The following is a 57,671-nucleotide window of genomic DNA, read 5'->3' on the forward strand; positions in this document are numbered from 1 at the left end:
CAAGTTACGAGCGATCGCTCGTCGGCTCTGGTACACAGCACGCCTCTGTGATAATTTAAGAGAGTAATAAAGATACGTGCGCGTAGCGTGCCTTCGGCATCACCTTATCTAAAAATCATACTTTAATTCAGCAACGCCAGATTTTCGTCTAGTAATATGATCATTAGGCACAACGTTGTTGATCTATCATCAACCTAGCTACATTTTCTAAAACCTTCATTGTTTGAGTTTTGAGGTAAGGAAAATCATTGATAAATTCTGTTAACCCTCCTTCTTCCTCCAGATAGTCAAATAATGTTTGTAAAGGTACACGACTACCCACAAAAACAGGTTCACCGCTCATAATTTGAGGATCGAATGAATAATTTTTTGATTTTCTAATAACTGGTTTAAAGTCATTGCTTTTTGATAAAAAAATTCTTATGTATCAATGTTATCAGAAAAAGAGATATGATGATCAACCAGTGCAACTTCGTGATCGCCCAATACACTCCCTTTTAGTAATTGTTCAATAATAGGTTGAATATCTGCCTTAATATTACGATATTTTTTAGATAACTTGTATAAATTATTCTCAAATTCATCGATTTTATAGCATTTTTAGCAAAAAAAATGATTAACTTTAACAAGGAAAAACAAACATAAATTAAAGACTTTTTATCATGGTTAGCCCGTGAAATTGGCACTGATATTGATAACTTAACTAATAAAACTCTCCTCAAAAATTATCTAGGAGATTATCAAAAACAACAGGATAATTTAACCTTTGAAGAATTATTAAATATCTTGAAAAAAAATCATAAAAAGTTAAAAATTGATCCTTCAGAGAGAAAATTTCAAAATCTATTAGTTAAAGAATATGAGCAAAGTTGAAAGACTTTATTACCGATCAAAAAACAACTAGAATATACAGATAAATTAATAGACAAAATTGTTTATCAATTATATAATTTAACGGAAGAAGAAATCACCATTATTGAAACGAAATAATAAGTTAATTTCCCCCAACATTGGGGGTTAGGGGGCGAAAATTCTCACAAATAACAAATTAATTATCGAAAATTAGTGCAATTTATTCGCAATAGTGATAAAATAAATTCTCAGTTATAGAAAAATAATTATAGTTAACAAAGAAAATGAATAAAGTTACTAGAAGAGTCTTTTTAGGCACAAGTACAACCATAGCGGCGGTAACGTTAGCGGAATTAACGGGGGTAAAAGAGACTTCTGCCCAAAGTAAACAGATTAATTTATACTCAGGTCGTCATTATAATACTGATAAAAAACTTTATACTGACTTTGAAAAACAAACGGGAATTAAGGTTAATTTAGTAGAAGGCGACGGTAAACAATTATTAGAAAGACTTAAAAGTGAAGGACAAAATTCTAAAGCGGATGTGTTTTTAACTGCTGATGCTGGGAATTTATGGCAAGCGCAACAAACGGGTATTTTTACCCCAGTAAATTCCTCAATTTTAAAACAAAAAATACCTGCTTATTTTCGAGATCCCCAAAATAATTGGTTTGGATTTAGTAAAAGAGTCCGAGTGATTATGTATAACAAAAGTAAAGTCAATCCTAGTCAATTATCAACCTATGAAGATTTAGCAAATCCAAAATGGAAAGGTAAAATTGTCATTCGTTCTTCTGGTAATATTTATAATCAATCAATGGTGGCTTGGTTAATTGCTATAAATGGTCAACAAAAGACTGAACAATGGTGTCGAGGTATTGTCGCAAATATGGCTCGTCCTCCTCAAGGTGGCGATCGCGATCAAATCGAGGCAGTAGCGGCGGGAATAGCGGATTTAGCCGTAGCAAATACTTATTATTTGGCAGGTTATGGTAGTTCAAAAGATCCAGCGAAAAAAGCGATTTTTGACAAAATAGGGGTATTTTTTCCTAATCAAAAAGGTAAAGGCGCTCATGTCAATATTAGTGGCGGTGGAGTGATTAAAACAGCACCGAATAAAGCTGGGGCAATAAAATTTTTAGAGTATTTAGTAAGCCCCAGTGCGCAGAGATTTTTTGCTCAAGGAAACAATGAATATCCTGTAGTATCAGGAATAGAATTAGATCCGATTTTAAAAGGTTTTGGTAGTTTTAAATCCGATGTAACAAATGTGGCAAATTTTGGTCCAAATTTAGCAAATGCCCTTAAAATGATGGATCGTGTAGGTTGGAAATAAAAGAATCAGGGAATTTCAATTATTCCCTATTTAATTAAGCAATATTACAAGAAATTAAGCGAGAAAAGAAGAATGTAACCATTTTTAAACCATAAGGAGACTTCCACCAATGAGCAGGAAAACAACCGTCAGGTGCAGATAAAGTAAAATCCCAATTATCGTAATCTTCAAATTTAGCGACTTTGTTTTCATCAAGCCATCCCACTTCATCGGCGAATTTTTTTAAAATTGTAATATCTTGAGCTCTAATGGTATCAAGATTACCTCCAGCTTGATAATAAGTTTTTAATTGAATACTAAAACCGAATTTTTGGTTACTATATTTTCGCCAAATTTCATCAATTACCTGTAAAGAATTACAAGGATATTTACTAACATCATCAGGAGTTAAAGTGTCTCTTTCTTCTCCTGCTACTTCTAACATAATTCTAGTGGTTTCTTCATCAGCTTTACGAAAATCACTCTCCTGTAAAAATTTTTTCAAATTACCATATCTAGTGACATCAGGTAAGAGAATAAATTGCTCTTGAATATCAGAAATAAATGTAGTTAATTCCGATATTTTTGCTTCTAATTGTGCTATTTTAATTTCTTTATTTTTTAATTCTATTACGGTAGTTTCTAATTCTGTTAATCTAGTTTCTGTATCTTTCATAAAATTAGTAGTTTTTATTTTATTAGTTTACATATAAAAAGTATTAAAATTTATTTGGTCAATTATTAAACATTTAAAAGTTGACTAATGGACTTAATCATATAATCATCCCAATTTTTTATAGATTCAATTTTTTTACCCAAAAATGATTGAAATAATTGTCGATGATTATTAAGAGAAAATTCATCATTTCTAACATAATAATCTTTAATCCATAGCTCTAACATATTGAAATTAGCTTCTTGCTCTTCTAAAGTATCATATTTATGAGATTCCCATGGTCTTTTTTTTGAGTTATTTACACAAGTTTCTATGGTAGGATTAAGAAAAATTAAAAGGTTTGTATAAGGGAGAATTTCTTTTAATAAATCACCATAACAACCTTCAATTATCCATTTTTGATGACTATTAATAAAGTTTATTATTTCTGCCATAGTTATTGATAAAGATTCACGAATAGGTATTTTTTGAGCTTTCCATGCTATGGTATCAAGATCAAGATGAGCAAATTGATATTTTTCTACGAATTTTAAAGCTAAACTAGATTTTCCTGAGCTAGAATTGCCCATTATGACTATTTTACTCATATAAATTATTTATTTTGAGAAACTTTTGAAACTTCGAGAAGTTTGCTTAAATTAGGTGCATAGGATTCTAAATTAAAAGTGTTAGGATTAACAAATTTACCATAGGTAAAATGACGATAATTAAAACAAAAATAATCCCATTCTGCCATCTGTATATTAAATAGTTTGATGAAAATATTTGCTAACCAAATTGCTAAAGGAATTTGAAAATAAATCTTTTTATGAAGATAATTACAAATTTGTTTTATAGCTTCATTTACCGTTAAAGGTTGATTAGCTAAGACTAATTTTTGCTCAAACTTTTTGTCTAAATTATTACCATTTTCCACTAAATAAGTTATTACCGTTGCAATATCATAACCGTGAATAAAATGGAAACTACCATCGGCTTGAAACCAACGAATTAAATTCATCAATTTTGGTAAATCTTTTAAACCAGAAGACAGGTGAGAATAAGGATTATTGTCATTTCCTCCAAATACTAAAGTTGGATAAACTGTAATGATTTTATCATATAATTCTAAGGTTGATAATTGGGTAAAACATTGATATTTAGTGCGAATATAATCTGTGCCAATTTCTCCTGCTTGGGGTAAAAGTTGGTTTTTTTGATCTAAAATACTAGCTGTAGAAAAATAAATAATTTGTTCACAAATAGCAGGATTTAAAGTCTTAATTAAATTAAGATTACTTTCTACATTTATTTGATAAGATTCTATTTCACCTCCCCAACAAGTAGCCGCTAAAATCGCTATATTTATGGTTTTTAATAAATCAGTATAATCGAGAATTTGAGCTAAATCACCTTGAATAATATTAACACCTTCACGATAATTATAATCAAATTTTAATTTACTAGGATTTCGTACTAAAAAAAACAATTCATGATTAGTATTTTTAATTAAAGAATCAGCAATATAATGGCCGATACAACCACTTCCACCAGTGATAAAAATGCGCATATTTTATATATATTTTGTTTAGTTTTAAGATTTATTGTTACATTCTTTCTAATACAGAAATACCTAATAAAGATAATCCTTGTTTGATAACTTTTGCCGTTAAATCTGCTAATATTAAACGAGATAATTTAACCTTTTCTTCTGCTGATAAAATAGGACATTGATCATAAAATTGATTAAATTTTTGACTAAGTTCAAATAAGTATAAACAAAGGCGATTTGGTAATAAATCTTTTTCTACTTCTTTAATAATAAAATCTAATTGTAAAAGATGTTTTGCTAATACTAATTCACTGTCTTGAGTTAGAATAATTTGAGTATCAGAATTGAGTTGATTTAAGTCGATATTACCTTTACGACTAATACCTTGTACTCGCACATAAGCATATAAAAGATACGGTGCAGTATTTCCTTGTAAAGCCAACATTTTTTCGTAACTAAATTTATAATCAGTGGTTCGATTCTGGCTTAAATCTGCGTATTTTACCGCACTTAAACCGACAATTTTACTTACTTGATTAATAAATTCTTCTGTTTCATTTCTTATCTCAGTTTCTAGGCGATTTTCTAAGTCTTTTTTCGCTCTATTTATCGCTTCATCTAACAAGTCTTTTAATCTGATAGTTTCACCAGATCTTGTCTTGATTTTTTTACCATCTTCTGCTAAAACTAAACCAAAAGGTACATGGACTAATTCTACATTATCAGGGATATAATTCGCTTTTTTTGCTACTTGAAAAACTTGGATAAAATGGTTAGCTTGTCCTGCATCTGTGACATAAATTATTCTACTCGCTTTATCTTCATTGATGCGATATTTTAAAGCCGCTAAGTCAGTGGTAGCGTAGTTATAACCGCCGTCAGTTTTTTGAACAATTAACGGTAAAGGCTTATTTTCTTTATTAATAAAACCTTCTAAAAAGACACATTTTGCTCCTTGATCTTCTGTCAAAATATTAGCTTTTTTTAAGTCTATAATTACATCAGATAAAAATGGATTATAAAAAGATTCTCCTCTTTCGGTTAATGTTATGTCTAATAATTTATAAATAACTTCAAATTCTCGGCGAGATTGTTCACATAATAACTGCCATGCTTTGATACTTTCAGGATCTTTACTTTGTAATTTTACTACTTCCTGACGAGCTTTTTCTTGAAATTCTAAATCTTGGTCAAATTTAATTTTTGCTTGTTTATAAAGAGTAACTAAATCCCCAATTTCTACAGCATTAGCAGTGGTTAAAACTTCAGGTTTTTCTAGGCGTAAATAACTGATTAACATTCCGAATTGAGTACCCCAATCCCCGACATGATTTAATCTTAAAACATCATAACCTCTAAACTCTAAAATTCGGGCAATACTATCACCAATAATAGTAGATCTTAAATGACCAACGTGCATTTCTTTAGCAATATTTGGGCTAGAAAAATCAACTATCACTTTAGAAGATTCTTCTATTTTTGTTACTCCTAAATTATCACTTTTATAAGCTAATTTTATTTGTTGTGCAATATAATCTGATTTGATTTTAATATTAATAAATCCAGGTCCTGCAATTTCTAAAGTTTCACAAAAATCATCTATTTTTAGATTGTCTATAATTGTTTGTGCAATTACTCTAGGAGATTGTTGTAAAGTTTTAGCTAAAGATAAAGCAATATTGCATTGATAATCACCAAATTTAGGATTACTAGCAGGTACAACTAAAGAATCAATATGACTAAAATTCTCTCCGAATAGTTGAGTTAAAGTTTCGGTAAATAAATGTCTAAGTTTTTCAATCATGTAAAAAAAAATGAGGAAATAAAGATAAGTTAATTGTCAATTGTTCACTGTTAATTGTCAAATATTATGGCGAATATTCATCCCATAAAGTGCAATTTTGACGAATACTGCGAAAATTACCATTACCGATGATTAAATGATCTAAAATGGGAATGCCAATTAGTTTGGCACATTTTAATAATTGTTCTGTTAATGTCAAATCCTCTACAGAAGGCTCAAGATTTCCTGAAGGGTGGTTATGGGCGATAATAATATTTGTGGCAGAGTGACGTATAGCTTCTCGGAATAATTCACGAGGATGAATAAGGGTTTCTGTAGCGATGCCGATGGTGATAACTTGAGTACTAATTAAACTATTTTTAGTGTCTAATAATAACACAGCAAAACGCTCTTGACATTGCCACATTAATTCATGACTAAAAGCCGAAGCAGCAGCGTTGGGGCTATCTATTATGGCTTTAGCGGATGGGCGAAATTGAAAAGTACGTTTACCTAATTCTACCCCAGCAAGGATACTTGTCGCTTTAGCAGGTCCAATACCATCCATTGCCATCAATTCTAAGGGTGAAATTTCACGCAATACATCAAGAGGATCTCGTTTATTCTGACTAAGTTGATTGAGAATATATTGAGCTAAACCTACGGCGGATAATTTGCCTTTTCCTTGCCCTGTACCTAATAATATGGCAATTAGCTCCGCAGAGCTTAGATTTTTAGCTCCTAGCTCTAATAATCTCTCTCTAGGGCGTTCGCTTAATGGTAAGTCAGCAATTCTGAGATTATAAACCATTGTGTTATTACAAAAAACAATATTTTAATTATTGTAATTCTTTTTAAGTGAAACCTTACATCAATACAAAAAATTTAATCACAGTTATCAATTGTCAATTAATTATCATGAGCTTGATTTTGGCTACGAACTAACGTACTTGTTGAAGAGTATCAACTTTTTTGGTGAATAATTCCGTAAAGATACTCAAAACCGTGCGATTTTCTTTGACTTTGATATTTACACTTACAGACATCCCCGATTGTAATTCAACAGGTTTTCCTCTGATTACTATATTTTGATCATCTAATTCCACTTTTACGGGAAAACGATAGAAATTATAAATTTGATCTGGTGGTAGTGCATCTGATCCCACAAAATAAACTTTACCTTTAATATCCCCAAATTCGCTATAGGGAAAAGAGTCAATTCTGATGTCACTATCTTGACCGACTTGCACAAAACCTATATCTTGGTTAGTAACATATACTTCTGCAATTAAAGGATTCTCTGTCCCCGCATCGGGTACAATTTTTAATAATGCTTCGGATTGTCCTGATTTTGGCACAAAACCTACTCCAGCTTGTAAGTCAAATACAGTACCAGATACAGGAGCTTTTAATTCTTGATATTTAATAGTTTGTTTTGCTGTGCCAATTTGACTATTTACCTCCGCAATGCGCTTTTCATTATCCACAATAATTTTATTAATTTGACTGTCTAACTCCGCAATTTTTTGACTATTAATAGCCATGCGATCGCGCACATCTTTTTCAGTAATAGCGAGGGTATTTTTAAATTGCTCTTGTGCTTTGCTAATATTAAGACGGAGGCGAACTTCTTCTTGTTGAAACTGTTGAATATCAGCTAAAGTAGTATCAATTTTTTGCTTTTGATTTTCTAACTCAATTTTACCATTAGCAGTACGATCAATTAAATCTCGTTGTTTGTCTCTTACTTGTTGTTTTTGTCGCTCAATTTGAATTTTAGCTAAAGCACCTTCTTCCGATAAAGGTGTAATACTATCAAGAATATCTTGATCAATTTGTAAACTTTGTTGCGCTTGGGCAATAGATTGCTCATTACGCTGAGTAATTTCTTGCAATACTTGACGATGATTGAGTAATTGCTTTTGACTATCTTCTAACTTAACCTGATTTTGAGTAAGTTGTTTTTCTAATTGCTGAGTCTCAAATTTTGCCGCACCAGAGCGAGAATTTAACTCTGCAAAAGCAGCTTGTAATCGAGCAATTTGATCAGGTTTCAAACTAGCAATATTACCAGTACCTTGAGATAATTGTATTTCATAAAGTCTATTTTCTGCCACCAATTCCGCTCGATTTAATGCTAAGGCTTCTATTTCAGGAGGGAGTTTTAAGCCTAAAATGACATTTTGCACTTCACTAGGAGTTAATAAAGAATTAATTAAAGCACGATAAAATTTATTTTCTTGGACTAAAGATGCTCTAATTTTTTCATAAGACTGTAATTCTCCTTGAGTAGCTTCCGAGTCAAACACCACCATAGAATCACCCTTGTTGACGTGTTGCCCATCTTCTACTTTTACCTCTTTAACGACACCATTTAAAGGTGCTTGAATCTCTTTTACGGTGGTTTTAGGCTTTAATTGCCCTTTAGCGGTGATAACTTGCTCTATTTTTGCTGTTGCCGCCCAACCAATAGCAAACACTGTTACCCCCATAATAGTCCATGCCATAGTTCTTGACCATACAGGAGAGGGTTTAAGAATAACATCTTTTTCAAAATCAGAAGTATCTAGGTTAATAGTAGATTCTTCAGGAGGTTTTTTGCCGTTAGTTTCTGGGGCGTTTATCTGTAATAAAGTATCTTTTTTACCGTTGCTGTTATGGTTAATCATTTGTTTATTATTTTTAATAATTGTGCCTGTTTTATGTATCTCCATTCTTCATGCTGAAAATGGTAAAGTGAGATTTGTTTAAAATTATGTAATAACACCATTGCTAATAGCACTTAATTTTAAATCAGGATGATCACCTTGTAACTGATTAACATTCCAATCATTACGAAATAATAACACAGGGCGATCAAGAGCATCTTTTACGATCATAGTATTAAATATACGTCCAACTTTTTCTAAGGCTTCCCAACCATCCACAACCCAACGAGCTACACTAAAAGGAATAGGCTCTAATCTTGTTTCTACGTTATATTCACTTAACATCCGAAATTGTACCACTTCAAATTGTAATTGCCCCACTGCCGCTAAAATGGGATCTCGGATAAACTCATCAGTAGAATACATTATCTGTACTGCGCCTTCTTCTTGCAGTTGTTGAATACCTTTTTGAAACTGCTTAAATTGGGAAGGATTAGGATTTTTGAGATAAGAAAATAACTCAGGAGAAAAGCTAGGGATGCCTTCATATTGAAGTTTTTTGCCCAAATAAATAGTATCCCCAATGGCAAACACCCCCGGATTATTTAAGCCAATAACATCACCCGGATAGGCTTCCTCAATAGATTCTCTACCTTGAGCGAACAATTTTTGAGGGTGAGATAATCTTACTACTTTTCCTGTACGAGCATGATTTACTGCCATGTCTTTCTCAAATTTACCAGTACAAACCCTTACAAAGGCTACTCTATCTCGATGTTTAGGGTCCATATTTGCTTGTAATTTGAACACAAATCCTGTAAAGTCAGGGTAGGTTGGATCTAATGTGCCTAAAGTTGACTTTCTCGGTATTGGCGGTAAAGCAAAATCAAGAAAGGATTGTAAAAATAAATTTACCCCGAAGTTAGTCATAGCACTACCAAAAAACACAGGAGTCATTTTTCCTTCATGAATAGCTTGTAAGTCAAATTCTGCACCAACTTCCTGCACCATTTCTAATTCTTCTAAGGTTTCCTCATATAGTTGTGCGTCTAAATACTTTTTAAGACCTTCATCACCACTAGGGATGATAATTTCTGGTACTTCTTTACTACCATGAGCAATTTTTTCAAATAAATGATAATCTTGTTGACGGCGATCAAAAACTCCTTTAAAATAGTCACCAATACCTACAGGATAGTTAACAGGATAAGTTTTTAAACCCAATTCTTTTTCAATTTCATCTAATAAATCAAAAGCATCTCTCCCCGGGCGATCCATTTTATTGATAAAAGTAAAGATGGGAAGCCCTCGCAATTTACATACTTCAAAAAGTTTACGAGTTTGTGGCTCTAAACCCTTCGCCGCATCAATCAACATCACGGCATTATCCGCCGCCGCTAATGTGCGATAGGTATCTTCACTAAAATCTTGGTGTCCGGGAGTATCCAAAAGATTGATATGATAACCGTTATATTCAAACTGCAAAACCGTGGAAGTGATGGAGATACCTCGTTGTTTTTCTAATTCCATCCAGTCAGATGTAACTCGTCGTTGTTCACCTCTAGCTTTTACCGCCCCTGCTTGATGTATTGCACCTCCGTACAACAATAGTTTTTCTGTAAGGGTTGTTTTTCCTGCGTCAGGATGGGAAATAATGGCAAAATTGCGACGTTTACTAACAGCTTCTAATAATTCTTCTTCGATAGTTAAGGACATTTTTGATAATTGGTAATGAATAATTAATATTAAATATATTACTTTAATAATGAGGATAAATATTTTTAAAATGCAAATTTATTAACGAAAAGATTTAATTTGCTTAACAATAATTTAGATGTTTTCGATAGTTTAAGGTGGGGAGGATGATTTGTAGATATTATTTTTCATATCATCTTGAGTATATAATTTGTTTTAACTGTTATTTTTCAAGATTTATATTATAGCATTAAAGGGGAATATTTTTCTTTTTATGTAATTTTTCCTATTATTATTTAACCATAAATTAGATTATGAGTAACCAAAAAAGTCAAGAAGAAATAGCAATTGAAAAACAAAAACTCCATGAAATTTTAATTTTATTAGAGCAATTATTACAACGAGAAGAAGTAACTGGAAAAGCAATTATTGGTTGTTTATACGATATTGCCATGATTAATTTAATCAATAAATATTGCCCTTTATGGGGTATTAATTCTACTTTAAAATATTTAGTCCGTTTTCCTCGTCCCATAGCTCAATCTTTAGGGGTAAAATTATATTTACAGCCAAAATGTCCTAAATTAATTACTGATTGGCTTTATACTTTAGTAGAATTTCCAGAGAAAAAAGTACTAACTTTAGATGTCGAAGTGATTAATAATCAATTATTACCTACTCTTAAACAAAGTAAATTAGAGATTAAATCTTTGCAAAATAAAGTAAAAATTTTAACAGGTAGTTTAGTTTGTACTGTTGCCATTTTTACTGGTAGTTTTGCTTTAATTGCCTATAATTTAGACATAAATTTCTTAGAATTATTAGGTACATCTCAGGCTAGTTTAAAAGACTAATATATAGAAATATTTTACCTTAACAAATGATTTTTTTAACTCGCCTTAACTTACTATATTTTTGTTAGCTCAGTTTTCCATAAATTAGCGTGTTGTTCATGACGATTATCATGGAAAATATCATAGTTAGGATTAAAATTATTATAGCCTAATTTTGAAACAATTTGACGATGTAAACTTTCTATTTTTTCTCCTAATTTACGAGTATTCCATAAAGTTTTACTAGGGGAAAAAGTCGTTAAATCTTCTATCCAATCTAGTTGGCGATAAGCTAAAAATAACTCATCAATAGTTGGTTTTAATAGTAAAAAGGAGGAAGAAGGTTTCATTTCTGCTAACAATTGACTTAAGTTATAAGCATATTCTAAATCACTGCTAATATGCTGACAATAAGACTTACGATAAGCTAAAGTTTTAATCAAAAATTGTTCAATTTCTTCGGGATTTTTTTCACTAAAAGCATACTTAATTCCTCCTAAAGTTCGATGTAAATACCATGCTCTAATATCTTCTATTTCAGCCATAGGACTTTGAGTGGTACGTGCATCGGGATAATTCCAAAATAACCCTAAAACTCGGTTAATCATTTTGGTTTTAATATGAGGTAAAACTCGGTTTTTAAACTCTGTATCTCCTGCACCACGATAACTTGAGTCATAATAACCAAACCTGTCATGGATATTTTTACGATATAAACCACCCACTAAGGAAAGATAACAAGTATCAAGATAAACGAAATTTTGGTCATAATTGCTACGATCATAAAGCATAATATCATTAACATGATTACCTTGTAAATCCACATCGGTGACTAAACTATGACTTATCACCCAATCAATGTCAGAATTTTCCTCTAATTCATGGGCTAAAACTTCCAAACATTCGGGTAAAATTGTTTCATCTACCCCTAAAAAGGTGATATAAGGCGATCTACATAGTAAAATAGCTCTATTCCACGCATTTTGGATGGTTTCTCGATTTTTAGAGCGTAAATAGACTATTGGTAAATTTAATTCTGATTGTAACTGTTTAAATACTGAATATTCTTCATCAGGTGAACCACTATCTACTAAAATTATTTCAACTAATCCTTTTTTGACTAAAGTTTGTTGTGCTAAAACTCTTAAAAATAAGGGTAATTTTGCTGCTGCATTATATAAGGAAACTATCACCGATACTTGATAATTTTCTTTGTCTCGTCTTTCGTCGATAAATTCATATTCTTGAGGTTGATATTCTAGGTTATTTTGATAAGTTTTATTGAGAATATTAAAAGTTTTTTCTGTTTGTTGATTAACATTTTTAAACATCGCTTCAGCAACTTTTGCTTCAGGTTTAAAGCCTTTTTCTTCTAAAGTTTTAATGACATAAGGCAACTCATTAAATTTATCATAACCTAAAGTTTTTATGCTTCTTAAATAATAGGTTGTAGCGACTAAATCATTATTTCTCATCCTTTCTAAACGGGCAATTTCTCGCCAAACTCTTACTCTATCAACACGAAAAGCACTTTGTATTTTACCTTTAATACCTTTTGCTTCTGGTTCAAAAGTTTCTGCTAAATTCCAAACTTGTTGCAGTTTTTTTTCTATTTCTAAGGATGTTTGTTCACTGAGAGTAAATACTTTATGATATTGTGAGGCAATAAAAGGGGATTTTATTAGTTGAGATGAGCGTGTATCTTCCGCATATCTAACCAACTTACTTTTTACTTTTTTTATAGATGGTTTTATCCCTTTATTGATAATTTTACTAGGAATAATTTTGAGATAGTTTTGGTTTTTAGTTCTCGAATTCCAATAATTAATTAACTGTGAATACCATTCTTTTAATTCTTCTGAAACTTCTAAATTATGATTATTTTCTGTATGGTAAATACTGCTTAAATTAGGATCTTTAGTGTTAGTATTAATCATTAATAAAGCATCCTTTAATTGTTGTCGATAATTGTCATAGTTTTCTAAAATATCGATTAATTTAGGAATACAATCATAGGTATTATTTACATCAATTTTAATCCAAGGTAATTGAGGAAAATTATCTTCTAAAAATTGACAAACTCCTGCACCACTTCCGATGGCAGTAGGGCAACCTGAAAATAAAGATTCTAGGGCTAATAAATTAAGGGTATCATAACGAGAGGGTAAAAATATAATGGCTGGTTGAGAAAATATTTTGTCTAATTCTTGACGAGATTTTGGAGGTTTAATATCAATATTAATTAATCGTTTATCTATCATAGATTGCAGTAAAACTTGAGAAGAATCGCCAAATTCACTATAACTATGAGGTCCAATTATATTAGCTTGATAATAATTATTAGGAGATAACCACCAAACTAAATCAATAAAAATATCTGCTCCTTTTCTTTTTTCAGTTCTTCCAATAAAATATAAATTAGGTTTATTATTATAAATATCTAAAGTTTGACATTGTGGTAAATCAATAAAATGTAAAGGGTTAAAATATTGAGTTTCTAAATTTACTAAATCTTGCCATTCTTTAAGATAACTTTTACTAATTCCGTAGCGAATATCAGCAGTTTTAAACTGCATTTTTTCCTCTAAATCTAAAGGAATATTAACTTCTGTTGAACCAAACCAATCTAATTGTAAAGTTGTAGAGATTTTACCGTGCATTGATAAAGCAATTTTATCACATTTTACTCCATGATATTCTAAAGCTGGACGCAGAAAGAGAGTATATTGTTCATAATCTGGTGCATCAACAATGTCAAAGCTATATCCAGTAACGGAATTAGCGATATTACTAGCAAGGGTAAAAGAACGATAAGCCCAACGAGGAGGATTTATATTAATATAATTATTAAGATCATGGATTTGATAAATGGGTTTATAAGCAATACCATGAGCGTTATTAGGGCGAAGATTATTAGTATTTTCTTTTTCTAAGAGATAATAAAAGTTGATGTCTGGATTTTTTTCGATAATTTGACGATAAAAAGTTTGCCCTCCTCCTATTTTTAGGAATAAGTCAAAATCGGCGATTAATACTTTCATGATTTTTATAATAAAATTAACTATAAATATATAATAAAAAATGTGTAATTAATAATATCATAAAATCAAGCAAAGTTTACTTAACAGAGTAATTGATTCCTTTACAAATCAGCAATAATTGTTAATTGTTAATTGTTAATTGTTAATTATTAATTAATTTTTGGTGCATTTAAAGCCACAAATTGAGAATTATTTTCCGTGGCTGTTTTTACTTGTAAACTGGGTACGGAATTACGCAATAATGCGGTTAATTGGTGAGTGGTAGAATCATAAATTTGAGTAACAATTTTCGGATATAAACCAATACCAATAATAGGAATTAAAAGACAAGCAATAATAAATACTTCCCTAGGTTCAGCATCGACTAAATTAGTATGAGAGACTAACTCTTTATTTTCTGCACCATATAACATTTCTCGTAACATGGATAACAGATAAATTGGTGTTAGAATCACCCCAACGGCAGCAAGGGATACCATAATAATTTTGAAGGTTAAATTGTAAGCGTCACTGGTGGCAAAACCAATAAATATCATCAATTCCGCCACGAATCCACTCATCCCGGGTAAGGCAAGGGAAGCCATAGAGCAAGTTGTCCACATAGCAAATACTTTTTTCATTCTTTGCCCGATTCCCCCCATCTCGTCTAGCATGAGAGTATGAGTGCGATCATAAGTAGCACCAACCATAAAGAATAAACTTGCACCGATTAAGCCGTGGGAAATCATCTGTAACATTGCTCCACTCATACCAATATCAGTAAAAGAAGCAATACCAATCAACACAAATCCCATGTGAGAAATAGAAGAATAGGCAATTTTCCTCTTTAAATTTCGTTGTGCAAAGGAGGTAAAGGCGGCATAAATAATATTAACTACTCCCAAAATAATTAAAATTGGGGCAAAAGTGGCATGGGCATCAGGTAACATTCCAGCATTCATGCGAATTAAGGCATATCCTCCCATTTTCAACAAAATTCCCGCTAGTAACATATGGGCTGGGGCTGTAGCTTCTCCGTGGGCATCAGGTAGCCATGTATGGAGAGGAAAAATCGGGAGTTTGACACCGTAGGCAATTAGTAACCCTGCGTATAATAATAATTGCAGGTTAAAACCAAAATCTTTATGGGCGATCGCCACCATATCAAAGGTAACGGTATCACCATAAAAAGCCATAGTTAAAGCAGCTACAAGGATGAATAATGAGCCTCCAGCGGTATAAAGGATAAATTTGGTAGCCGCATATAATCGCCGTTTACCGCCCCAAATAGAGAGGATGAGATACACTGGCACTAATTCTAATTCCCACACAAGGAAGAAAAGTAACATATCCTGTACAGCAAATACCGCAATTTGTCCGCCGTACATTGCTAACATGAGGAAATAGAAAAATTTAGGCTTTAAAGTAACAGGCCATGCTGCCATAATGGCTAAAGTAGTTATGAAGCCTGTTAATAAAACTAGAGGCATAGATAAACCATCCACCCCTACTGACCATTTTAAGTCAATATCGGACACCCAAGTATAACTTTCAACTAATTGTAAGTTAGGGTTGTTAAAGTCATAGCCTTGATAAAAAGCATAGACAATCAAGACAAAATCGATTAAACCAACGGTTAAAGCATACCATCTAACGGTTTTACCATCTTTATCGGGAATGACGAAAACGAATAAAGAGGCGATGATGGGAAACAGAATAATAGTTGTTAGCCAAGGAAAATTTGTTAAATCCATTTGTAAATAAATGTTTATCAGTTATCAGCTTAAGGTCTATAAAAATTATAGATGTGATTTAATAGATAATGAATCTATATCAACAATCTACCAAGATTTTTAAGAGATCTAACAATTTCTAATGTTAATTTTTGTTTTAAAGACATTGTTTTAAAAGAAAGAATAACTAAGTAATGCAGAATTTAAACACCTGAGAAAAAAAACTTGAACCTTTGACAAATAAACCCTAAACAGGGATAATTCCTTTAGATTAAGACTATTTTCTTAGAAACAACATTGTTGAAAGAATTTTTAAAAAGATAAAAGAATCTTATTATTTATTGTCAGAGCAATAATTATCAATGAATTATCATTATGCGCACAATCGCCGAAATTAACGAAAAAATCCTCAGTGGTAAAGCAACGGTTTGGACAATCGAGGAATTAAAAGCTAAAGTAAAGAAACTAGGTATAAAAAAAACTTATGAGAAAGTCGATGTAATTTGTACAGGTACATTTGAACCGATGGAATCTTCGGGAGCAATTTTGAATTTAGGCCATACAGATCCTCCTATGAAAATCCGTAAATGTTGGCTAGACGGTGTTCCAGCCTATGCTGGTTTTGGGGCAGTAGATCTATATCTAGGTGCTACGGCTTTAACGGAAAATGGTACAAATGAACAAGATAATTCTTCTATTCCCGAAAAAGGTGGCGCTCATGTGATTGAAAGTTTAATTGCAGGACAATCCGTTACGGTTAAAGCCATTGGACAAGTTACTGACTGTTATCCCCGCCCTTCTTTTGAATCTACTATTACCGCAGAAACTATTAATCAGTTTTACTTATATAATCCTCGCAATTTGTATCAAAATTTCATTGTGGGAGTTAATGGAGGCGATCGCCAGTTATCCACTTATTTAGGGCCATTATTACCCCGTTTAGGCAATGCCGTATATAGCAGTACGGGGGCTTTATCACCGTTACTAAATGACCCGAATTTGGAAGCAGTAGGTATTGGCAGTAAAATATTTTTAGGGGGTGCGCAAGGGATGATTGTCTGGGAAGGCACACAACATTTTCCTTTACAAAAAAGATTAGATAATAATACACCTATCGGACCAGCTTCAACTTTAGCGTTAATAGGGGATGCAAAAAAAATGAGTCGTCAGTGGGTGAGAGGTTGTTATTTTAAAAATTATGGTCCTTCTTTGATGTTAGGGGTAGGCATACCTTTTCCTGTTTTAAATGAGAAAATTATCGAAAATTGTGCTGTAGAAGATAAAGACATTGTAGCACCAGTCATGGATTTTTCTATCCCCCGTCGTGTACGCCCTAGTTTTGGCTTAGTCAATTATGCTCAGTTAAAGCACGGTAAAATTAAAATTGAAGGACAAACTGTCAGAGTGGCTTCTGTCGCTAGTATATATTTAGGTAGAGAAGTGGCAGAAACTCTTAAAAAGTGGATTTTAGAAGGTAGTTTTACTCTCTCTGAAGCTGTAGCACCTTTACCTTGCGATCGCTCTTTTGTGTCTCAAGATGGGGTAATTTAACCATAAATAACTTACACTATATAAGGTGATTTAAGGATAGGAAAAATTAGAGTAATATGAAACTAACTTTCAATTTTCCACAAAGATTAACAGCATTAGCAATTTTCTCTCTAATTTGTATTTCATGGATTCCTGTACACTCAGAAGAGGATTCTAAGCCTTTTAAAATTTTAACTGGTCATAGTGATAAAGTAACAGATATTGCTTTTAGTGCAGATAATAAAATATTAATTAGCGGTAGTAGAGATAAAAACCTTAAAGTTTGGGATATTGATAGTAACAAAGTTTTACGGACATTATCAACAGAATCCGAAGGAGTTACTTCTATAGCTTTGAGTAGAGATAACCATATAGTAGTAAGTGGAGATATTGACCATAGCGTTAAAATTTGGGATTTACAAACAGGAAAATTATTAATAACCCTTAATGGACATTCTCAACCAGTAGAAGCTGTCGCAATTAGTCCTGATGGTAAATTAGTTGTTAGTGGTAGTGATGATCGTACCATTAATATTTGGAATATTGATTCAGGCAGACTTTTACATACATTAACAGGACATCCCGATTATATCAGTGATTTAACTATTAGTCCTGATGGTAAAACTCTTGTAAGTAGTAGTGGAGATGTTGATTATATGGCTAAACTTTACGGTAATATTAAGGTTTGGGATTTAGAAACGGGAAAGTTACTTTATAGTCTAAAACAAACAAGTCCAGTAGCTAAAATTATCATAACCCCCGATGGAAAAACTTTATTTAGCGGTAGTTTTGGGCAAATAGAATCGGCAAATTCTTCAATCAACACAATTATGATATGGGATTTAAAAGAAGGTAAATTAATTCGTAACTTTGCAGAAAATACAGAATCAGTAGAGTCAATGACTTTAACCTCCAATGGCAAAACTCTTATAACGGGAAATTTTCGAGGTAATATCAATTTTTGGGATTGGCAAAATCGTCAATTATTACAAACCTTAAAAAACGATTCAGATCCCATTAATGCGATCGCTATCAGTCCAAATCAAAAACATATTGCTAGTAGTGCTGACAACACAATTAAACTTTGGAAAACTCCTCCAATTTAAAAGACTTTATTTATAAATATCTCCTCTCGAACCAATTGCGGTAATTACATATAAATAATTATTAGTATCCTCTAAAAATAAAATACAATATTTTCCGACTCTCAAACGAAATTCTAAACGCCCTTTCAATTTCTTAATATCAAGATTTATGGGATTATTAATTAAATTATCTAAGGCTTGAATAATTCTTATTTGTTCATCTTTTGGTAATTTTAATACAAATTTTTCTGCCTTTTTTAACAGAATATAATCAGAAATAATCTTAGTTTAATAATAACTTTTTCTTTAAGTCACTCGAACTAATACCCTTATCTTTGCCTGTCAAATAATCTTGCCATGCTTCTTCACTTTCAGCAATTTCTAACTCCGATATTATATCCTTTGTTTCTTCTAATTCTTTGTATTTTTCAAGAGATTTTTTTAAACTATTTAATAGTTGAAACTGCTCGGTAATAGGCATTTTTTGAACTTCTTTTAAAATTTCAAAATAAGTAGTCATAATTTTATGATAAAAACTTAAGTTATTATTGTCGAAATTGTAGCTAAATTGAAGATATTTTTAATTGAATCAAAAAAGGTGAGCAATTGCCCACCATATAATTTTAGCGCTTAGTTAGCTTGGTTAAAACTTTGTTTGATCGCTCCACAAATGCCGTCATTCCTTCTGCATCAAAAGCCCGTTGTGCCATCAAAGCTAAGTCATAGACATATTGACACATGAGGTTAACCATTTCCTGAGTAGGGGATTCACCGCTACCTTGAATGATTGCACCCTTATTAAGTTGATAGATATTTTCAATCAAAGGATGTGCTATGTTAATTACTAACATATGCTCTTCAGGAAACTTCATCTCCCGTTGTTGCATCATAGCCGTCATCTCTTGGAAACGGCGCATAGCTTCAGGTAACAATACCATCGCTGGAGGAGTTTCTTCCTGAGTTTCACTTTTTAAGGATTGAGTTTTGATATTGATTTTAGGTTTGTTAATGGCTTTCTCAAAAATTTCCTTAATTTCTTCAGCACGAGTTTTGTTACTATTAGGATCTACTATTTCCGATGCTTTGTCTTCTTCTACTAAGCTAGAATCTAACTCCGAGTCAACCCGTGAGAATTTCACATCGGTGTATTCACGCTCTAAAAAGGGGATAAAATAGTTAGTATCGATAAAGGAATCCATGAATAACACTTCGATGCCTTGATTTTTGTATAAATCAACGTAAGTGCTTTGAGTTTGAGCATTATTGCAGTAAAATACTCGTTTTTCGTGTTTTTCCTTGTTACGCTCTAAATATTCATTTAAAGTTGTATAAGGTGCATTATTTTCAGGAGTTACATCTTGCCAAGCATCATCACCAGAATCAACTTCAACTTTGGGTTTTTCTTCCACTTTATCGGCTTGATAAGTTGTGCGATAAATAATCAAATCTTCGACTTGTTTCTTAAATTTTTCGTCTCTCAATGCACCATATTTGACAAATGTGCCGACATCTTCCCAACTGCTGATATATTTTGCCTTATCCTCATTGTATAACGACTTGAGGCGATCGCCAATTTTTTTACTGATAAAATCAGCAATGCGTTTGACAGTGCGATGATTAGTTAAAGCACTACGAGAAACGTTCAAAGGAATATCAGGACTATCAATAACACCTCTTAAAGGAGTTAAAAACTCAGGAATAATCTCTTCACAATGATCACTTACAAAGACTTGGTTACAGAATAGCTTAATTTGTCCTTTAGAAACATCAACATCGGGACGTAATTTAGGAAAATATAAGATACCGTTGAGTAAAAAAGGATAATCTGTGTTTAAATGTACCCATAATAAAGGATCTTCTTGAAAAGGATACAAATAACGGTAAAACTCTAAGTAATCTTCATCAGTGAGATTTTGAGGAGATTCTTTCCATAACGCTTTTTGACGGTTAACGGTTTCTTCACCGATTTTAATGGCAACAGGCACGAAGTCAGAATATTTTTTGACAAGATTTTTAATGCGAGATTCTTCTAAATATTCCGTCTCCTCATCCATAATGGTAAGGGTTATAGTCGTGCCGGGAGTGGTGCGATTCGATTCTGTTAACTGAAATTCGGGTGAACCATCACAACTCCAGTGGACTGCTGTTGCACCTTCACGGTATGATAAAGTATCGATCTCTACTTGCTTGGCTACCATAAAAGCGGAATAGAAGCCTAAACCGAAATGCCCGATTAAGTCATTAGCACTTTTACCGTATCTAGTAATAAAATCTTCTGCGCTAGAAAAAGCGACTTGATTGATATATTTTTTAATCTCATCTACTGTCATGCCGATACCGTTATCGCTGATAGAGAGGGTATTTTTTTCTTTATCGATAGTAAGAGTAATTTCGGCTTCGGGTAAATCGTTAGTAATTTCTCCTGCCAAAGATGCCATTTTTGCCTTAGAAATAGCGTCAACGGAGTTGGAAATTAACTCTCTTAAAAAGATTTCATGATCAGTATAGAGGGATTTTTTAATAATGGGAAAAATATTTTCGGTATGGATGGAAATATTACCCTTTTCTAAAATAGTAGTCATAGTTTCTCTTTTATTTTAAATGTAATTAATAACAATAAATAAAGCCTTATCTTTCTTTTTTCTATATAAATTAGACAACAGCAAAGATTTATTTTGCGTCTTTGCGTCTTTGCGAGAGACAGAAAATCTAATTTATTCATAGACGAAGGTTTACTTATTTGTCATCATGTCATAGAAAAACCTACTATATCAAGATGTGGTTTACCCTACTTAGATGCAAAAACTCCCATATCTTCAAGACAAAGACGAGTTAACTCTAATCTGGCAATGCCATCTTTTTCTTGTTTAATATTAATGTTGGTGGCGAAAAAATAAACGTTGTCTTTTGTTTCTACATAACCCACATACCAACCAATATTTTTTATTTCTGGATTACCATAACCAAACCACCCCGTTTTACTTCTAATGGTATAGTTAGGAGTTTTCTCATTAATCATTATATCTTTGACGATGGAAATTGTCCTGTCAGAAAAAGGTAAATCGTTATGATGAAGACGACGGAGAAACTGTATCTGTTGTTGGGGGGTTATTTGTAATTTTCCGTTTAACCAAAATTGATCAATTTCTTCTGGATTGCCTGTATTGTTGTTACCATAGTCAACTTTTTTAACCCATGATGTCATCTGATTATATCCCACTCGACGGGCTAAGACTTGATAAAACCAAACACCTGATATTTGAAACGCCTCTTTTAAATTCAAGTCTCGATTCCAGACAGGAAGGCTTCTTTTAATTCCATCCCATGTTAACACCGCAATTTCGTCTTTGATAACATCAGTTTCTAAGGCGATGAGAGAATTAAGTATTTTAAAGGTAGAGGCAACAGGAAAAGGAGTAATATTACGTTGAGAATTATGTTCAAAAATTCGATCAAGTTTCGAGTCATAGATTATAATTGAACCTTCTACTGCTAATTTATCAAAATGTTGACTAAAATCCACATCCTTTTTTAAGTCTATATGTTTTTGAGAAAAGGAAGATATGTTTTCACTCAAGACGGGGGGGAAAATATTGAATGTGGAAAAAATTAGTAAAATTGGAATGGATATAAAACTTTTGGATTGAAGATTCGATAACATCATAATTTCTGGTGAAGAAAAGCATCTTTTTGCTACGGATTATAATGTTATCATTTTCTAAAACAGTAGTTATAGTTTCTGCTTTATTCTTATCAATATTTAATAAACATAATGTAGGTTAGGTTGATGAAAAACTTAACTATAATTTTAATTAGTTTTTTAATATATCAGAGTTTTCTATGATAAAAGTACCAATTTTTTTTATAACTAATAGATATTCAATAGTAAAAAATTCTCTTTTAACTATAACCTTATCTTGATATAGCACTCTTAAATTATTGGTGAAAAGTTTAGATACTATTAATTAGTAAACACTAATATCTAAATGTTAATTCAACATAATTGTTTCTTCCGAATACCATAAAATTTCTAAAAATATTCATCCTATTGATGCTTATAATTTACTTTATAAATTTAATTGCAAGTTTAAAAAATAACTAGGTAAATTTATTTCACAATCATAGTAGATGATAATAATTTTAAAAGTGTATAAATTGACAAAATTTTAAGATCTATTCTATAATCTCGTAAATATAACAGGCATTATTAATATAATAAAAATATGAGTCATCTACAGTATTTTTTTGATGTAGAAGAAAAAAAAAGTTTTGAGTTACCCGGTGCTAAACCTCATTATAATCCCCATCGGTTCGGACAAGTTCAACATATTTTTCTTGATTTAGTGTTAGATATTCCTCGCCACACTTTTAAAGGAATTTGCACTATTACATTAACACCTGTCAGAAGAAATATTACTCAACTAACCCTTGATGCCGTTGATTTAAACATTGAATCTGTTTTGATTGATAATATTAGCCAACCTTTCGACTATGACGGCGAAGTTATCACCATTAACCTATTAAAACCTACCACAGATCAAGACCTTAAAATTGCCATTGCCTACAGTAAAGAAAAACCCCAACGAGGCTTATACTTTATTACCCCTGATGAATATTATCCTAACAAACCTTCTCAAGTTTGGACCCAAGGAGAAGATGAAGACTCCCGCTACTGGTTTCCTTGCTTCGATTATCCCGGACAATTAGCCACTTCAGAGATTAAAATAGAAGTACCTTCAGATTATATTGCAATCTCTAATGGTGAGTTAATCAAAACAGAAGAAAAAAAAGGCAATAAAATTTATCATTGGCTACAGCCTCAAGTTCATCCTACTTATTTAATGACATTAGCAGTAGGCAAATTTATGGAAATAGAGGATAAATGGCATGACGTGCCTGTTAATTATTATGTAGAAAAAGGTAAAGAAACCGAAGCTAAAATTAGTATGGGTAAAACTCCTAAAATGATTGAATTTTTCAGTCAAAAATATGGTTATCCTTATCCTTATTCTAAATATGCTCAAGTCTGTGTCGATGACTTTATTTTCGGAGGTATGGAAAATACTTCTACTACTATCTTAACGGATCGCTGTCTTCTTGACGAAAAAGCCTCTTTAGATAATCGTAACACGGAAAGTCTCGTTGCCCATGAATTAGCCCATCAGTGGTTTGGTGATTTAGTAGTAATCAAACATTGGAGTCACGCATGGATTAAAGAGGGTGCAGCTTCTTATGCAGAAGTATTATGGACAGAACATGAGTACGGCAAAGACGAGGGCGCTTATTATCTTTTAGGGGAAGCTAGAAATTATTTACAGGAAGATTCTTCTCGTTATCGTCGTCCTATTGTTACTAATGTTTACAGAGAAGCTATAGAATTGTATGATCGTCATTTATATGAAAAAGGTGCTTGTGTTTATCATATGATTCGTGGTATTTTAACAGAGGAATTATTTGATAAATTTATCCATACTTTTGTTAATGATAATGCTCATAAAACCGTAGAAACTATTGATTTATTAAGGGCTATCGAGAAGGCAACTGGTTATAATTTAAGTCCTCTTTTTGATCAATATGTTTTTAAAGGTGGACATCCAGATTTTAAAATCAATTATAGTTGGGATAGTGAATCAAACCTAGCTTGTGTAAACATTAAACAAACTCAGGCGAAGGAAGAAAATGGTAAATTTAAAGATTTATTTGACTTAAAAATACCTTTTGCTTTTGGTTACCTTAAAGAAGGAGAAAAACCAGAATTAAAACTATTATCTCTTAAACTTAATCAACTTGAACAAATCTTTTATTTTCCTCTTACACAAAAACCAGATTTTATCTCTTTTGATGTGGGTAATTATCATCTTAAAACTGTTAAATTAGACTATGGATTTACTGAGTTAAAAAATCAATTAAATCATGATCCTGATGTCATTTCTCGTATTTATGCTGCCATCGCCATCGGTAAAAAAGGTAACTTAGAAGCGGTAAAAACTTTAACGGAATCTCTGGAAAAAGAGGAATTTTGGGGAGTAAAAGTCGAAGTCATTAAACAGTTAGGCAAAATAAAGCTAAATCAAGCTACAGAAACATTAATTATTAATATTCAAGACAAAAATCCTAAAGTTAGAAAAGCAATTATCGAAGCCTTAACTCATCATAAAAATGAAGCTAGTTACAATGCTTTAAAAAATATTGTCATCAATGGTGATGAAAGTTATTATGTGGAATCTTCCGCCATTAACGGTTTAGGCAAACTTGCCACAGGTAATTTAGAAAATAAACAAGGGGAAATTATCCCTATCCTAGAGCAAATTTTAGCAGAAAAAAGCGGTTGGAATGAAATTATCAGATCTAGCGCTATTAATGCTTTAAGTCAACTAAAAACCTCTGAAAAAGCTGCGGATATTATTGCTAAATTCACTGATTTAGGTATCCCCCAACCCCTCCGCCTTACTGCTATCCGTTGCTTGGGTGCGATCGCTAAAGGGCAAAAATCGGATAAACTAGAGAGTATCTTGGGGAATTTTGAGGCTATTATGTCTGATACCTTCTTTTTGACTCAAATGTCATTAATAAGTGCTTTAGGGCAAATAGAAAACCCTCAAGCTATCTCTATGCTAACAAATTTAGCAGATACCACCCCCGATGGAAGAGTCAAAAGAAGAGCTGAAGAAGCGATTAATCAAGTCAGAAGTAAACTTGGCAGTGATAAAACCGTCAAAGACTTACAACAAGCCATTGATAAACTTAAAGAAGAAAACCAAGACTTACAAACCCGTTTAGCAAAACTAGAAGCAAAATAAGGAGAATTATAAAAAAAATCTGATTTTGTCTAAATATTTAAAAACTTGTATAAATTTTTAGAATTTTTTATATTTTGATAAAAGATGATGTTTTTTGGGCTATTAAATCATTTCGTTAAAATTATCTTAAAATAATATGTCTGTAGGAAAAAAAATAGCTTTTGCAGTGGGAGTTAACTATATAGGTAAAGGATTAACTATCCTGACAAAAGTATTTTATACACCTATTCTTTTCAAATATTTACCTAAAAATGAATTAGGATTATGGCTTTTAGTGAGTGATAGTTTTCTTTTGGTAAATTTATTAGGAATGGGTGTAATTCCCATTTTAACGAGAAATATCGCTCTAGCCAAAGGAAAAATTGATAGAGAAAATCAAGCAGATATTACTAACAAAATTCAAGATAATACTATTGGTGATTTAACCAAAACAGGACAAATCGTATTATCTTGTCTGTCGATAATAATTTTTTTTGTGATGTGGACTTTAGGATATTTTTTCTTGAAAGATTCATCAACACAAATTTCTTATAATACTTTTATTTTTGCATTAACAATGGTTTGTTTTAGTTATTCCGTCGGAGTTGCTAAATCTTATTTAGACTGTTGGTTGGTGGGAGTAGGTCATGTTGGCTGGAATTCTGTATCTATTATTATTAGTAATAATTTAGGAGTTCTTTTAAGTATTTTTGCTTTGATAAAAGGTGGTAATTTACTTCATTTAGCTATTATATTATTAGCCTCAAAAATAATTGAATATTTATTATCACTAATAATTATTTATTATAAAAATGATAAAAATATCTTTGTAACAGGAAAATGGAATTATGAATTATTTACATCATTAATTAAGCCTTCTTTGGCATGGTGGTTAACTAATTTATCTGTTTTTTTACTTTTGCGAACAGACAGTTATTTTATTGCTGGTTTTAAAGGATTAGGTGAATTACCTGTTTATTTAGCTACTTATCAATTAATAGCAAATGTTGCGGAATTATCTATTTCTTTTGCATTAGCTTCAGCCACTTTTATTGGTCAAGCATGGGAGGCAGGAAATATGGCAATGGTGCATAATTTAACTCTCAGAAATGCTAATACTGCACTCAAAATTATGGCATTGGGTACATCTTTTTTAATAATCTGTGGACAAGAAATAATTGGTTTATGGATTGGAAAAGATAACTTTATCGGTTATCCTATTCTTATTCTTTTTTGCATTACTTTAACATTAGAAACTCAAGCAAAAAGTTTAACTTCTAGTTCAAGGGCCACTAATGATGAGAAATATGTAGTTAATACTTTTTTAGCTGCTTTACTTAATATTATTCTGACGTGGAGTTTAATCAAGCCATTAGGTCTTTTTGGTGTTGCTTTAAGTACATTAATTGCCCAAGTAGTAACCAGTAATTGGTATAGAGTTTATCGACCTTTAAAACGTTTAAATATTCGTTTTTCTGTTTATTTTAAAAAAGTTATTTTTCCTTGGTTTATGATGTTAAGTGTTTCTTTATTGATAGGATATGTTATTAAAACCAGTGTAATTTTAATTAATGATGATTTAAAAATATTTTATATTATTGCAATAATTTTGAGCTATTCTCTAATTTTCTTTTCTTCTAAAATTATTAATTACTTTAGGAAACAACAAAATAAAATTTAATTTTCACGATATGATCAATAAAATAATACATAAAATTTCTCAGTTTCCAGCTAAACTAACCTATGAAATAAAACACCTTTTTACCCCTTCACAATATCGTATTTTAATTTTAGGAGATTCTCATTGTCGTGTTTTTGATTATATGACAAATAAGAATCTTTATCCTAAATTTTATTTCAAAGTTGTTAAAGTAAAAGGTGCAACAGCAAGAGGGTTAATTAATCCTAATTCTAAAACTAATGCTATCAAAATTTTTCAAAAGGCAATTACGCAAAAATTTAATTTTCGACAATGTAAATATATTTTGATTCAGTTAGGAGAGGTTGATTGTGGATATTTGATTTGGTATCGGGTTCAAAAATATCAAGAATCCGTGGAAAAACAGTTCAACCAATCTTTAGATGCTTATTTTTCTTTTATTAATTGGTTAATTCCACGAACTAACGCCACGATAATTCTTTCTAGTGTAATTCCTCCAACTATCCAAGATAATCAAATGATGGGAGAAGTAGCAAATCAAAGAAAAGAGGTAAATATTTCTCAAATAGAAAGAACAAAACTAACTTTAAAATATAATGAACAGATTGAACACTTTTGTGAAAATCATGATCGTTTAATTTATTTAGAAATAACCAAAGATTTCTTAAATCAAAAAACTGGTTTAGTTGATCAAAAATTTAGGAATGAAGATGAATTAGATCATCATCTTTCATCGTCATCTACTTCTCATATTTGGATTGACAAACTATTAAAAATAGTAGAGACTAAGTAAAACATTTATACAATCAAAGAAATATAAGATTTACTAATATCATATGGTTAATTCATTTATAGACGAATTTAAAAGAGATTATCTCAAACTCTATTGGGAAAAAATAAATTTATCACTATATGGTAATCCTGTAATAGTATATCAAATGCCAAAAACAGGTTCAGGATCTATTACTCATTCTCTCAAAAAACATGGGGTAAAAAATGTCTTTCACCTTCATGAAATCACTCCTAATCATCATTACTCAAAATACACTCATGAGATTGCTAAATCTCTTTATAATCTGATTTTAGAACAACATTTACCCGTTAAGATTATTACTGCCACTAGAGAACCAATTTCTATGAGTGTTTCTAACTTTTTTCAACAACTTTATAGTAAAAAAGGAAGAATTTATGAAAATGAGTCAATTCGTGAAAGAGTAAATAAAGGAAACTTAACAATATCTGATTTAATAGATATTTTTCTTTCATCTTATCCTCATAACTACGCATTAAAGTGGTTTGATGATAATGTTAAAAATATTTTTAATATAGATGTTTATTCTCAAACATTTCCTAAAGAAGAAGGATTTTTATGGTTAAAAAATGACAATATTGACCTTATTACTATTAAAAGCGAAAATGATGATTCAGTAAAAGAAAAATATATCAGCGAATTATTAGGTTTAAAAAATTTTAAAATCGAAAGAACAAATGTAACTACAGAGAAAAAATTTAATTTAAGTAATAAATATCCTGAATTTAGAAAAGAAATTAAACTTTCACAAGAATATATAAACTATATGTATGACTCAGAATATACTAAACATTTTTATACAGACACAGAAATAGATAAATTCAAATCATCTTGGTATAGAAAACCATAAATTAATCTATATTTTCTTTTAAGAGAAGAACTAATTGTTATTTTTTCAACAACTTATTTTATCTATTTATTTCCTTAGAAAATCTAACAGTAAAAATTATTTAAAAGTTGTTTTACAAATTATTATAAGTAATAAATTAAATATTCTATAGAGAAGAAACTATAATTTAATAGTATATTTTAATATTCAAATTTAATAAGAAAAAATGGAAAATTCTCCTATCTTTATTGTTGGAATGCCTCGTTCTGGTACTACGTTGATACGTTATTGTCTTAATCAACACTCTCGAATATATATTGCACCAGAAAGTAATTTTTTTAGAATGGTTTATGGAAATAGATCATTATTACCTGAAAATACAATCTCAGAAAATGCAGATAAAATTATTCAAAAACTAATGATGTTTTCTCAAGAGAAAGAAGATATGCATTTAATGAAAGAATTTTTTTATTTAAAAGATAATCTCCGTACAGAAATTGCAGAACAAGCAAAGACTTACCAAGATGTTGCGAAAATTATATTTAGTAGAATGGCAGAAGAAAAAGGGAAGATACGATGGGGAGAAAAAACTCCTACACATATTTTTTATATAGATCAAATACTTGATCTTTTTCCCGATGCTAAAATAATTAATATGCAAAGAAATCCTAAAAATATGATTGCTTCTAATTTCAAAAGTTCTCATATTTACGGTGATTTTATCGATAATTGTTTAATGTATAAAAAATGTTTAGAATATGGTGAAAAAAATAAAGAGAAAATTTTAACAATAAAATATGAAGCTCTCACTCTTAACCCAGAAAAAACCATGAGACAAATTTGTTTGTATATTAATGAAGATTTTGAACCAAGTGTTCTTAAGCCGGGGATGATAGATTCTTCTTACAATACAACTTCTATTTTACATAATAAAGATATTCAAATTAAACCAGAAAATTCTGAAAAATGGAAAAATGCGTTAACGGAATCTCAATCAAACTTTATTGATTTCTTATTCGATAAAAAAAGAAATTTTGAAAATCAATACATATTGCAATTACTGAAAATGTTTTTAAAAGAGACCTATTTTAATATTCAGCTTTCCAAAAATCGTCTTGGATATGAGAATATAAAAAGAGTTTTCAGTAATAATTGGGAATGGATTAAAAATAATGAACACAACTAAAAAAAAGTATCTTTATCTCATCAATTTTTCTTTAGTCAGTTTTTTTTCCTTCGCATGGTTTAAAACTCGACCTTATTTTGATAATTTTCCCGATCAGTTATTACAATTTGATATTTTAACGTTTATTTCTATAATAGTTTTTATCTTGATTCTAAAAAAAATTACTGAAGAATTTTTGATTCATTTATGGACTATTTTAATGTGGATTTTTATCACTCATTATATTCAATTTTATTTAATTATTTTTTGGTTATTACATTCTAGTCCTTTTTTAGAATTTATCAGTTACTTAAATATTTTTCTCACGAATTCTATAGAACAGCAAGTTAATGATATTATTCTCGTTTATCAAGTTTCTGTGGCATCTATTATTGGTTATGCCATCGCAATTTATAGAATTAAAATTAATACACTTTTTTCTGTTGCTGAAACAAAAACAAAAAAAACTTCTTTAAATAAAAAACCTGATGATTTATCTAATAAATTTAATGCTAAATTGATTAAAAAATTAGCTTTCTTACTAATTTTAATAAATATAGTATCTTTATATTTACAATATGAAATTATTGTACTAGCAGAAACTGGAGATGTTTTGCCCTTTAGGATGCAAGGAATTGTATTTTATACGAATCGAATAATTATACCTCTTGCATATTCAGCAATAATCTATATTTTGGAAATGAATAACTTTTCATCATTTTCTAATAGAATATTAACAATATTTATTATCAATAGTTTTTTGTTAAGTCTTATTGTTGAATCAAGATTACCAGTACCACTGTCTTTATTTTCTTTAATAACAATTTGGATTGTTACGGGTAAAATGACAAAAAAGAGGATTATTTTTCTCCTTCTATTTTCATTATCAATCCCCATTCTAATTTTTATTCCATCAACATTAAGACGTTTATCAGGACCTAATTTAGTAGAAAATATTGCTACCTCATTTCAATTATTACAACAACAATTTACTTTTATTCAAGAAAATCAAGATTCATCTAAATTAAATTTTTATTTCATTTATCCCATTCTAAGACTTAATGGTGCTATTTCAATTTTTCCTGTTTTAGGTAGTGATATTTTAAATAATAGTTGGGAATATATCTGGGGAAAATTTGCAGAATTAGACTATAGTAGTGACTTATTTTATAAAGTCTATGTGATGAAAATTCCTCTTGATGTTAAGTTAGGATTATCTAGTGGATTTACTTCTAATATGTATATTTTATCGGCTGGAAATAATATATTCGTGTCTTTTTCCATGTTTTTATATACAATAACTTGGCATAAAATCATTGCTTATTTTTATAGTCAATCTAATGATAATAGGTTTCCAAAAATGTTTATTGTTAGTTTACTCAGTTTATTTTTTCTGATTTCAGGAAATATGGTTAAAATGTTAACTGCAATGTTTTTCTTAATAATTCTTATTTGGTTAAGTGATAGATTTTTTAGAATGTTCACAAATCCCACAAGAAAAATTACTTAGTCAAAAATTATTTAATAACAATATATAATTGATGAAAATATTGATAATAATACCTCATTCATTTGTCCCACCTAATTCAGGTCCAAAAAATGTAATTTTTAATTTAATTAAGTTTTTACATACTAACATTATCTGCGATTTAGTAGTTTTATCTAACTCTCAATCTATAGAAGAGAAAAAAATAATTAGAGATAATATTTTGAATAATTTTCCTCATCTTAATGATGTTCAAATATTTTCTACAGACACAAATAATTCGTGGTTAAAGAAACAAATTAAAAGTTTTTTGCTAGTTTTGAGTGGTTATCCTCCAGTTATTTCTCAATATGATAGTCAAGAATTGATCCAATGGTTAAATCAAGATTTAGGGAATAAAAAATATGACATCATTCATTTTGATATGTTTTATGTTGTTAAGTATTGGAAATATTTTCAAGATTTTCCTAAAATTTTAGTTCCTCACGACGCTTATAGTTCAAAACTAACACAAATTAATATAATTGATTTAAAAACTTGGTTACAATTAGTTTTATTTAGAATTTTAGAAAAGACCAAATATCATAAATTTGATTTAATTTGTCCTGTGTCTGAAGCCGATGCAAATTTTTTAAAAACTATATCACCAAGTTTAACAGTAAATAGCGTTCCCATTGCAGTAGCTGATGAATATTTAAAAGATAATCCACGTTTTTTTCCTATTAATTCAATCCCAAAAATTCTTTGCACCAGTAGCGGTTCTGTCCCAAAAGTTACTGAAGAAGTTTTCTTTTTTTTAGAAAAAATTTACCCTAAAATTATTAATAAAAATCCACAAACTAAATTTACTTTACTAGGAAAATACAAAAAAACTAAAGTTATCGAATTTGAGAATAAATATAATTCTTTTGAAAATATCCAATATGTTGAAGATTATTTAAGTTTTTTAAAACAAGACTGGATTTATGTTTATCCTCAAACTTGGGGTTCTGGATTAAAAACGAAAATTCAACAAGCTATGGCTTTAGGTTTACCCGTTGTCGGAACTCCTAATGCTTTTAGTGGATTAAATGTTGAAAATGGTAAACATTGCTTCATCGCTGAAAATGACGAAGAATTTGAAAATAGTATTAATTTATTATGCCAAGATGTCAATCTTAGAGAAAGAATTGGAAAAGAAGCTCATGAATTGATGAAAAAAGATTATTCCATTGATTCTGTTGGAAAAAAAATGATCAACATTTACAATATGGTAATTCATAAATAGAAAGAGCAAAAATGATTAATTTAAAAAGAATCAGCACCAAATCAGAAGGGTTGATGCGTTATTTAATGGTTCACCTTTTATCGGATAAACTACCATTGTATATAGTAAATGAACATCCTAAATCAGGAGGTACATGGATAGGTCAAATGTTAAGTAAAGCCTTAGATGTTCCCTTTCCTAGAAATCAATTTCCAGAATTACGTTCTTGTATTATGCACGGACATTATATCAGACCTTGGGGAATGAAAAATGTTGTCATTCTTTGGCGAGACGGCAGAGATGTAATGGTTTCATGGTATCACCACTGTTTATTTGTAAATCAGAGTGGAAGAAATAAACCTTTAGTTAATATGATGCGAGATAAATTAGGATTTTCTAATTACGATAATGTTTCTGATAACTTACCGAAATTTATGGAATTTTGTTTTACTAATCAACCACCCATGAGATTTTCTTGGAAAGACTTTGCCAATAGTTGGATAAATGTTTCAGGAGTAATTTATACTAAATATGAAAATTTTAGACAATATCCCACTGAAGAATTACAAAAAGTAGTTTTAGAGTTAACGGGAACAAAATTAAGTTATGAAAAAGCATTAGAAATCGTTGAAGAATTTTCTTTTGAGAAACAAACAGGAAGAAAATCTGGACAAGAACAAAAAAGTAGTTTTTTACGCAAAGGAATTGTCGGAGATTGGAAAAATAATTTTACTCAAGAATCTTGTGAAATTTTTGATCACTTTGCAGGAAAAGAATTAATTAATCTTGGTTATGAACTTAATCATGAATGGGCTAAATTAAAATGAATTTAAAAGAAAATCTTTCTAGTTTAAAACCTTTTTTGAGATCAATTAAATACAATTGGTTGAATAAATCTACAGAAATAAATTATCAATTAGCTGAAATTTTAAATAAAGTTGAACCTCAGAAGATTTATCCCTTAGCATATATAGTAGGGTGTGGTCGTTCTGGTACAACAATTTTAGGAAATCTTTTTTCAGAACATCCTCACATAACCTATTTATTTGAACCTTATCATCTTTGGTCAAATATAGATATTCAAACAGATGTTTTAAATTTATTTCATTTAGGTTCAAGTAAACTTTTAATGGATTTATCAGATTCGAGTCATGAGGCTAAACAGCGTTTTAATTATTTTTTTCAAACCAAAGCGCAAAAAAATACTAAATTAATCATTGAAAAAACTCCTCTCAATGCTTTGAGGATTGGCTATTTAGAAACTTTATCTCCTAATGCAAAATATATTCATATTATCCGAGATGGTTTTGAGGTTTCTTCTTCTATTGATAAATTAGCAACTAATAATGATTATAAAATAGCAGGAAAACCAGATCTTAATCAATGGTGGGGAGTTAATTATTCTAAATGGGATATTCTTGCTAATGAGGGAAAAAAAGTTGGTTATTATAGTGACGAAATTATTTATTTAAAAGATAATCTTTCTAAAGGTGTTTATGAGTGGTTAGTGACATTAAAAGAAATGGATAAATGGCGAAATATTTTAAACAATAACTTATTAGAAATAACTTATACTCAATTTACTAACCAACCAGAAAATACCTTAAAAGAAATTTGTACATTTTTAGAATTAGAATATCCTTTATCATGGTTAAATAAAGTAGTAAAAGAAGTAAGAAAAAGCTCTATTAAAAAACCAAAAGAACTATTTTTACCAAAGAAAATGTGTGATGATTTTAACTATTATCAAAAGAAATATGGCTTTCAAAATATAGGTAAATATCAATAAATAAAAGGTTTTTAAATAATGAAAATTTTAATGGTTATTCCTGCTATTGGATCAGTGTATGGCGGCCCTTCTAAATGTGTCTTAGAATTATCACAAACATTGGCAAAACAAGGATTAGAAATTGATTTAGTAACAACAACGGCAAATGGAGATGTAGAATTAGATGTACCTAAGTTTCAGTGGGTAGAAACAAACGGTTATCGCATTCAGTATTTTCCTTATATTAGTTGGGGTGATTATAAATTTAGTTTTACTTTGCGTAAATGGTTATATGCTCATGTAAAAGATTATGATTTAGTTCATACAAATGCTGTATTTTCCTTGCCAAATCTTCCCGCTTATGGGGCATCTGTGCAAAAAAAAATTCCTTATATAATTACTCCTCATGGTATGTTAGAGCCTTGGGCATTATCTTATAAATCAAATAAAAAAAAGCTATTTTATAATCTGTTAGAAAAACCTGCGATAAATCAAGCCAGTGGTATTCAAGTATTAGCTACTCCTGAAAAAGATAGAGTTAAAAGTCTCAATTTAAAACCCCCTTTATTCGTTATTCCTAATGGAATTGTTACCAAAGATTTTGAATTATTACCTTCTTCTTCAATATTTTTAGATAGATTTCCTAACACTAAAAACCGTCAATTAATTTTATTTTTAGGTAGAATTGATCCTAAAAAAGGATTAGATTTATTAGCCCCAGCCTTCGCTAAAGTTTATCAAAAATTTCCTAATACTCATTTAGTTATAGCTGGTCCTGATAATGTTGGTTATTTACCCACCGTCAAAAACTATTTTGAAGAATTGGGGTGTTTAGATGGAGTTACTTTTACGGGGATGTTGACAGGAGAAATGAAATATTCTGCTTTATCTGCCGCTAGTATTTATGTTGCGCCATCTTATTCTGAAGGTTTTAGTATGTCGATTTTAGAAGGTATGGCATCTGGACTTCCTTGTATTTTTACTACTGGTTGTAATTTCCCAGAAGCTCAAGAAACCAATACCGCTTATGTGGTAGATATTGATTCAGAAAGCATCGAAAAAGCCTTATTAAAGTGTTTAGAAAATCCTACGGAAGCAAAACAAATGGGCCATCGCGCACAAAAATTTATTTTAGAAAACTATACATGGGATGAAATAGCAAAAAAACTCATCAAAGTTTATCAAGAAATAATAGATAAAAAGAATTGACTTTGACTAATTTTAAGGAGTTAAAAAGGAATATCATCTTCATCAAAATCGTCAACTTGAGGGCGATTAACGATTTTTAGAGGGTTTATCTCAATAGTTTTTGATTCCGTCATAATAATTTCTCCATTAAGACTTTTTGCTAAACTTTCTGCCGCATTTTTTAAGACTCGACTAGAATGATCTTGATTAGATGTTAATATTTCTGGAGTTAAAGGTGTTGGAAGATTATTTTTTGGCGGTGTTGATGGAGAAACTTTTTTTGTGTTAGGAGTTATAGGTGTTTGAGATTTTTCTTGTTTGAATTGCTCAATATTTTCCTTAGATTCTTCTTTCTGGGAATCTGATTTTAATTCTTTTTTCTCAAATAAAAATACTGTCATCGGTTGCCCAAAAACCTTGTGAAAACCTGCTTCAATATCTTTTTTTTGCTTATTACCTACTTCTAAAAGAAATTTACTTCCCACCGCAATTTTAACCGCATTACCTTCAATACTATGAATATGACAATTTTGGCGAAAGAAAGATTTTATCGTCATCAATTGAATAGCATTGGCAACCTTTTCTTTAACGTCTGTAAAGGAGGAAAAATCAACTTTTTCGCTATTTTCCTTAATATTTTCTTTTACGGATGCAGTTTTTTCTTGAGGAATAGAAGCTGATGGAGATGTGGAGGTATTTTCCTTTAAAGTTTTTATAACGGATATACTATCACTTGAATCAACGGTAACGGTAGTAATATTTGCCGAAGGAAGTAAACCAAGGAGAGTTATTTCTAACCACAATCTCGGTTGAGTGGTATTTCTAATTTGTACTTCACTGTCTTTAAGTTTTTTTTGCCCTTGTAAAATATTGCTTAATTGCCAATTTTGAGCCTCTTTGATTAAATTTGACCAAGTATCCGCCGTAACCGCCACTAAATCGTTTCTTTGTGGTGCTGTTTTCGCTATTAATAGGCTAAGGTAAAAATTCGCTAAATTTTGTAATACAATTAACGGTTCTCTACCTCTATCTAACAATTTTCGACATTGAGTAATTATGGTTTCGGGCGAGTCTGTGGCGATGGCCTGTATTAATTCCAATAAATCTTGTTCAGAAACAGCTCCGACTAAATCCCAAACTTTAATAGGGGTAATTGTATCAGATAATAGACTGAGTTGATCTAACAAACTTTGAGCATCTCTCATACCGCCGTTAGATAATTGAGCGATTAAAGATAAGGCTTCGACAGTAATATCAATATTTTCCTTAATGGTAATATCTTTTAGATGAGTTACCATAGCTTCTAAAGGAATACGACGATAATCAAACCTTTGACATCGAGAAATAATAGTTGGTAATACTCTTTGAGGATCTGTGGTGGCTAAAACAAAAATAACCCTAGAGGGAGGCTCTTCTAAAGTCTTTAATAAAGCGTTAAATGCTGCTGTACTGAGCATATGACACTCATCAATAACATACACCTTATAACGAAACTGAACAGGGGCAAATTGAGCTTTTTCGATGATTTCCCGAATATTATCAACACCAGTGTTACTAGCTGCGTCAATTTCAATTACATCTAAAGCTGAACCATTAGTAATACTACGACAGGCTTCGCAAACTCCACAAGGTTCATCGGTAGGGCGATCGCCTTGCAGACAATTAAGAGATTTAGCTAAAATTCTAGCACTAGAAGTTTTACCCGTACCACGAGGGCCACAAAAAAGGTAAGCGGGGACGATTTTCTCGGTTTTAATAGCATTAATAAGGGTTTGAGCGATAGCTTCTTGCCCAGCTAATTGAGCAAAAGTTTGAGGGCGATATTTATGGTGTAAAGGCTCGTAACTCATGAAAATATTAGGGATTAAGGATTCATAGATATAGTTTAACGATTAATGGTTCACTATTCTCAGCTTATTGTTATTATCAATTATGACGAAAAAAAAATCTAGGAAAATAGCTTTTAATAGAGATGAAAAAACTACGACAGTGGCTTAAGTTTATTCCTGCTACTATTCAAGCCCATGATCCTCTTGATGATGATTATAACCTTAAGGAGGAAAACTCTAGTTTACCTTCCCAACAATCAGTGAAAGATAGTGATTTAGAATTTCTTTTTCAAGAACTTTTAAAAGGAGTAGCTAACGGTAAGCAAGAGAGTTATATTGAACAGTTTTTTGAAAATTTACAACCAAAAATAACTGTAGAAATTTGGCTAGATTGGTTACAACGTTATCGGAATCAATTAATTTCTTCTTCTGCTCCTCATTATAACTTTGCGGCTAGAATGATTATTTTAGGGGAGAAAACTGCTTCTTTACCTTTTCTTCGTGCCGTGGGAGATTTAGCTTATGAAATCGGCAAAGAGTTATTAAATCGTTCCTCTTTTACGGATTCTTTACCGTCTCATATTCATCAAGACTCTACTGTTAATAATATAAACCATGATGATGAAAATTCTCAACCCCCCGTTTCTTTTGGTGATGTACTGTCATTATTACAAGAAGATTCCGAATTTGCTGAAAATACAGCTCGTCAATGGGGTATGGATACATTAGATCCGGGTATGATTATTAATAAGATAGTGGAAGAAAGTGAGTTAAATTCTCCCGTTATCTCCTCAGAAACTGTCAAGGAATGGTTTAATTTCGGTTTAAAAAAAGCCGAGGAAGGAAATTTAGAGGATGCGATCGCCTTTTGGGATCGAGTATTGAAAGTAGATCCACAACAAGCCCAAACATGGCATAATCGAGGTAGTGCTTTAGCTTATTTAAACCGTTTTGAAGAAGCCGTTACCAGTTTTGATCATGCCATCGCATTGAATGTAAATTATTATCAATCATGGAATGATCGAGGAAACGCTTTATATAGTTTACAACGTTGGCAAGAAGCAATTATTAGTTGGGATCGAGTTTTAGGCATTCAACCAGATTATAGTATGGCATGGTATAGTCGAGGACTAGCTTTAGAAAAATTAAATTTATTCTCAGAAGCCATCTCCAGTTATCAAAAATGCCTTAGTATTGATCATGATCATAGTGCCGCTCATAATGCTTTAATCAGACTTTTAAGTATAGAAGAACATTAGAAACTTAATTGATACACACAACAGCTATTATCGCCATTAGTATCGATGGTAAAATTAGTACAGCCATTAATAACCCAGCTAGATTTAGTACAAAAGCAGATTTAGAACATTTAGAAACACAAATATCTTTATGTGATGCAATTATTTTTGGTGCAAATACCTTACGCGCCTACGGTACAAGTTTAGTAATTAAAAATCCTGAATTATTACAACAAAGAAAGGAAAATCATCAACCTTCCCAACCTTTAAATATAGTTTGTTCTGCTTCGGGTAAAATAAATCCACAATTGCCGTTTTTTTCTCAGCCTTTACCTCGTGGATTATTAACGACATCTCAAGGTATAATTAATTTTGAAGAAAATATTAGAGATTTTAACACTAAAAATAATGTAAATTCTGATAACTATTTTGAACAAGTTTTTATTAATGAAAATACTATTAATTGGCAAGAATTTTTTATCAAACTAACTAACTTAAATTATAAAAAAATTGGTATTTTAGGAGGAAAAGAATTAATATCATCTCTTATCGCTGAAAACTTAATTAACGAAATATGGTTAACAATTTGTCCTTTAATTATTGGCAGAAAATTTGCTCCTAATTTTTTAAATTTTGACTTATTACAAGAAATAAATTTACCTATTAATTTAAAATTATTAGAAGTAAAACAAATAGATCAAGAAATATTTTTACACTATTTAATCTTAAAATAACTCTAAATTTAATCTAATAACTTAAGATTAGATTGAGAGCTTGATTTATAAGTATTTCTCCTCTCTCCCTATTCCACTTATTAGGCAATCCCTAATTAAAAGCATTATATAAAGAAGAAATGAACATCGATTTATTAATAGAAGAAGCCGAGAAAAAATTATTACCAACTTTTGCACAAATAGATCAACAAGTCAAAAAACATTTACAGAAAATTTTGACAGCTTTTAGAGATCATCGAGTGGGAGTTCATCATTTTTCTAGCGTAACAGGTTACGGTCATGATGACTTAGGAAGAGACATTTTAGATAATATTTTTGCTCAAGTTTTCCAAGCTGAAAGTGCAGCAGTTAGAGTACAATTCGTTTCGGGAACTCATGCGATCGCCTGTTGTTTATACGGAGTATTACGTCCGGGTGATGAAATGTTAGCAGTAGCAGGACATCCCTACGACACTTTAGAAGAAGTAATTGGAGTACGCAGCGAGGGACAAGGTTCACTACAAGAATTTGGTGTCAGTTATCGAGAATTATCATTAACGGCTGATGGTGGAATAGATTGGGATGCTTTGAACACAGCGATAAAACCTGAAACTAAATTAGTACTAATTCAGCGCTCCTGTGGTTATTCTTGGAGAGAAAGTCTGAGAATAGCAGATATTAAGCAAATTGTCAAGGTAGTTAAACAACAAAATCCTAATACTATTTGTTTTGTGGATAATTGTTATGGTGAGTTTATCGAAAACCTTGAACCAACGGCGGTAGGAGTGGATTTAATGGCAGGATCATTAATCAAAAATCCGGGAGGTACAATTGTTACGGCAGGAGGTTATGTAGCTGGAAAAGAAGATTTAGTCGAAAAAGCCTGTTGTCGTCTGACATCTCCGGGTATTGGTAGTAGTGGGGGGGCAACTTTTGATCAAAATCGTCTTTTATATCAAGGGTTATTTTTAGCTCCGCAAATGGTAGCAGAAGCCATGAAAGGAAGTCATCTTATTGCTTATGTTTTTTCTGAATTGGGTTATGAAGTAAATCCGTTACCTTTTATACCTCGTAGAGATATTATTCAAGGAATAAAACTAGGTAATCCTGATAAATTAGTGGCTTTTTGCCGTGCTATTCAACGTAATTCTCCCGTAGGTTCATATCTTGATCCTATTCCTGCACCAATGCCGGGTTATGAAAGTGATTTAGTTATGGCTGGAGGTACTTTTATTGATGGTAGTACTTCTGAATTTTCTGCTGATGGTCCTTTACGAGAACCTTATATTGTTTTCTGTCAAGGAGGTACTCATTGGACTCACACGGCGATCGCCATATCTGAAGCAGCAAAGGCGATAAATTGTTCATCAAGTCTTCATCTTAACGTCACAGAAAAGTCAAATCAGTAGTTTATATTATTAGATGTCAGCTTAAAGAAAGGTTTTCCTCTTTTGCTCCTTCGCATTTTAAGCTGACTTTTTCTCAATATTTTATTTAGATTTATAATTATTCAAAGCAATATTTTTATTTTAATTTCATTCTTAAAAAAACTCAAAAATGGAGTCTATATCATGAAAAATAACTCATCTATCCGTGATTATCTTAAAAAAGCCACCACTTGCACTTCATTACTTTTATTAGGTGCAAGTATCGGTGTCGGTGTTAATTATTTAGTCAATACTCCTCAATTATTTGCTCGTAATACTGAAAATACCACTCTTCAAGAAAGAGAAAGTTTAGCTAGTGGGAAGTTATCGACATTAGCGGAGGATGGTAATAGTAATTTTATTTCTAAAGTAGTTCGAGAAGTTGGCCCTGCGGTAGTAAGAATCAATGCTCAACGTACGGTAACGAACCAAAATTCACCAGCATTTAATGATCCTTTTTTCCGTCAATTTTTTGGTAATCAAATACCCCAAACTCCTCAAGAAGAAATTCAACAAGGCACAGGTTCTGGTTTTATTATTAGTGATGATGGTAAAATTTTGACCAATGCTCACGTTGTTGAAGGTGCTACACAAGTAACTGTTAACCTTAAAGATGGAAGAGTTTTAGACGGTAAAGTTTTAGGTGTTGATTCTCTTACGGATTTAGCTGTTATTCAAGTTAAAGGTGAAAATTTACCCGTTGCTCAATTAGGTAATTCTGATAACCTTGTTATTGGTGAATGGGCGATCGCCATCGGAAATCCTTTAGGTTTAGATAATACTGTAACCACTGGAATTATTAGTGCTACAGGAAGATCAAGTTCTCAAATTGGAGTGGGAGATAAAAGATTAGACTTTATTCAAACCGATGCAGCTATTAATCCGGGTAATTCTGGAGGGCCACTTTTAAACGTCAATGGAGAAGTAATCGCTATTAATACAGCTATTATCAAAAATGCTCAAGGTTTAGGTTTTGCTATCCCCATAAATCGTGCGTCAGAAATTGCCGAAAAACTCATTACCCAAGGAAAAGTAGATCATCCTTACTTAGGAATTGCCATGGTAACTTTAAATGAACAAACCAAGCAACAACTTAATCAAAATGAGGGTTTTAATTTAACCAATGAAGAAGGAGTTTTAATTGTTAAAGTAGTACCTAATTCTCCTGCTGCTCAAGCTGGGTTAAAATCTGGAGATATTATTCAAAGTATTGAAGGAGAAAAAATGGCAGATCCTTCACAGATACAAAAAAAGGTAGAATCTAGTCAAGTTGGTTCAGATTTAACTTTAAATTTACAACGAGAAAAACAATCCTTAAAAATTCCCGTAACTTTAGGTATTCTACCTACCACAAATCAAGCTCAACCTCAATAAATTAAGTACTAATTATTAATAGTTGATCTATTTACTTTTTGAGCAAAAATATCCCTAAAATAATTCTGTCTTTTATCCACAGTTTCAGGACCAAAATTCCATAAACTTTCATAAAAGAAAAAGCTAAATCCAGAAAAACCTTTATCTCTAGTAGATCTTACTTGATCATTAATTAAGTTAAGATCTATTTTTTTACCCTTTAAACCTGATAAAATACCGATAGCAGAAGGGATATGATCTTTAGCTAATTGTAAATCTTTTTGAGCTAATTCCCGGTTAAAAGACTCCATATTATTACGATAAATTTGGACAATTAACTCTTCAATTAAACCCTTTCTTTCCCATGTTGCCCAATCCATTAAAAATTCATTTTTAGAAAACTCTTGGGGGTTAGGAGAAACAGAAATTATCACATTTTTTTTGACATCTTTTATTAATCTAAATAATGTCTCCATATAAGCTGTAATTTTATCTGAACGCCATTGTATCCATTCAGGATTTTTTGAGTCTAAAGGCGGTAATTTACCATCATGCTCTTTTCGATATAAAGCTACAGTATAAGGATCATAACCTAACTCCGATGGATAGCCAAAATGATCATCAACTTGAATGCCATCAATGTCATATTTCGTCACAATTTCTAAAATTAAATCCGTAATAAAAGATTGTACTTGAGGATTTAAGGGATTTAACCATACTCTTTCATGAACATTTCCTTCTAACCAAATTTTACTACCATCTTGTCTTTGGGTTAACCATTGGGGATGTTTTTTCGCTAAGGATGAATCTGCTGGCGCCATAAAGCCAAATTCAAACCAAGGTATCACCGCCATCTTTTTTTTATGACTTTCGCTTATAATTTCTTGTAAAACATCCCGATTTTTTAAGCCTTCTGTAGGATCAATTTTTATACCTGTCGCATTTTCTGCCACTTGACTGGGATATAATGTGTGACCCCAATTCCACACGGTGGGATAAAGACTATTAAAATTTAATTTATCTAAGGTGGCGATGGCTTTTTTCGTGTCTGAGGCGGTAAATAAAACATCACTATCAATATTCGTCAACCAAACTCCCCGAATTTCTTGACTATTAACGGCTTGAGTTTTAGTAAACTGACTTATGCTAATGGTAAAAGTTACTGTTAGAAAAAAGATAATCACTAATTTAATTAATGTACTACGAATTTCTGTCATCATTCCCTCTGATAAAATAACTATAAAAAATAACAGACAAAGGATAAGTCATAAAGGTTTCTTTTTTGTTGACATTTAACTCAGATTTTGCACCTCGTTAAAAATTAACTGGTGATGCTAGGGCAAAGGGCAAGGGGCAAAGGACAAAGGGATTAAAATTGACTCAAACTATACTAAAATTGATTTTTTGACTTTTGCTTATTAAGTATTTTTGATCTGATGCAAGATCTCAGTTAGATATTTAACCAACTTTGCACCGTTGACGGTAAAGGTAATAAAATCATAATTAATAATAATAAAGCTAATAAACCAAGAAAATCTCGCTTATTATCTAATTCTGTGACATCATTTAAAGCGGGTTGATCTGTTACTGGCATGAAGATGAGGATTATTGCCCATAACAAAAATTCTCCCCGTATTAAAGCTAACATAATTACTAGAATGCGAGTTATTTGTCCAATTATTAGGGCTTTTTTTTGTCCAAACATAGCATGAACAATATGTCCGCCATCTAATTGTCCTACGGGCATTAAATTTAAAGCTGTAATAATCAAACCGATATAACCTGCAACGGCAGCAGGATGTAAGGCAATGGCTTTATCTGCTATTAATTTACTTCCTAATACAAATTTACTGATAATTGCAAATAGGAAAGAAAAACGAGGATCTAATGCTTCAAAGTTTAACATATTTATCTGTTCTGGCATATTAACTATCTGAGAATAGGCTAAACCCCAAATTAATACTGGTATAGTTACTAAAAAGCCCCCTAAAGGCCCTGCGATCGCCACATCAAAAACAGCTTTACGATTCGGCATGGGAGATTTAATGGAAATAAAAGCGCCAAAAGTTCCTAAAAAGAAAGGAATAGGAATAAAGTAGGGTAAAGTTGTCCGAATTTGATAATAAACAGCGAAAAGATAATGACTTAATTCATGGATACCTAAAATGAGAATTAAAGATAAACTATAGGGTAATCCTTGAAGAATTAAAAGAGGATTCGTTTCTAATTCTGATACTTCCACTCCGCTAAGTTGTGCGCCGACAATAGTTGTAGTGATAAAGGTAAATAATAATAAGATTAAAGCAATATCAGGACGAGTTAATTTTTCTTGAGGTAATTTTTGTTGTGCTGTGGGAGAATAAGGATTAGGTACTAAAGCAAAAAAAGGTTGTCCTTGTAAAGTTTCTTGAAAGATAATTAAAAAGCGATCTTGAAATACTTTTTCTAAGTTACTCTTCACCGTAGGATAGGCTTTTTCTGGCGCACTCATCAATTTACCCATACATAAAATAGCTTGGGGTAAATAATCAATTTTCTGTAGATAATAAATACCCCAAGGAAAACAATCTCGTAAGGCTTTTTCTTCCTGTGGGTTAATACTAAGAGGTAGTTTCTGGAGGGTTAATTCCTCTTCAATGGGTTTTTTTTCTGACTTTTCAAGGGAGATGGTAGATTGATGATTAGATTCTTTTTGAGGTATTTTCCCTATTTCAATTAACCAAACATAAATGATGGGAGATAAAAGTAAAGGAATAAAAATTAAAATTGGTGGCATGGAATTTTGACTAGGATTTATCAAATACCATCCTGCCCAAATTAACGGTGGAATCATTAAAGACAACCACAATAACCAAGTAGGAGTTGTGGTAATTTTGCTTACATTTCGTTTAATTACCATGTAACTTATGAAACTGAGCAAGAGAAAAAGAATAATTAAATCCATGTTTATTTATAATGATAAAGCTGTCCGTTATTTTGGGGATAATTTTGAATCACAAAAAAAATAGTCAATAACTAATAATTTTAAAATGAACCCTAATCTTAATTCTACAGAAAAAAATAACCAACAAACGAATATCATCTACTCTCGTCATAAATCTGCTTAACTTATTTTCAAGAATATTTATAGTTTTCTTCCTCATCGAGATACTTTAGACGGTAATTAAAAACTTAGGGTTGTTATCGCCCATAATGGAAAAATGTATTTTACTTTCTTGGTAATGCTAAGAAAAAAGAAGTTTCTCCCGATGGTAGTGCTGATAAAAATGTTTTTGATATTCAGCAAGGAGTATCTATTATTATCGCCGTGAAAGATATTCCTGAAGAAAAGGTATTTTTTAAGGCTGAAAACTATCAAGTGAAAAATGGTATTTTTTATTATGATTTGTGGGGAAGTCGTGAAAGCAAATATCAACAATTAAAAGAGTTAAATATTTATGAAATTAAGTGGGAAACCGTTAACCCTCAATCGCCTTTTTATCTTTTTACTCCTCAAGATACTTTCTTATTAGAAGAATATAATCAAGGTTATAAAATTACCGATATTATGCCTATTAATGTCTTAGGTTTTCAAACCCATAGAGATCATTTTGCCATTGATTTTGATAGAGAAAATTTATATAATCGCATTGACGAAATGAGAGATAAAAATATTTCTGATGATGACTTTTTAACTAAGTATAATTTAAAAGAGAGTTCTAGCTGGAAAATAAATAAAGTTCGTCAAAATATTAAAAATGATTCACAATGGGAAGATAAATTAATTGATTGTTTATATCGCCCTTTTGATTGGCGTTCATGTTATTATAATTCCATGATAATGGATCGTCCTAGACGTGAATTAATTAATCATGTTATGGGTAAAGATAATTTATGTTTATTAGCTTCAAGACAAAAAGCAACTGTAGGTTATTATCATTGTTTAGTAACAAATAAACCAGCTAATGATTGCGTTATTTCGGCAACAAGTAGAGAAGCAAATCAAGTCTTTCCTCTTTATATTTATCCTGATGATAATAATGAGCAAATTTTCACACAAAAAGAAGATAAACAAGCTAACTTTTCCCCTAAATTTATTACAGCTATCACGGAAAAATTAGGTTATATACCAACACCTGAAAAGATTTTTTATTATATTTATAGCGTTTTACATTCCCCTAATTATCGTCAAAGATATGCTCAATTTTTAAAGATAGATTTTCCTCGTATTCCTCTTACCAGTAACCAAGAATTATTTAATCAATTAGCAAACAAAGGAGAAATATTAGTTAACTTACATTTACTAAAACAATTACCAGATATAAAACTCACTCAATCAAACTTTTTGGCTTCTGAAGATTTGCCAATTTTTGATCAAGAAGAAAAGGGAATTTTTCATTATCAAGGCAATGATAAAAATGAGATAAAACAAATTAAATATGATGAAATAGAAAAGCGGATCATCATTGATAAAGACTGTTATTTTACTGGTATCAATCGAGAATTATGGGAGTTTAAAATAGGCGGTTATCAAGTATTAGATAAATGGTTAAAAGATAGAAAAAAAGCTAATTTAACTTTATCTGAATCTGATATTAAGCATTATCAAAAAGTAATTATCTCCCTCAATGAAACCATGAAAATCATGGAAGAAATTGATCAAATAATCCTCCAATTTCCTTTACCATAATCAAAAAAAATCCCCCCTTATTAAGGGAGGTTAGGAAAGATCTTTATTTAATCGCTAATTCAACTATTTTTTGAAACGCTTCAGCGTCTTGAATTGCTAATTGAGCTAAAATTTTACGATTTAAAGTAATATTAGCATGATCTAATTTATTGATTAATTGACTATAGCTAACACCATGAATTCTTGCTGCTGCATTAATACGAGTAATCCATAAACGACGAAAATCTCTTTTTTTCTTACGGCGATCGCGGTAAGCATTACGGAGAGCTTTCATTACCTGTTGATTAGCAGTACGAAACAGCTTAGAATGTGAACCACGAAAGCCTTTAGCTAACTTTAAAATTTTATTACGTCTTTTACGGGCGACGTTACCTCTTTTTACTCTAGTCATTTTTTTTACAATTAAATATTTTTAGATAGTGAAAATTTATTTGGCATAAGGTAACATTAAACGAACTTCTTTCTCGTTAGTTTCGTCCACTAAAACAAGATTACTTAGACGACGTTTTTGTTTTGTAGTTTTATGTTCTAATAAATGATTTTTGTTCGCTTTACGGCGGAGAATTTTTTTACCACTTCCAGTTATACGAAAACGCTTAGCCGCAGACTTTTTAGTTTTTAATTTAGGCATAGTTTTATCTAAATTGACACAATTTACTATTATAGCATTTAGGGTTGAGGTATCAGGGGTAACCCACAAACAATTGACAGTTCGTTATTTTAATAACAATACTTACAGCTTAACTTCAATATCTACCCCAGCAGGTAAATCTAATTTCATCAAAGCATCAATAGTTTTAGAGGAAGGTTGATAAATATCAATCACACGGCGATGAGTGCGGGTTTCAAAATGTTCTCTGGAGTCTTTATCAACGTGAGGAGATCTCAATACACAGTAGATTTTCCGCTTAGTGGGGAGAGGAATAGGACCAACTGGTGTAGCGTTAGTACGGTTAGCAGTTTCTACAATTTTAGTACAAGAAGTATCTAGTAAACGACGATCAAATGCTTTAAGACGAATACGAATTTTTTGTTGTTGTAATGTTGCCATGATTAAAATTTTCTATGTATGTATATTTTCAAGGTACAAATAAATTGAGAATTAAGTGATCCCCCCGCCTTCGGCTTCCCCCCTTACTAAGGGGGGTTAGGGGGGATCAATCTATTTTAATATTTTAGCTACAGCACCCGCACCAATGGTACGACCACCTTCACGAATAGCAAAACGCATACCTTGCTCAATGGCAATGGGGTTGATTAATTCAACGGTCATTTGAATGCGATCGCCCGGCATAACCATTTCAGCAGCACTACCATCATCGGCGGTAAAGTCACTGATAGTTCCAGTTACGTCGGTTGTACGAACATAAAACTGAGGACGATAGCCGGGGAAGAAAGGAGTATGACGACCACCTTCTTCTTTTTTGAGAACGTAAACTTCAGCTTCAAATTTGGTGTGAGGAGTAATAGAACCGGGTTTGGCTAATACCATACCACGTTCAATATCTTCTTTTTGAACACCACGAAGAAGTACACCAACGTTGTCTCCCGCCATACCTTCTTCTAAGGTTTTTTGGAACATTTCAACACCAGTAACGGTAGTGCTACGGGTATCACGAATACCAACTAACTCAACAGTTTCTTGGATTCTAACTTTTCCACGTTCAATACGACCAGTAGCAACAGTACCACGACCAGTAATAGAGAAAACATCTTCTACAGCCATTAAGAAAGGCTTGTCAATGTCACGAGCAGGAGTAGGAATATAGCTATCTACAGCATCCATGAGGGCGTGAATTTTATCAGTCCACTCGTTTTCACCTTTTTGGGTTTTAGGATTAGCAGTCATTTGCTCAACCGCTTTTAAAGCAGAACCAGCAACGATAGGAATATCATCCCCTGGGAAGCCATACTCAGTTAATAACTCACGAACTTCTAACTCAACGAGTTCTAATAATTCAGCGTCATCCACTTGATCTTCTTTGTTTAAGAATACAACTAAGCTGGGTACACCAACTTGTCTAGCTAAGAGGATGTGTTCACGGGTTTGAGGCATAGGACCATCAGCAGCAGATACTACTAAAATACCGCCGTCCATTTGAGCTGCACCAGTGATCATGTTTTTTACATAGTCAGCGTGACCAGGGCAGTCAACGTGAGCGTAGTGACGATCAGGGGACTCATATTCAACGTGAGCGGTGTTGATGGTAATACCACGAGCTTTTTCTTCAGGTGCTGCATCAATTTCATCGTATTTACGAGCTTTTGCTTGACCTAAAGCAGATAAAGTTAAGGTAATTGCGGCGGTAAGAGTAGTTTTACCGTGGTCAACGTGACCGATCGTACCAATATTAACGTGGGGTTTATTTCTTTCAAATTTTTCCCGAGCCATTTTTGTGTTTTTTCCTTTATTTAATGAATTAAATTAATATTACAGAATACATTGTAGAAGACATCAGCTTTTTTGTCTTTCCCCTTTCAAGGGGATTAAGGGGTTGTCTTTTGCCTTCTGCTATAGATAACCTCTATTTTTAGCAATAATGGTATTTGCCACATTGCTAGGAACTTCAGCATAATTGCTAAACTCCATGGTAAATATACCACGTCCTTGGGTCTTAGAGCGAATATCAGTCGCATATCCGAACATCGCCCCCAAAGGAACTTTGGCTGTAACTTTAGCTAAACCATATTCTGAGTTCATGCCTTCAATAGTGCCACGACGAGAGTTGAGATCTCCCATTACATCTCCTAAGAAATTTTCTGGGACTTCCACTTCAACCTTCATCATCGGTTCTAACAACACAGGTGCTGCTTTTTCAACACCATCCCGAATTGCCATAGAACCAGCGATCTTAAAAGCCATTTCTGATGAGTCCACATCATGGAATGAGCCGTCAACTAAACTAACTTTAAGGTCAATCACAGGATAACCTGCAATTATACCAGATTCACAGGCTTCTTTTATGCCTTGACCAATGGAAGGGATATATTCTTTAGGAATAGTACCACCAACAATTTTAGAGATAAATTCAAAGCCTTTTCCTTCTTCTTGAGGTTCAACTTCAATCACTACATGACCATATTGACCTTTCCCACCACTTTGACGAATAAATTTACCTTCAGCAGTTACAGATTTACGGATAGTTTCACGATAAGATACTTGAGGTTGTCCGACATGGGCTTCCACTTTAAATTCTCGTAACATTCTATCTACTAAAATTTCTAGGTGTAATTCTCCCATTCCTGCGATCACCGTTTGATTCGTTTCGGGATCAATACTTACCTTAAAGGTAGGATCTTCATCGGAAAGAGATTGTAAGGCTTTGGATAACTTATCCATATCTTGGGTAGTTTTTGGTTCTACCGCTACGGAAATAACAGGTTCAGGTACATATAATGACTCTAAAATAATCGGATTTTGGTCATCACATAAAGTATCCCCGGTGGTGGTTAATTTTAAACCAATAATTGCCCCTAAATCTCCTGCTCGTAAATGATCCACTTCAATGCGATCGTTTGCTTTAAGGATGATTAAACGAGAGATTCGTTCTTTTTTATCTTTGGTGGCATTATAAGCATAACTACCTTTACTTAACACCCCAGAATAAACTCTAATGAATGTTAAACGACCATAGGGATCAGATGCAATCTTGAAGGCTAAAGCCGAGAAAGGCTCTTCATCTGATGAATGCCTAATGGCTTCTTCCCCTGACGGTAAAATACCTTTAATAGCAGGTACTTCTGTGGGGGAGGGTAAATAATCTACTACCGCATCTAGTAAAAGTTGTATCCCTTTATTTTTAAAAGCAGAACCGCACAAGACTGGAATTAAAGTGCCTTTTAAAGTGCCATGACGCAGGGCTAAGTTAATTTCTGATTGAGTAATTTCTTCTTCGGCCAAATATTTCTCTAATAGATATTCGTCGGATTCCGCTACCGCTTCTACAAGATAGTTTCGATATTCTTGAGCTAGTTCTAAAATATCTTTAGGAATATCGGTAATTTGGACTTTTTCTCCTAAATCATCTAAATAAATATGAGCTTTCATGGTGATTATATCCACGATGCCTTGGAATTTTTCTTCACTACCGATGGGGATTTGAACCACCACCGCAGGAGCTCGAAGACGCTCTTTTATTTGGTTATATACCTTGAAGAAATTTGCTCCAGTACGATCCATTTTATTGACAAAAGCGATACGAGGTACATGATAACGATCAGCTTGTCGCCAAACGGTTTCTGACTGAGGCTGAACACCACCCACAGAACAAAATACAGCGATAACTCCATCGAGTACACGCATAGATCTTTCTACTTCAATGGTAAAGTCAACGTGACCCGGGGTATCAATAATATTAATATGATGACCTCGCCAATCAGTACTGATAGCGGCAGCAGTGATGGTGATTCCTCGCTCTCTTTCCTGCTCCATCCAGTCTGTGACTGCATTTCCATCATGGACTTCCCCGATTTTATGGACAATACCAGAGTAAAAAAGTATTCTTTCTGTTGTTGTAGTTTTACCCGCATCTATATGAGCCGCAATACCTATATTACGGATTTTTTCTAGGGGAATTATACGAGCCACAGTTACCTCCTTTTACTTACAGCAATACTTTCAAAGTGATTTCTGCTAAAAATTGACACCGTTTACTATTCTACATGGTTCTTTACATAACTTACCACTTTTAAAAAGGTAAATTATAAAAAAGTAGAATTGGTTAAGATAATTTTGAAATACTATCTGAAAGGACAAAGATAAAACTGATCAAAATAGTGATTATCGATTTTTCAAATGTCCGTAACTATATGAACTATAAATAACAAATTTGTTAATATTCGGTTCTTTTTTTTAGATAGATTTAGATAGATTTGAGCTTAGTAGCGATAATGAGCAAAAGCCTTGTTAGCTTCGGCCATTTTGTGGGTTTCTTCTCTTTTTTTGATTGCACCACCAGTTTCGTTAGCTGCATCCATAATCTCGTTAGCTAATTTAATAGCCATCGTTTTACCGCTTCTTTTACGAGAAAATTGGGTCAACCAACGCAATGCAAGACTACTACCACGAGAGGTACGAACTTCCATGGGTACTTGATAAGTCGCACCACCAACTCTTCTAGCTTTGACTTCTACTAGAGGAGTTAGATTTTTGATGGCTTTTTCAAAGGTTTCCATGGGTTCAGCACCAGTTCTTTCAGCAATAATACTTAAGGCATCGTATAAGATACGAGAAGCGAGAGATTTTTTACCATCTTTCATGATTCTTCTTATAGTCATACTAACCAAACGACTGTTATAAACTGGATCTGGTGGTAATTCTACCACTTTAGCTTTGCTTCTACGAGACATTTATTTATACCCTTAATTTAATTTGTTTTTTTTGATATAGAGTAATTAATCCTAGGCTTTAGGACGTTTTGCTCCGTATTTGGATCTTGATTGTTTTCTGTCTTTAACTCCTGTAGCGTCAAGTGTACCTCTTACGATGTGGTATCTGACTCCGGGTAAATCTTTGACTCTTCCGCCTCTGATTAATACTACTGAGTGTTCTTGTAAGTTATGTCCAATACCTGGAATATATGCTGTAACTTCAAATCCTGAAGTTAAACGTACCCTTGCTACTTTTCTTAAAGCTGAGTTAGGTTTTTTAGGAGTTGTGGTATAAACTCTTGTACAAACACCACGACGCTGAGGGCATTCTTTAAGCGCTGGTGATTTGGTTTTTTTCTTGATTAACGTGCGTTCGCTACGAATTAGTTGTTGAATAGTTGGCATAAGCTATGGTTTTTTTTACACCATTTCTGTATATATAAATATAATTTGCCTCTAGTATATATTACCAGTGACAATCTATGATCATATCTCATTTTTCAACGGTTTGTCAATTATAAATTCAGGTAATTAAAATAAGAAAAAGTAGAGTTTAATTGTTTATCTGATGTTTCCTCCGTTAGATGTAATAATATCCCATGAGAGCAGGTTTAATTCCTTTATCCTTACCCTTAACACCTTTACACCACCGAAAATTTTATAGTTTACTCAGATTATGTTTAACTTTAATATTCAAAGTGAAGGTGATATTTCTCCTTCTCAACAGTTAATTGATCAAATTCAGTTTGCGATCGCATCAGGTCAATATTTACCCGGACATCGTTTGCCAAGTACAAGACAACTAGCATTAATAACGGGATTACATCGCAATACTATTAGTAAGGCTTATCGACAATTGGAAAAAAAAGGGTTAGTAGAATCTTTAGCAGGTTCTGGAATATACGTTAAACATCAAGGTAATGAAGTAGTAATTAAATCACCATCGTCTTTTTTGAAAGCATATCCTAGCGCCGAAAAAATTATTAATCACAGTTTAGATGAGTTATTATTACAAGGTTGTAATTTAGAGCAGATCAAACATTTATTTTTAGCAGAAATAGATTTGAGATTACGTTGTAATGCTTTGGTTTTAGTCACAGTACCGATGGCAGATTTAGGGGCGGGGCAACTTATGGTGTTAGAATTGGAGCAAACTTTATTAATTCCAATACAATTAGTACCCATAGAGGAATTAAGTTTCGCCTTAAGTAGTACAAAATCCGCAACGGTAGTAACCAGTCGTTATTTTATTCATCAAGTTTTAGATGTTGTTTCTCTTCAATCCATCAGAGTTATTCCCCTTGATATTTATGATTATAAGGAAGAATTACAAATAATCAAAAAATTGCCCAAAGATTCTTTTATCGGTATCGTCAGTGTAAGTAGTGGTATTTTGAGAGTAGCAGAAATATTAGCCCATAGTTTGCGAGGCAATGATATTAGTATTCTAACGGCTCAAACTAATGATCAACAAAAATTAACAAATTTAGTCGTTAGTGCTTATACTATTCTTTGTGATCCTAATAGTTATTTAACAGTAAAAAAAACCTTACAACAGTTAAAAGAAAATTTAATACGACCACCTGAAATTATTTGTAGCAAAAATTATGTTTCCAAAAAATCTATCAATCTTTTAAAAAGAGAATTAGGCATAGTAGATGATTAGACTTCTTGCAGAAGTGGAGTAATGAGTAATGAGTAATTAGTAATTAGTAATTAGTAATTAGTAATTAGTAATGAGTAATTAGTAATTAGTAATGAGTAATTAGTAATTAGTTAAGAAATTAACGTTTTCCATCCTAAAATAGATTTTACTTTTTATTTTGCAAGAGGTCTATTAGGAAAAGAATGAAAAAGTATCAGTGATGAAAATAAGTTTATTATCAATTTATTACTTTATCTTGAACTAAAGTAAATTGATTTTTTACGACATTCCATACTTGTTCTAATAAATCAGGAGAATTAGCATTAAACCACATAATATTTTTATTTCCATTAAACCAAGTCCGTTGTCTTTTGGCAAATTGACGGGTATGAATAACGATTAATTCTTCTGCTTGAGTTAGGGGAATTTCTCCTGTTATATATTGTTTAATTTCGGCGTATCCAAGGGTATTTAATAAGGGTAAATCTGCACCATATTTATTGATTAAATTCTCTGTTTCTTCTACTAAACCCATTTTGAGCATTATTTGTGTACGTTGTTCGATACGTTGATAAATAGTGTCTTTGTCACAATGTAAACCAATGTGTAAAATTGGATATGAGGGAGGATTTTCTCCTTGTTGTTCAGAAATAGGCTTCCCTGTGACATAATAAACTTCTAAAGCCCTAATAGTTCGGAATTCATCGTTATGATGGATTTTTTCGCAGGATTTACCATCAATTTGTTGTAAAAAACTATATCTTTCTTGTTGACTATAATACTCTAACTGTCGTCGCAATTCAGGTTGAGGAGAAACTTTAGGAATTTTTAACCCTTTGGTAATCGAGTCAAGATATAAACCTGTACCGCCTACTAATAAAGGAATTGAGGGGAAAGAATTAATAATAGTTTGGGCTTTTTCTTGATAATCCGCTAAGGTTAAAGTTTCTGTGGGGTGACAAATATCTATCAAATAATGAGGTACTAAAGTTTGTTCTTGTAAACTTGGTTTAGCTGTGCCAATGTCAAACTCTTGATAAACTTGACGAGAATCACCACTAATAATGATTGTATTTAAACGTTGGGCTAACTTTAACCCTAAAGAAGACTTACCACTTGCCGTTGCACCACAAATAACAATTAAACCTTTTTTCATCCTGTTTATTATGGAAGATTTTTTCTTCTGAAAATGGATAGCTTTACAATAATTTACTAAATTGCAAAGTATTGCAACAAAATCGTTGTTTTTTCCCCTTGACGAATTAGAATTAAGACTTTGAAAACATCATTAATCATCATGGGAGAAAATTAATGTTACATTTTACCTCTTTATTAGCCACTGCTATGCCTACCACTATCGAATGGAATTTTAATGTCGCAATTACGATGATTGTTTGTAATATTATAGCCATCATCATTGGTAAATTGAGTATTCAACAACCTAATTCTGATCCTCAATTACCTAGTCCTTCATTTTTTGGCGGTTTTGGATTACCTGCTGTATTAGCGACTACCAGTTTTGGCCATATATTAGGTGCTGGAGTAATCTTAGGTTTATCTAATTTTGGTGTACTTTAAATCAAAATATTATCTTTGAGTTAAAAGACTGTGGTTTTTAGGTTTTAGCGAATATTCTTATTTCCTAATACCTAATAACTTTTTTTAAATGGAATTAAGGAAGTTACGAGAAGCTAAACGCGCTTTTCCTGAAATTGCCCAATTTTGGAGAAATTCAATTTGTTCTTTGGCAGTACGAGCTAAGGGTATAATCTGACTAGCCGCACTTAATATATCTTCGCTAGTAAAGTCTCGATTCTGACTAAAACCTAAGTGCATGGCTTCGATGATAGTTTGCTCAATTTCCGCTCCTGAAAATTCTGGTGTTTCGTAAGCTAATCGTTTTATCTCATAAATTTTAAGGTTATGAGGGCGTAATCTGGTTAAATGTACGTTAAAAATAGCTTCTCTTTCCTCTTGATTTGGTAATCCCACAAAAAATATTTCGTCAAATCTTCCTTTTCTCAATACTTCGGCAGGTAAATTTTGAATATTATTAGCGGTTGCTACTACAAAAACAGGGCTTTGCTTTTCTGCCAACCAGGTGATAAATGTACCAAAAACTCGGCTAGATGTGCCAGAATCCCCTTTACCATCAACGCCGCCAAAACCTTTATCAATTTCGTCAATCCATAAAATACAAGGAGACAAAGCCTCCGCTAAAGTTATCATTTGACGGGTGCGTGATTCTGATTCTCCCACTAAACCACCAAATAATCGCCCTACGTCTAATCTGAGTAAGGGTAAATGCCAATGATGGGCGATGGCTTTTGCCGTTAAAGATTTTCCCGTGCCTTGAATACCTACTAATAGTAATCCTCTCGGATAGGGTAAACCATAAGCCCTAGCCGATTCACTGAAAGCCCCTCCCCGTCTTAATAACCACTCTTTCAAGTTGTCTAAACCGCCTATATCAGTAATTTGTTCTTTGGCTGGATAGTAGTCTAATATTTGTGTTTGCCGTATGGACTGTTTCTTCTCTTCTAATATCAGTTCGACATCTTCTTCTTCTAATTTGCCATTTTTGGCGATCGCCCGTGTAAGCACCCTTCTAATGCGTTCTAGGGATAATCCTTGAGCCGAGCGGATTAATTCTCCTAAAAATTGCTCATTAAGAGTTTGCCCTGTAGAAGAGATTAACCGTTGAATTTCCGTTTTAATTTCATCAGCTTGGGGTAAAGCAAATTCAACAATAGTAAAAACTTCTTTTAATTCTGTGGGGATGTTAACTTCAGGTGCAACAATAACAATATTTTTGGGTTGTGCTTTTAAAATACGGGCTAAATTACGCAATTTTCGAGATACAGAAATATCTTCTAAAAATCTTTGAAAATCACGCAAAATAAAAATTCCAGAGATATTAGAGGATAATTTTTCAATAAATTCTAAGGCTTGTAAAGGGTTACGTTTAGCGAAATTATCATTATTAGGATTATCTTTGTAACCGTCAACAAAATCCCATATATAAATATTACGATTATTGATATTTTTTCCTATAGTGGCGATGGCCTTTTCTACTCTTTCTTCTTCTTGAGTTGGAATATAAATAAGAGGGTAACACGCCCTTAATAACAGTGAAAATTCTTGACTAAAATGATTCATAAGTTTTGTGGTAATGTCTGTTAATAACTTGATCAATAACAATCATCAAAGGGTATTATCATTCTTGCACGAAAACCATTATGATCAGAACTAATTATGTAATTTTAAAGATTGTTAAGGTTTTATTCTAAGAGATAATCTACAGATAATTGAAGTAAAACCTTTATAAAATAAGCCTTTTAGTTCTGACTTCTACGCTCTGAGTTCGTAGTTATAAAATTAAGGGGTTGTCAAAATAATTTTCTGTTTGTTATATTATGAAGACAGCAATTTTTTTGTAATTAATAAATCAAATGTTAAACCTAACTGTGTTTTAATCTTACTACTTTTGTCAAACTAGATTCTCCAATCAGGGGATTCTAGTGTCTAAAACAAAAAGAGGTTAATTCCATGTTAGGTTTACGTTTAAGATTCCGTGCCATCGCTTCTCAACTTCAAGTTTTAAATCACAATGCAAAAGATTTAAACGAAGAACATTTACTCACTGTGGCAAAAGAGCATTATCCTAAACGGTTCGATCTAGCTGTTAAAATGAGAGCTGATTTAACCGATAGTGCAACTCTATGGGAAATTCTCGGTATTGATGCAGTTATTCTCTTGGAGGATAAAGAGGGTAAATCAATTCGTGTCGGCG

Annotated in this window: 48 protein-coding genes (1 of these 48 running past the window's edge); 22 read left to right on the forward strand and 26 right to left on the reverse strand. The window is 31.9% G+C overall.

From position 1 onward, the window contains the following. Window positions 1–163: 163 nt before the first annotated feature. Complete coding sequence (locus tag ACEW8E_RS07300) at window positions 164–343, reverse strand: DUF433 domain-containing protein (RefSeq protein WP_373479681.1); 180 nt, start codon at window positions 341–343, stop codon at window positions 164–166. A gap of 793 nt (window positions 344–1,136) precedes the next feature. Between ACEW8E_RS07300 and ACEW8E_RS07305 the strand changes: the two genes are divergently transcribed. Next, complete coding sequence (locus tag ACEW8E_RS07305; RefSeq protein WP_373479682.1) at window positions 1,137–2,189, forward strand: Fe(3+) ABC transporter substrate-binding protein; 1,053 nt, start codon at window positions 1,137–1,139, stop codon at window positions 2,187–2,189. A gap of 34 nt (window positions 2,190–2,223) precedes the next feature. Here the strand turns inward: ACEW8E_RS07305 and ACEW8E_RS07310 are convergent, their stop codons facing one another. The 7 genes from ACEW8E_RS07310 to prfC all read right to left on the reverse strand — a co-directional run bounded on the left by ACEW8E_RS07310 (window position 2,224) and on the right by prfC (window position 10,522). Further along, window positions 2,224–2,844, reverse strand: a complete 621-nt coding sequence (locus tag ACEW8E_RS07310; protein ID WP_373479683.1) for a GUN4 domain-containing protein — start codon at window positions 2,842–2,844, stop codon at window positions 2,224–2,226. Window positions 2,845–2,909: 65 nt separating this feature from the next. Beyond that, the gene (locus ACEW8E_RS07315) at window positions 2,910–3,431 is read right to left on the reverse strand and encodes a shikimate kinase (RefSeq protein ID WP_373479684.1); all 522 of its coding nucleotides are present in this window, start codon (window positions 3,429–3,431) and stop codon (window positions 2,910–2,912) included. Between the two features lie 5 nt (window positions 3,432–3,436). Beyond that, window positions 3,437–4,393 (reverse strand): NAD-dependent epimerase/dehydratase family protein, encoded by a 957-nt coding sequence (locus ACEW8E_RS07320; protein ID WP_373479685.1) that lies wholly within the window; start codon window positions 4,391–4,393, stop codon window positions 3,437–3,439. 37 nt (window positions 4,394–4,430) lie between these two features. Continuing rightward, window positions 4,431–6,179 (reverse strand): arginine--tRNA ligase, encoded by a 1,749-nt coding sequence (gene argS, locus ACEW8E_RS07325; RefSeq protein ID WP_373479686.1) that lies wholly within the window; start codon window positions 6,177–6,179, stop codon window positions 4,431–4,433. Window positions 6,180–6,243: 64 nt separating this feature from the next. Then, entirely contained in the window at window positions 6,244–6,969 is a 726-nt protein-coding gene (gene radC / locus ACEW8E_RS07330) for a DNA repair protein RadC (RefSeq protein WP_373479687.1), read from the reverse strand. Between the two features lie 130 nt (window positions 6,970–7,099). Next, entirely contained in the window at window positions 7,100–8,872 is a 1,773-nt protein-coding gene (locus ACEW8E_RS07335; RefSeq protein ID WP_373479688.1) for an HlyD family efflux transporter periplasmic adaptor subunit, read from the reverse strand. Between the two features lie 39 nt (window positions 8,873–8,911). Next, window positions 8,912–10,522 (reverse strand): peptide chain release factor 3, encoded by a 1,611-nt coding sequence (gene prfC / locus ACEW8E_RS07340; RefSeq protein ID WP_373479689.1) that lies wholly within the window; start codon window positions 10,520–10,522, stop codon window positions 8,912–8,914. A gap of 293 nt (window positions 10,523–10,815) precedes the next feature. Here prfC and ACEW8E_RS07345 point away from each other — a divergent pair, with 293 nt between their 5' ends. Further along, window positions 10,816–11,355, forward strand: coding sequence for a hypothetical protein (locus tag ACEW8E_RS07345; RefSeq protein ID WP_373479690.1), 540 nt, complete (start codon window positions 10,816–10,818; stop codon window positions 11,353–11,355). 53 nt (window positions 11,356–11,408) lie between these two features. Here the strand turns inward: ACEW8E_RS07345 and ACEW8E_RS07350 are convergent, their stop codons facing one another. After that, complete coding sequence (locus tag ACEW8E_RS07350) at window positions 11,409–14,375, reverse strand: glycosyltransferase (RefSeq protein ID WP_373479691.1); 2,967 nt, start codon at window positions 14,373–14,375, stop codon at window positions 11,409–11,411. A gap of 149 nt (window positions 14,376–14,524) precedes the next feature. After that, entirely contained in the window at window positions 14,525–16,108 is a 1,584-nt protein-coding gene (locus ACEW8E_RS07355) for an NAD(P)H-quinone oxidoreductase subunit 4 (protein WP_373479692.1), read from the reverse strand. A 354-nt stretch (window positions 16,109–16,462) separates the two neighbouring features. On the opposite strand from ACEW8E_RS07355, the gene ACEW8E_RS07360 reads away from it, so the two are divergent. Further along, on the forward strand, window positions 16,463–17,638 hold the full coding sequence (locus ACEW8E_RS07360) for a homocysteine biosynthesis protein (RefSeq protein ID WP_373479693.1): 1,176 nt from the start codon (window positions 16,463–16,465) through the stop codon (window positions 17,636–17,638). Between the two features lie 56 nt (window positions 17,639–17,694). Next, window positions 17,695–18,723, forward strand: a complete 1,029-nt coding sequence (locus ACEW8E_RS07365; protein WP_373479694.1) for a WD40 repeat domain-containing protein — start codon at window positions 17,695–17,697, stop codon at window positions 18,721–18,723. Window positions 18,724–18,729: 6 nt separating this feature from the next. On the opposite strand, the gene ACEW8E_RS07370 is transcribed toward ACEW8E_RS07365, so the two are convergent. The 4 genes from ACEW8E_RS07370 to blaOXA all read right to left on the reverse strand — a co-directional run bounded on the left by ACEW8E_RS07370 (window position 18,730) and on the right by blaOXA (window position 22,279). Further along, window positions 18,730–18,852 carry a type II toxin-antitoxin system RelE/ParE family toxin gene (locus tag ACEW8E_RS07370; RefSeq protein ID WP_373479695.1) on the reverse strand — a complete coding sequence of 41 codons (123 nt, stop codon included), beginning with the start codon at window positions 18,850–18,852 and terminating at the stop codon, window positions 18,730–18,732. 133 nt (window positions 18,853–18,985) lie between these two features. Continuing rightward, window positions 18,986–19,222 carry a hypothetical protein gene (locus ACEW8E_RS07375; RefSeq protein WP_373479696.1) on the reverse strand — a complete coding sequence of 79 codons (237 nt, stop codon included), beginning with the start codon at window positions 19,220–19,222 and terminating at the stop codon, window positions 18,986–18,988. Window positions 19,223–19,325: 103 nt separating this feature from the next. Further along, the gene (gene htpG / locus ACEW8E_RS07380) at window positions 19,326–21,284 is read right to left on the reverse strand and encodes a molecular chaperone HtpG (protein ID WP_373479697.1); all 1,959 of its coding nucleotides are present in this window, start codon (window positions 21,282–21,284) and stop codon (window positions 19,326–19,328) included. A 206-nt stretch (window positions 21,285–21,490) separates the two neighbouring features. Continuing rightward, window positions 21,491–22,279: a class D beta-lactamase gene (blaOXA, locus tag ACEW8E_RS07385; RefSeq protein WP_373479698.1), complete on the reverse strand. Its 789-nt coding sequence runs from the start codon at window positions 22,277–22,279 to the stop codon at window positions 21,491–21,493. Window positions 22,280–22,925: 646 nt separating this feature from the next. On the opposite strand from blaOXA, the gene ACEW8E_RS07390 reads away from it, so the two are divergent. From ACEW8E_RS07390 to ACEW8E_RS07435, 10 genes are all read left to right on the forward strand, one after another. After that, on the forward strand, window positions 22,926–25,502 hold the full coding sequence (locus ACEW8E_RS07390) for a M1 family aminopeptidase (protein ID WP_373479699.1): 2,577 nt from the start codon (window positions 22,926–22,928) through the stop codon (window positions 25,500–25,502). Window positions 25,503–25,638: 136 nt separating this feature from the next. Next, window positions 25,639–27,162 (forward strand): polysaccharide biosynthesis C-terminal domain-containing protein, encoded by a 1,524-nt coding sequence (locus ACEW8E_RS07395; RefSeq protein ID WP_373479700.1) that lies wholly within the window; start codon window positions 25,639–25,641, stop codon window positions 27,160–27,162. 10 nt (window positions 27,163–27,172) lie between these two features. Next, a complete protein-coding gene (locus tag ACEW8E_RS07400; RefSeq protein WP_373479701.1) occupies window positions 27,173–27,934 on the forward strand; it encodes a hypothetical protein in 762 nt (253 codons plus the stop codon). 43 nt (window positions 27,935–27,977) lie between these two features. Next, entirely contained in the window at window positions 27,978–28,802 is an 825-nt protein-coding gene (locus ACEW8E_RS07405) for a putative capsular polysaccharide synthesis family protein (RefSeq protein ID WP_373479702.1), read from the forward strand. Window positions 28,803–29,007: 205 nt separating this feature from the next. Next, window positions 29,008–29,967 carry a sulfotransferase gene (locus ACEW8E_RS07410; RefSeq protein WP_373479703.1) on the forward strand — a complete coding sequence of 320 codons (960 nt, stop codon included), beginning with the start codon at window positions 29,008–29,010 and terminating at the stop codon, window positions 29,965–29,967. After that, window positions 29,954–31,456 carry a hypothetical protein gene (locus tag ACEW8E_RS07415; RefSeq protein ID WP_373479704.1) on the forward strand — a complete coding sequence of 501 codons (1,503 nt, stop codon included), beginning with the start codon at window positions 29,954–29,956 and terminating at the stop codon, window positions 31,454–31,456. Before ACEW8E_RS07410 ends, ACEW8E_RS07415 begins: the two co-directional genes overlap by 14 nt. 31 nt (window positions 31,457–31,487) lie before the next feature. After that, window positions 31,488–32,699, forward strand: a complete 1,212-nt coding sequence (locus ACEW8E_RS07420; protein ID WP_373479705.1) for a glycosyltransferase family 4 protein — start codon at window positions 31,488–31,490, stop codon at window positions 32,697–32,699. A gap of 11 nt (window positions 32,700–32,710) precedes the next feature. Next, window positions 32,711–33,505 (forward strand): sulfotransferase domain-containing protein, encoded by a 795-nt coding sequence (locus ACEW8E_RS07425; RefSeq protein ID WP_373479706.1) that lies wholly within the window; start codon window positions 32,711–32,713, stop codon window positions 33,503–33,505. Next, the gene (locus tag ACEW8E_RS07430; RefSeq protein ID WP_373479707.1) at window positions 33,502–34,467 is read left to right on the forward strand and encodes a sulfotransferase; all 966 of its coding nucleotides are present in this window, start codon (window positions 33,502–33,504) and stop codon (window positions 34,465–34,467) included. Before ACEW8E_RS07425 ends, ACEW8E_RS07430 begins: the two co-directional genes overlap by 4 nt. An 18-nt stretch (window positions 34,468–34,485) precedes the next feature. Then, window positions 34,486–35,655: a glycosyltransferase gene (locus ACEW8E_RS07435; protein WP_373479708.1), complete on the forward strand. Its 1,170-nt coding sequence runs from the start codon at window positions 34,486–34,488 to the stop codon at window positions 35,653–35,655. Window positions 35,656–35,675: 20 nt separating this feature from the next. Here the strand turns inward: ACEW8E_RS07435 and ACEW8E_RS07440 are convergent, their stop codons facing one another. Continuing rightward, the gene (locus tag ACEW8E_RS07440) at window positions 35,676–37,484 is read right to left on the reverse strand and encodes a DNA polymerase III subunit gamma/tau (RefSeq protein ID WP_373479709.1); all 1,809 of its coding nucleotides are present in this window, start codon (window positions 37,482–37,484) and stop codon (window positions 35,676–35,678) included. 122 nt (window positions 37,485–37,606) lie between these two features. Here ACEW8E_RS07440 and ACEW8E_RS07445 point away from each other — a divergent pair, with 122 nt between their 5' ends. From ACEW8E_RS07445 to ACEW8E_RS07460, 4 genes are all read left to right on the forward strand, one after another. After that, complete coding sequence (locus ACEW8E_RS07445) at window positions 37,607–38,722, forward strand: tetratricopeptide repeat protein (RefSeq protein ID WP_373479710.1); 1,116 nt, start codon at window positions 37,607–37,609, stop codon at window positions 38,720–38,722. A gap of 8 nt (window positions 38,723–38,730) precedes the next feature. After that, on the forward strand, window positions 38,731–39,435 hold the full coding sequence (locus ACEW8E_RS07450) for a RibD family protein (RefSeq protein WP_373479711.1): 705 nt from the start codon (window positions 38,731–38,733) through the stop codon (window positions 39,433–39,435). A gap of 119 nt (window positions 39,436–39,554) precedes the next feature. Beyond that, window positions 39,555–40,823: an aminotransferase class I/II-fold pyridoxal phosphate-dependent enzyme gene (locus ACEW8E_RS07455; protein WP_373479712.1), complete on the forward strand. Its 1,269-nt coding sequence runs from the start codon at window positions 39,555–39,557 to the stop codon at window positions 40,821–40,823. Window positions 40,824–40,985: 162 nt separating this feature from the next. After that, on the forward strand, window positions 40,986–42,215 hold the full coding sequence (locus ACEW8E_RS07460) for an HhoA/HhoB/HtrA family serine endopeptidase (protein WP_373479713.1): 1,230 nt from the start codon (window positions 40,986–40,988) through the stop codon (window positions 42,213–42,215). A gap of 8 nt (window positions 42,216–42,223) precedes the next feature. Here the strand turns inward: ACEW8E_RS07460 and ACEW8E_RS07465 are convergent, their stop codons facing one another. After that, a complete protein-coding gene (locus ACEW8E_RS07465; RefSeq protein WP_373479714.1) occupies window positions 42,224–43,411 on the reverse strand; it encodes a glycoside hydrolase family 10 protein in 1,188 nt (395 codons plus the stop codon). Window positions 43,412–43,644: 233 nt separating this feature from the next. Beyond that, window positions 43,645–45,138, reverse strand: coding sequence for a site-2 protease family protein (locus ACEW8E_RS07470; RefSeq protein WP_373479715.1), 1,494 nt, complete (start codon window positions 45,136–45,138; stop codon window positions 43,645–43,647). Between the two features lie 363 nt (window positions 45,139–45,501). Between ACEW8E_RS07470 and ACEW8E_RS07475 the strand changes: the two genes are divergently transcribed. Further along, window positions 45,502–46,863, forward strand: a complete 1,362-nt coding sequence (locus tag ACEW8E_RS07475) for a type ISP restriction/modification enzyme (protein WP_373479716.1) — start codon at window positions 45,502–45,504, stop codon at window positions 46,861–46,863. 43 nt (window positions 46,864–46,906) lie between these two features. Here the strand turns inward: ACEW8E_RS07475 and rplT are convergent, their stop codons facing one another. The 7 genes from rplT to rpsL all read right to left on the reverse strand — a co-directional run bounded on the left by rplT (window position 46,907) and on the right by rpsL (window position 52,638). Then, complete coding sequence (rplT, locus tag ACEW8E_RS07480) at window positions 46,907–47,254, reverse strand: 50S ribosomal protein L20 (RefSeq protein ID WP_373479717.1); 348 nt, start codon at window positions 47,252–47,254, stop codon at window positions 46,907–46,909. A 36-nt stretch (window positions 47,255–47,290) separates the two neighbouring features. Next, a complete protein-coding gene (gene rpmI, locus ACEW8E_RS07485; protein ID WP_373479718.1) occupies window positions 47,291–47,494 on the reverse strand; it encodes a 50S ribosomal protein L35 in 204 nt (67 codons plus the stop codon). A gap of 102 nt (window positions 47,495–47,596) precedes the next feature. Next, complete coding sequence (gene rpsJ / locus ACEW8E_RS07490) at window positions 47,597–47,914, reverse strand: 30S ribosomal protein S10 (protein ID WP_066344825.1); 318 nt, start codon at window positions 47,912–47,914, stop codon at window positions 47,597–47,599. Between the two features lie 111 nt (window positions 47,915–48,025). After that, entirely contained in the window at window positions 48,026–49,255 is a 1,230-nt protein-coding gene (tuf, locus tag ACEW8E_RS07495) for an elongation factor Tu (protein WP_373479719.1), read from the reverse strand. A gap of 120 nt (window positions 49,256–49,375) precedes the next feature. Further along, window positions 49,376–51,451: an elongation factor G gene (gene fusA / locus ACEW8E_RS07500; protein ID WP_373479720.1), complete on the reverse strand. Its 2,076-nt coding sequence runs from the start codon at window positions 51,449–51,451 to the stop codon at window positions 49,376–49,378. Between the two features lie 290 nt (window positions 51,452–51,741). Beyond that, complete coding sequence (rpsG, locus tag ACEW8E_RS07505) at window positions 51,742–52,212, reverse strand: 30S ribosomal protein S7 (protein WP_373479721.1); 471 nt, start codon at window positions 52,210–52,212, stop codon at window positions 51,742–51,744. A gap of 51 nt (window positions 52,213–52,263) precedes the next feature. Further along, a complete protein-coding gene (gene rpsL / locus ACEW8E_RS07510; RefSeq protein ID WP_373479722.1) occupies window positions 52,264–52,638 on the reverse strand; it encodes a 30S ribosomal protein S12 in 375 nt (124 codons plus the stop codon). A gap of 271 nt (window positions 52,639–52,909) precedes the next feature. On the opposite strand from rpsL, the gene ACEW8E_RS07515 reads away from it, so the two are divergent. Next, window positions 52,910–53,899, forward strand: a complete 990-nt coding sequence (locus tag ACEW8E_RS07515) for a GntR family transcriptional regulator (protein WP_373479723.1) — start codon at window positions 52,910–52,912, stop codon at window positions 53,897–53,899. Window positions 53,900–54,116: 217 nt separating this feature from the next. Here ACEW8E_RS07515 and miaA read toward each other — a convergent pair whose 3' ends face one another. Next, the gene (gene miaA, locus ACEW8E_RS07520) at window positions 54,117–55,034 is read right to left on the reverse strand and encodes a tRNA (adenosine(37)-N6)-dimethylallyltransferase MiaA (protein ID WP_373479724.1); all 918 of its coding nucleotides are present in this window, start codon (window positions 55,032–55,034) and stop codon (window positions 54,117–54,119) included. Between the two features lie 155 nt (window positions 55,035–55,189). Between miaA and psaK the strand changes: the two genes are divergently transcribed. After that, a complete protein-coding gene (psaK, locus tag ACEW8E_RS07525) occupies window positions 55,190–55,456 on the forward strand; it encodes a photosystem I reaction center subunit PsaK (protein ID WP_373479725.1) in 267 nt (88 codons plus the stop codon). A gap of 84 nt (window positions 55,457–55,540) precedes the next feature. Here the strand turns inward: psaK and ACEW8E_RS07530 are convergent, their stop codons facing one another. Then, window positions 55,541–57,037 (reverse strand): AAA family ATPase, encoded by a 1,497-nt coding sequence (locus ACEW8E_RS07530; RefSeq protein WP_373479726.1) that lies wholly within the window; start codon window positions 57,035–57,037, stop codon window positions 55,541–55,543. Window positions 57,038–57,427: 390 nt separating this feature from the next. Here ACEW8E_RS07530 and ACEW8E_RS07535 point away from each other — a divergent pair, with 390 nt between their 5' ends. Then, a protein-coding gene (locus ACEW8E_RS07535) for a hypothetical protein (protein ID WP_373479727.1) crosses the window boundary here: on the forward strand, window positions 57,428–57,671 show its 5' portion. It continues 221 nt past the right edge of the window; the window shows 244 of its 465 coding nt (coding positions 1–244); the start codon lies at window positions 57,428–57,430; its stop codon lies off the right edge, out of view.

The sequence above is a fragment of the Geminocystis sp. genome (assembly GCF_041753295.1).
GTDB lineage: Bacteria > Cyanobacteriota > Cyanobacteriia > Cyanobacteriales > Cyanobacteriaceae > Geminocystis.

Excerpts from the sequence above, each read along its gene's own strand:
- ACEW8E_RS07300 (WP_373479681.1), bottom strand. The coding sequence starts at position 343 with ATGAGCGGTGAACCTGTTTTTGTGGGTAGTCGTGTACCTTTACAAACA.
- ACEW8E_RS07305 (WP_373479682.1), top strand. The coding sequence starts at position 1,137 with ATGAATAAAGTTACTAGAAGAGTCTTTTTAGGCACAAGTACAACCATA.
- ACEW8E_RS07310 (WP_373479683.1), bottom strand. The coding sequence starts at position 2,844 with ATGAAAGATACAGAAACTAGATTAACAGAATTAGAAACTACCGTAATA.
- ACEW8E_RS07315 (WP_373479684.1), bottom strand. The coding sequence starts at position 3,431 with ATGAGTAAAATAGTCATAATGGGCAATTCTAGCTCAGGAAAATCTAGT.
- ACEW8E_RS07320 (WP_373479685.1), bottom strand. The coding sequence starts at position 4,393 with ATGCGCATTTTTATCACTGGTGGAAGTGGTTGTATCGGCCATTATATT.
- argS (WP_373479686.1), bottom strand. The coding sequence starts at position 6,179 with ATGATTGAAAAACTTAGACATTTATTTACCGAAACTTTAACTCAACTA.
- radC (WP_373479687.1), bottom strand. The coding sequence starts at position 6,969 with ATGGTTTATAATCTCAGAATTGCTGACTTACCATTAAGCGAACGCCCT.
- ACEW8E_RS07335 (WP_373479688.1), bottom strand. The coding sequence starts at position 8,872 with ATGGAGATACATAAAACAGGCACAATTATTAAAAATAATAAACAAATG.
- prfC (WP_373479689.1), bottom strand. The coding sequence starts at position 10,522 with ATGTCCTTAACTATCGAAGAAGAATTATTAGAAGCTGTTAGTAAACGT.
- ACEW8E_RS07345 (WP_373479690.1), top strand. The coding sequence starts at position 10,816 with ATGAGTAACCAAAAAAGTCAAGAAGAAATAGCAATTGAAAAACAAAAA.
- ACEW8E_RS07350 (WP_373479691.1), bottom strand. The coding sequence starts at position 14,375 with ATGAAAGTATTAATCGCCGATTTTGACTTATTCCTAAAAATAGGAGGA.
- ACEW8E_RS07355 (WP_373479692.1), bottom strand. The coding sequence starts at position 16,108 with ATGGATTTAACAAATTTTCCTTGGCTAACAACTATTATTCTGTTTCCC.
- ACEW8E_RS07360 (WP_373479693.1), top strand. The coding sequence starts at position 16,463 with ATGCGCACAATCGCCGAAATTAACGAAAAAATCCTCAGTGGTAAAGCA.
- ACEW8E_RS07365 (WP_373479694.1), top strand. The coding sequence starts at position 17,695 with ATGAAACTAACTTTCAATTTTCCACAAAGATTAACAGCATTAGCAATT.
- ACEW8E_RS07375 (WP_373479696.1), bottom strand. The coding sequence starts at position 19,222 with ATGACTACTTATTTTGAAATTTTAAAAGAAGTTCAAAAAATGCCTATT.
- htpG (WP_373479697.1), bottom strand. The coding sequence starts at position 21,284 with ATGACTACTATTTTAGAAAAGGGTAATATTTCCATCCATACCGAAAAT.
- ACEW8E_RS07390 (WP_373479699.1), top strand. The coding sequence starts at position 22,926 with ATGAGTCATCTACAGTATTTTTTTGATGTAGAAGAAAAAAAAAGTTTT.
- ACEW8E_RS07395 (WP_373479700.1), top strand. The coding sequence starts at position 25,639 with ATGTCTGTAGGAAAAAAAATAGCTTTTGCAGTGGGAGTTAACTATATA.
- ACEW8E_RS07400 (WP_373479701.1), top strand. The coding sequence starts at position 27,173 with ATGATCAATAAAATAATACATAAAATTTCTCAGTTTCCAGCTAAACTA.
- ACEW8E_RS07405 (WP_373479702.1), top strand. The coding sequence starts at position 27,978 with ATGGTTAATTCATTTATAGACGAATTTAAAAGAGATTATCTCAAACTC.
- ACEW8E_RS07410 (WP_373479703.1), top strand. The coding sequence starts at position 29,008 with ATGGAAAATTCTCCTATCTTTATTGTTGGAATGCCTCGTTCTGGTACT.
- ACEW8E_RS07415 (WP_373479704.1), top strand. The coding sequence starts at position 29,954 with ATGAACACAACTAAAAAAAAGTATCTTTATCTCATCAATTTTTCTTTA.
- ACEW8E_RS07420 (WP_373479705.1), top strand. The coding sequence starts at position 31,488 with ATGAAAATATTGATAATAATACCTCATTCATTTGTCCCACCTAATTCA.
- ACEW8E_RS07425 (WP_373479706.1), top strand. The coding sequence starts at position 32,711 with ATGATTAATTTAAAAAGAATCAGCACCAAATCAGAAGGGTTGATGCGT.
- ACEW8E_RS07430 (WP_373479707.1), top strand. The coding sequence starts at position 33,502 with ATGAATTTAAAAGAAAATCTTTCTAGTTTAAAACCTTTTTTGAGATCA.
- ACEW8E_RS07435 (WP_373479708.1), top strand. The coding sequence starts at position 34,486 with ATGAAAATTTTAATGGTTATTCCTGCTATTGGATCAGTGTATGGCGGC.
- ACEW8E_RS07440 (WP_373479709.1), bottom strand. The coding sequence starts at position 37,484 with ATGAGTTACGAGCCTTTACACCATAAATATCGCCCTCAAACTTTTGCT.
- ACEW8E_RS07445 (WP_373479710.1), top strand. The coding sequence starts at position 37,607 with ATGAAAAAACTACGACAGTGGCTTAAGTTTATTCCTGCTACTATTCAA.
- ACEW8E_RS07455 (WP_373479712.1), top strand. The coding sequence starts at position 39,555 with ATGAACATCGATTTATTAATAGAAGAAGCCGAGAAAAAATTATTACCA.
- ACEW8E_RS07460 (WP_373479713.1), top strand. The coding sequence starts at position 40,986 with ATGAAAAATAACTCATCTATCCGTGATTATCTTAAAAAAGCCACCACT.
- ACEW8E_RS07465 (WP_373479714.1), bottom strand. The coding sequence starts at position 43,411 with ATGACAGAAATTCGTAGTACATTAATTAAATTAGTGATTATCTTTTTT.
- ACEW8E_RS07470 (WP_373479715.1), bottom strand. The coding sequence starts at position 45,138 with ATGGATTTAATTATTCTTTTTCTCTTGCTCAGTTTCATAAGTTACATG.
- rplT (WP_373479717.1), bottom strand. The coding sequence starts at position 47,254 with ATGACTAGAGTAAAAAGAGGTAACGTCGCCCGTAAAAGACGTAATAAA.
- rpmI (WP_373479718.1), bottom strand. The coding sequence starts at position 47,494 with ATGCCTAAATTAAAAACTAAAAAGTCTGCGGCTAAGCGTTTTCGTATA.
- rpsJ (WP_066344825.1), bottom strand. The coding sequence starts at position 47,914 with ATGGCAACATTACAACAACAAAAAATTCGTATTCGTCTTAAAGCATTT.
- tuf (WP_373479719.1), bottom strand. The coding sequence starts at position 49,255 with ATGGCTCGGGAAAAATTTGAAAGAAATAAACCCCACGTTAATATTGGT.
- rpsG (WP_373479721.1), bottom strand. The coding sequence starts at position 52,212 with ATGTCTCGTAGAAGCAAAGCTAAAGTGGTAGAATTACCACCAGATCCA.
- rpsL (WP_373479722.1), bottom strand. The coding sequence starts at position 52,638 with ATGCCAACTATTCAACAACTAATTCGTAGCGAACGCACGTTAATCAAG.
- ACEW8E_RS07515 (WP_373479723.1), top strand. The coding sequence starts at position 52,910 with ATGTTTAACTTTAATATTCAAAGTGAAGGTGATATTTCTCCTTCTCAA.
- miaA (WP_373479724.1), bottom strand. The coding sequence starts at position 55,034 with ATGAAAAAAGGTTTAATTGTTATTTGTGGTGCAACGGCAAGTGGTAAG.
- psaK (WP_373479725.1), top strand. The coding sequence starts at position 55,190 with ATGTTACATTTTACCTCTTTATTAGCCACTGCTATGCCTACCACTATC.
- ACEW8E_RS07530 (WP_373479726.1), bottom strand. The coding sequence starts at position 57,037 with ATGAATCATTTTAGTCAAGAATTTTCACTGTTATTAAGGGCGTGTTAC.